The sequence below is a fragment of the Micromonospora globbae genome, from assembly GCF_003610785.1.
GTDB classification, from domain to species: domain Bacteria; phylum Actinomycetota; class Actinomycetes; order Mycobacteriales; family Micromonosporaceae; genus Micromonospora; species Micromonospora globbae.
This window is the reverse complement of sequence record NZ_RAQQ01000001.1, coordinates 346030-401863: the sequence shown is the minus strand read 5'-3', so window position 1 is coordinate 401863 and position 55834 is coordinate 346030. Positions and strand designations below refer to the sequence as shown.

Here is a 55834-nt window from a genome sequence, read left to right as displayed (position 1 = left end):
GGGTGAGGACCCACGTGGACAGGAAGCGGGTGTCGAACGAGAACAGCCCCATCGGGTAGTCGAAGGACTCCTCGATGTCGCCGCGGCCGTCGGAGACGACGAACGTGTTCCCGTCCAGGATGCTGATCAGATCCGTCACGGTCGATCGCATTCGCCGTCGAGCGCTTCACGGCCAACCGTACGGGGGTCCCTCGCACCCGGGGCCTCCGGAAAGAACCGCCGGAAGGCCAGGAACAGGGAGACCTCGCCGCTGACGGTCGCCTCGTTGCGCAGCACCGCCGCGATGCTCTGCGAGCGCCCGCTCACCAGGTCGGCGAACAGGTCCAGCTCGCACTTCCACACGGCGTCGGCTTCGGCGCTCTCCCTGGTGACGGCCACGGCTCCCGGTGTCATGGTCACCAGCCAGTGCTCCGTCCGGTGGTCGACATCGAGATCGATTCGCAGGGTTCCCTGGACCGGTCCCCGGAGCACCATGGCGGCGTGCGCCGGCAGACGGTCGAAGAATCGATCAATCGGCTCGGACACCCGCAAATGGTATGCGGGCACGCCCGGCTCCCGGGCCGGAAACCACCCGAAGCCCAGCCAACGGGTCGGTGGCCGAAGGGTGCACCCCCGGCTCCGACGCCGACCCGGGTCGGGCGGGGGCCGACGCCCGCGACCGCCGATCGGCCCAGGTCACCGCGCCCGTCTCGTGGCATCCAACTGGGGCAATCTACGATCTCGTCATGAGCCTCGGCCTGGACCTGCACCTCGACCTCTCACCCGTCCGGCCCGGGCGCTCGTTGGAGGCGGCGCTGCGCGCCGCCATCCTCGACGGCAGGCTCAGCCCGGACACCCGGTTGCCGGCGGCCCGGACACTCGCCGCCGACCTCGGCATCAGCCGCAACACGGTGGCCGACGTGTACGCGCAGCTCGCCGCCGAGGGCTGGCTGGAATCGCGGGTCGGCGCGGGAACGTGGGTCTCCGTCCGGACGCCGTCGTACGTCCAGGCGGGTCTGCGCCAGCGCACGGTCCGGCGTCGCTGGATCGACCTGCGGGGCGGGATACCGGACACCGCCGGGTTCGCCCGCCGGGAGTGGGCGTCCGCGGCGCGCCAGGCGACCCTGGACGCCACCACCGCCGAACTCGGCTATCCCGACCCCGCCGGCACGACGCGGCTGCGCGGCGCGCTGACGTCGTACCTGGCCCGCACCCGCGGCGTCGCCGTCGAACGTGAACGCGTCGTGGTCGGCCAGGGATTCGGGGAGCTGCTCGTGCTCCTGTGCCGAGCCCTGCGCCAGCGCGGCGCGACCCGGATCGCCGTCGAGGAGTACGGCCACGACCACCACCGACGGCTGATCGCCTCGACCGGGATCACGCCCGTTCCGGTGGCGGTCGACGAGGACGGCGCCGACGTCCAGCTCCTGGAGAAGCTGGACGTGTCGGCGGTGCTCCTCACGCCGGCCCACCAGTTCCCCGTCGGCGTCCCCCTGGCCGCCGACCGGCGCCGCTGGCTCGTCGGCTGGGCGGAGCGGTCCGACGCCCTCGTCATCGAGGACGACTACGACGGCGAGTTCCGCTACGACCGGAGGGCCATCGGCGCGCTCCAGTCCCTCGCGCCCGAACGGGTCGCGTACCTCGGCACCGCCAGCAAGGCCGTGGCGCCGGCCGTCGGCCTGGCGTGGGGGGTCCTGCCCACGTGGCTGCTGCCCGACGTGCTGGAGCAGCGGGCGCTCTCCGGCGGGCAGCCGGCGGCGCTGCACCAACTGGCGCTCGCCAGGTTCGTCGAGGCCCACGACTACGACCGCACCGTCCGGCGGCTGCGCGCCACCTACCGGTCGCGTCGCCGACGCCTGGAGGAGGTCGTCGCGGACCGGCTTCCCGGTTGCGAGGTGACCGGTCTCGCGGCCGGCCTCCAGTGCCTGCTCACCCTGCCCGCCGGGGCTGCCGAGGAGGTGGTCGAACAGGAAGCCACCGCGCGCGGGCTGCGGTTGGAGGGCCTGGGCTCCTTCCGCTTCGGCCCGGGGCGGGAACCCCACGGGCCCGCCCTGGTGATCGGGTACGGCGGCCCGACGCCGGGACAGTACGAGACGGCGATCGAGCTTCTCGTGGAGAGCATCCGGGCGAGTGTCCGGCGGCGAGCGGATTGACCCAGCGCTCAGCCGGCGGATTGCCCCAGGGAGCCGGTGCGATCGAGCTCTAGCGTTCTCGGCATGACAGCGACTGAGTACGTCCCGATCCCCACGCGTCTCGACTTCGACGCACTCGTGCCCGCCTTCGCCCGCGCCGTGAACGACCTGGACGAGGCCGCCACGGCCGAACTGGACCGGGTCGGCATCGACCCGGCCCTGCGCGAGCTGGTGCGGCTGCGCGCCTCCCAGCTCAACGGCTGCGCCTACTGCGTCGACATGCACGCCCGCGCCGCCCGCCGGGCCGGCGTCGCGCCCCAACGCGTCGACGCCGTCGCCATCTGGTCCGACTCCAACCTCTTCACCGCCGCCGAGCGCGCCGCCCTCCACTTCGCCGAGGACGTCACCCTGCTCGCCCGCACGAAGGTGCCCGCGTCCACCGTCGACGCCGTCGTCGCGGCCTACGGGGAGGAGGGCGCCGCGGCGCTCCTCACCCTCGTCATCGCGATCAACACCTGGAACACGATCGGCGTGACCACGCGCTGCTGGCCGACCGCCATCCGGCGTCGCGACTGACCGGCAGCGGCGATGCCGTGGCGGGCGTGGCGGGTCGGTCTGTTATACGGCGGCCCGCCGCGCGTACGCCTCAATCTCGATCCTCATCCGAGGGTCGGCGAGACCGCACACGAGCATCGTGGCGGCCGGCCGGACGTCGCCGAAGGCGCGGCGCAGGACCGGCCAGCAGGGCTCGAAGTCCTCCCGGTCGGGCAGCAGGTAGCGCACCCGCACCACGTCGGCGAGGGTACACCCCGCCTCGGCGAGCGCCGCCTCGATGTTGCGGAGGCACTGCTCGGCCTGCTCCACCACGTCGTCCGAGATCGTCATGGTGGTGTAGTCGAACCCGGTCGTCCCCGACACGTGCACCCAGTCGCCGTCCACCACGGCGCGGGCGTAGCCGATCTGCTCCTCGAAGGTCGAGCCGCTGAGGATCGCACGTCGCTCTGTCACGGGCGAACACTAGGTGGCCAGCGCATATACGTCCAATACCGCCTCGGGCGTGAGGTGATATCTCTAGGCGTATGGCGCGGCCCGACATTCCCCTCGCACAGCTGCACGCGTTCGTCGTGCTCGCCGAGGAACTCCACTTCGGCCGCGCGGCCGCCCGGCTGGGCATCGCCCAGCCGCCGTTGAGCCAGCAGATCCGCCGCCTGGAGGACAAGGTCGGCCACGCGCTGTTCCGCCGCGAACCAGGGCGGGTCACGCTCACCCCGGCCGGTCGCGAACTGCTGCCCGCCGCGCGGCGGGCCCTCACCGACCTCGCGGACGGTCTGGCCGCGGCCCGGGCCGTCGGCAGCGGCCAGGCCGGCCGGCTGCGGATCGGTTTCGCGGCCTCCCTCGCCCTGACCGTCCTGCCCGACCTGCTGCGCACCTTCCGGCAGCGGTTCCCCGGCGTGCACCTGGACATCCGCGAGATGACCAGTGCGCCGCAGCTCACCGCCCTGCGCGACAAGACCATCGACGTCGGCCTGCTGCGCGAACCCCCCGCCGTCGACGCGGAGCTCGAATTCCGGACGGTGCTCAGCGAGCCCTTCGTGGCCGTGCTCCCGGCCGCCCACCCACTGGCCGCCCAACGGGTCGTGCCGCTCGCGGAGTTGGCGGACTCGCCGTTCGTGCTGCTGCCCCGTGCGGCCGGCCCGCAGCTGTACGACCAGATCACCGGCCTGTGCGCCGCGGCAGGCTTCCCACCGCGGATCGCCCAGCACGCCGTGGAGTGGCAGACGGTGTGCGCGCTCGTGGGTGCCGGTCTGGGGGTCTCGCTGGCCCCGGCGAGCATCCGACGCATCCGCCTCAGGGGCGTCGCGTTCCGCAGGGTCGAGCCCGGCACCGCCCGTACGCGAGTCGCCGTCGCCTGGGTCAGGAACGACCAGAGCCCCCTGGTCGCGCACCTGCTGGCGGCCGTCGGCCACGATCCGCGAGACCGACCCTAGGCGAGCCCGACGCCTGGTGGTCGCACGCCGGCCGGGAGTCGTTCGTGTGCCAGAAGGTCCAGGATTTCTGCCGGGCTGTCGCGTCCGCCTCGTCACCTGCTCGCCACGCGGCCACCGCGAGGGCGTGAGCTCCCATCGGGTCGCTGCCCCTGGCCGGACCCGGAGGGGCGCGTCCCCACGCCACCGCACCCGAGAAGGGCATTCATGACCGCCACCTACACCTTCGACGTATTCTCCAGCCTCGACGGCTTCGGCGCCGCCACCGGCGACTGGACCGGCTACTGGGGCAAGCAAGGTCCCGAACTGCTCGCACACCGGCTCGCCCGGTACGGCGAGAGGCAACGGATGGTCTTCGGGGCCACCACGTTCCGGGCGTTCGCGCGGATGCTGGCATCGAGCACCGACGAGTCCGAGATGCGCGACCCATGGGTCACCCGGATGACGAGCCTGCCGGCAACGGTGGTGTCCACCACGCTGGAAGGACCGCTCGACTGGCCGGACGCGACCGTCGCACGCGGTGACGCCGTCGACGTCGTCGCGCGGCTCAAGGAGGAGTCCGACGTGCCGTTACGCTCGCACGGCAGCCTGTCGATGAACCGGGCGCTGATGGCCGCCGGGCTCGTCGACCGACTCCAGGTGACGATCTTCCCGGTCATCACGGGTCAGACCGGGGTGGACCCGATCTTCAAGGGCGCGGCGGACTTCGACCTCGAACTGATCGAGAGCCGGACGCTCGACGGCTCCATCCAGGAACTGGTCTACCGGCCCACCCTGCACGGCTGAGCCCAGCCGATCGCTCACCGGCTTGCGGCCGGCACCCGGCAGCGGACTCCGCCCACCGATCTCGTGGCCGCCCACCGCGCGGCTGTCGACCACCTTCCGATCTCGAAGGGAGCCACCGTGAACACCGTTGGAGCGACACCCCCGCCGGCGAGGCAGGGGCATGTTCACGCTCGCCCTGTCCATCGTGATCACCACCTTCGTACTGATACCCGCCTCGGCGGCACCGGCCACGGCGTCACCGCCGAATGCCGTCGCCGAGGACCGGATCGGCGCGATCCTGGCCGCCCACCCGGACGCGACCCGGCTCTCCGCGAACCAGGTCGCGTGGCCCGACGACGGCGTCGTCCTCACCGTCACGGACGCCGACACTGCTGGCAGTTGGTGCCAGACCGGACGGGCGTGCATCCACGCCGACGCCAACCGCGGCGGCTACGGTTACGCCTTCTACCGATGCCAGACCTACCGGCTCCCGGAATACGGGTTCCCCATCGGTCAGCGCGGTGGCGCCTCGTCCTGGTACAACAACCAGACCGGCGGCGCCAAGATCAGGTTCGAGGACGAGTGGTTCACCCTGACACCCGTCACCGCCGGGTACGGGTTCGGCAACATGCCGAGCTACATGAACGACCGCGCCTACTGGCTCGAACTGCTGTGCTGACGCCGCCGGTACGAACCTGACGAACGATCGCGACGAGGGGTTCGGGCCCCCTCGGGCGCGCACCGAGAAGCCCCCGGGCGGCCGATCAGGCAGGTCGGGGGCCTTTTTTGTCCGTCCCCACCGGAGGAACTGCCCCGCTCGTGGGCGCGCGATCACCGACCGCCGGGACATCCGCCGGCGCTGCCGTGGCACGCCTCGTCGCGCGGCCGCAGCCGTCGGTGGTGACGCCGAGCACCAACGCGGCCTACGATCGAAAGATGCCATCACGGGGGAGTCCATTCACGAGGCGGTCGCCGTCGGGAGTACGCTCTGCCGCTCGGTGGTCCGCGGGCCCCATCGGTGTCGTGGGCGCCGTCGCTCTTGCTCTGGCTGCTGGCGGGTGCGCCGCGACGACCAGTGCGGCCACGACCAACGCCACCGCGAGGGACGCCACCGCCGGCGGGACCGCGGAGTGCCCGGCGACCGTGCTGTTGACCGTGTCGGCCGCTCCGCGGAGTGGCATCGTCCCGGTGGTGCCGGCCCAACCGACCGCGTCAGGTGCGGACCAGCACCTCGTGCCGACGGAGGCGCCACGCAGCGCCGTCCTCTGCCAGTACCGGTCCGTCCCGGTAGGAACCGCCTCGACTGCCAGCAGCGTGCCTCTGGCCGCGGCGGTGGCCGTGACGACCGGGCGGGACGACCTGGCCCGCGAACTCGCCGCGCTGCCGTCGCTGGCGGACCATCCGGGCCCTGCGTCCTGCACCGAGATGGGGGGTCCCCTGGTCCCCTACCTGCTGGGTCTGGACTACGCGGAGGGACGCGTCTGGGTGGCCGCGAGCGCGGAACCCAACCGATGCTCGGGCGCGTCGAACGGCCGGTTCGAGACGCGCAGGTACGCGGGCGGTCTGATGAAGGCGGTCGCTGACAGCAACGGCTGACGGCTTCGGGGCTGGACGCGAGCGACGGGCGGGGACAGCAGCGGCCGAGGACCCTCGCTGCTCGGGTGGTCTCGCGCCTACTGGACCTCAGCTGCTGCGCCAGCCGGTCCAGGCCGTCCTTGATCAGCTGCCCGTACTCGTCGTCGCCCAGGGCGCCGATCCCCGCCTGCGCGCACGCGAGGTGCTCGCGCGCACGGCCGAGATCGCCGAGCTTGCGGTAGCAGTCAGCCAGGTTGAGGTGCAACGACGGGTACAGGCCGGCCACCGGCAGCGTCACCCCGGCCTCGGCGACGCGGGCGTCGCTGAGCAGGTCGGCGGCGGCGAGCGCCCGCTGATCCCAGACCAACTCCTGGTGGACGTCGTCCTGCACGTCGGCCATCGAGTGCGCGAGGACGCACACGTGCAAGGGATCGCCCCGCTCCCCGCCGATCTCGTCCCAGATCTGCGCGAACAGGTCCCGAGCCGCCTCGCGCTGGCCCTGATGGTGGTGCAACGCCACGCCCTGGCCGATCCGGACGAGGGTGGCGTCGGTGGTCATCTGCTGCTCCTGCACGGCTCGACGCGGGACGACGGCATCGATCGTAGTGTGCCGCGAGCCACCGGCGGAGCGACCGGTCCTCGGCCGACCCGCCCGGATGGATCGACGCCACGTGCGGCCCAGGGCGGGAGCGACGTGCTGGCCGGCCCGGCACGCCCGAAGCGTCGGGACCGGCAGGGCACACGGTGACGGTGGATCGGGCAGGATGTATGTATGCCCGCGATGGCTCCTGCGTCCGATCGTGCGCGACGGGTCGTGGTCGTCGGCTACGACGGCTCCGAGTTGCTCGACATCGCCTGCGTCACCTCGACACTCGACCTCGCCGGCCGGATCGCCGGCCGCCCGCTGTACCGGGTGGAACTGGTGTCACCGGCCGGCCGGGCGGTCCGGTGCGACTCGGGCCTCCGCCTCGAGAGCGGCGGGTCGCTGCAACGCACGACCGGACCGATCGACACGCTGGTCATCTCCGGCGGCGAGGGCCACGAGGACGCGGCGGCCGAGGAGACGGTCGTGGCACACGTACGGCGGCTCGCCGCGCTGGCCCGCAGGACGGTGTCGGTATGCACCGGAGCCACCGTGCTGGCCGCCGCGGGGCTGCTCGACGGGCGGCGGGTGACGACCCACTGGCGCTACGCCAGCGCGCTCCGCGAGCGGTACCCGGGCGTCGAGGTCGATCCCGGACCGATCTACATCCGCGACGGCGGCATCGCCACCTCGGCCGGTGTCACGAGCGCCCTCGACCTCACGCTCGCCCTCGTCGCCGAGGACCACGGGCCGCAGTTGGCCCGCACCGTCGCGCGGGCGCTGGTCACCCACCTGCAGCGGCCCGGCACCCAGGCGCAGATGAGCGTGTTCACCGCCCCCGACCCGGACCACGCGCTCGTCCGGGAGGTCGTCGCACACGTCAACGCGAACCTGTCCGCGAGGCTGGACACCGCGACCCTGGCCCGTAGCGCCGGCGTCAGCGAGCGGCAGTTGCACCGCCTCTTCGTCGAGCACCTGGGCATGCCACCCGGTCAGTTCGTCCGCCGGACCCGGCTCGACGCCGCCGCCCGCCTCCTCGCGGACACCGGGCAGCCGTTCGCCACGATCGCCCGCAGGTGCGGGTTCTCCTCCGTGGAGACGCTACGCCAGGCATTCGTGCAGCAGTACGGTGTGCCGCCGTCGCGGTTCCGCGCAACGTCGACGCCGCCGGTCACCGCCCACTGACCACCGTCCCTGTGCCGCACCGCCAAGGATTCCGGACGGCGCGGTGCCCGCGTCTCGACCGTCCGCTTCCGCTTCGGCAGGGTCACCGGCATGACCGACGCCCTTCACCCTGGCTCTCCGTACGCCGCTCGACGTTCGACCCACCAGGCGCTGCACCGCTGGCCGACCGTCGTCGGGCTCGTCGCGGCGTCCGCCGCGCTGCTCGCCGCCGCCGACCGGGACACGGCGGCCACCTCGGTCGGCGTGGCCGTGCTCTGCTACCTCGGCGCGGCCGCACTGAACCGTCCCTGGGTCGCGTGGGCCGGCGTACTCGGCGGCAGCGTCGTCGTCACGGCCGGCGAACTGGCCGGGATCGGTCGCTGGGCCGCGCTGGGAGCCGTCGCGCTCGCCCTCGTCGTCGTCGCCGTGGTCGTCGGCGCCCCGCGGCGGCCCGTGATCGCCCAGACCGTCGCGTTCGCGGCCTACGGCGGCCTCGCCTTCGGCGCGCTGGCGTTGGACCCGCGACCGGGCCTCGTCCTCGCCGGGCTGACCCTCGCCGCCCACGCCGTGTGGGACGCCGTGCACTTCGTCCGCGCCCGAGTCGTACCCCGATCCCTCGCCGAGGCATGCATGGCGCTCGACGTGCCCCTCGGGCTCGGGGTGGTCCTCGTCGGCCTCACCAGCTGAGAATCCGGAGCGGCTCGCCGGCGGCCGGTGCGGGTAGGTTGGGACCGCTCGTCCGCGGTGACGCGACGAGTGCGGCGCCGGTCGACAACGCGGGAAGTGGCGATGAACCAACGCTCCGACGAGTCCCACCGAGACCGGTCCGACCTGCGGGCCCTCCTCGTGCGGGCGGCCGAGCACGCGGCGGCGTTCCACGCGTCGCTGCCGGACCGTCCGGTGCGACCGCAGGCGGACCTCGACACGCTCCGGAAGGCGTTCGGCGGGCCGTTGCCGTCGGATCCGACGCCGCCCGACGAGGTCCTCGCCGCGCTCGTCGCGGCCGCGGAGCCGGGCCTGATGGGCTCGCCGGGGCCACGGTTCTTCGGGTTCGTCGTGGGCGGGACGCTGCCGGCCGCGATGGCGGCGGACATGCTCGCCGTGGGGTGGGACCAGAACGCGTTCAACGCCGCGCTGGGGCCCGCCGGGATCGCCGCGGAGGAGGCGGCGGGTGCGTGGCTCAAGGAGTTGTTGACCCTCCCGGCGTCCGCCTCGGTGGGATTCGTCACCGGCGCCCAGGCCGCCAACACCGTCGGTCTGGTGACCGCGCGCCACCACGTCCTGGCTCAGGCGGGCTGGGACGTCGAGCGTCGTGGCCTCGGCGGCGCGCCGGAGATCCGGGTGGTGGTGGGGGAGGAGCGGCACGCCACCATCGACCGCTCCGTGCGCCTGATCGGGATCGGTACCGACGCCGTCACGACGGTGCGCACCGACCGCAACGGCGCGATCGACGTCGCGGACCTGGAGCGCGTGCTGGCGTCGGGCGGCGGCCGGCCGTCCATCGTGTGTCTCCAGGCCGGCAACGTGAACACGGGGGCGTGCGACGATCTGCGCGCGGCGATCCGGCTGACCCACCGGCACGGGGGATGGGTCCACGTGGACGGTGCCTTCGGGCTGTGGGCGGCGGCCTCGCCGGCGAAGCGACACCTGGTCGCCGGGATCGAGCTGGCGGACTCGTGGGCCTGCGACGCCCACAAGTGGCTGAACGTGCCGTACGACTCGGCCTTCGCGATCACCTCGCGGCCGGACGCGCACGCCGCGGCCATGTCCTACTCCGCCCCCTACCTCACCGGCGCCGGCGCGACGGTGGGAGGTGCCGACTACACCGCCGAGTCATCGCGCCGCTCGCGCGGGTTCGCCGTCTGGGCGGCGCTGCGTGAACTGGGACGTGACGGCGTCGCCGGTCTCGTCGAGCGCTGCTGCGCGCTCGCGGAACGGTTCGCCGACGGGATGCGCGCCGCGGGCTTCGAGGTCGTCAACGACGTGGTGCTGAACCAGGTGCTGGTCGGCTTCGGCGACGACACGCGGACCGACGAGATCGTCGCGGCCGTGCAGGGCGACGGCACCTGCTGGTTGGGGGCGACGAGCTGGCGCGGTCGGCGACTCATGCGGATCTCGGTCTCCAACCACCTGACCACCGAGGCGGACGTGGACCGCAGCGTGGCTGCCATCACCCGGATCGCCCGGAGCGTGCTCTGACGGTCCACCGCAGGTCCACCGGGCATCCGTGCCGGCTTGCGCGGCACACGGTCCCGGACAGATCCGCAGCGCGACGACTCGCTCGGGTGAGCGTGCGGGCGCGGGCTGCGACGCGCACTGCGCCACGGTCGTACGGCGCCACGGTCGGGTCGGCACGCCCGAAGGCGCTTCGGCTTCCTGATCGAGGCCGTGGCAGCGGCCGGGTGGGGTTCGGAGTGTGACGTTTCGCCTGGTGCCGGACATAAGCAGGTAGGAGGTGTCATGGACGCGGCGAAGGAGCAGTTCACCGAGCTGTACGAGCGTCATCACGCCGAGGTGTGGCGGTACGTTGCTCGGCGGATCGTCGCGTCCGATGTCGGTGACGTGGTTGCCGAGGTCTTCCTCGTCGCGTGGCGACGTCTGGCCGATGTCCCGGCGGGTTCGCCGTTGCCCTGGCTGTACGGGGTGGCGCGTCTGGTGCTGGCCAACGAGGCTCGGGGCCGTCGGCGGTGGCAGGAGTTGACGGTGCGCGTTGCGGCGGAGGCGGGCCACGTGATCGTGATGGACCACGCGGACGCGGTGGTCAGCCAGCGTGACGCCGCGGTCGCGTTCAACCGGTTGTCCCCGGGCGACCGGGAGATCCTGCGATTGGTGGCCTGGGAGTGGCTGACGCCGGTCGAGGCGGCGGCAGTCCTGGGCCAGTCGCGGGCGACGTTCGCGATGCGGCTGATGCGGGCCCGCCGTCGGCTGCGCAGGCATCTCGGCATGGCGAGCGACGCGGCGGGGCGACCTGCGACGCCCTCGATGTCGAACCGGAACGGATGACATGAAGGCCATCGACGAAGTGCGCCAGCTGTTGGGCGGCCTGGACCCGACCCGGAACACAGGGCCAGCCGAGGACGCTCGTCACGAGCGGGATCTCGCTCGCATCCTCTCCGTCGACCGCACCGCGGGCGCCGCTGGCCGAGCAACCCCACGACGCCGATTCGTGCTGGCCGCAGCCGCTGCGGGGGTCGTGGCGGTTGCCGGTGGCGCGGTAGCGATCGGGATCGACCGTCAGCCGCAGCCGGCGTACGCGGCAACCCCCGCACTCCTGGACTACGGTCCGCCGGCGAGCGCGGAACCGGCCAGCGTCCGGCTTCGGCGTCTGGCCGCCGTGGCAGCGGCGCAGCCGATGCCGCCGCGGCCGGCCGGGACGGTCGAGCATCTGGAGTCGGCGAACTGGTTCCTGAATTCCTCCATCTCCGGTGGGCGGACGGCGTCGGCGGTGGTGCCGCAGCAGTGGGAGTCCTGGCGGAGCGACGACGACGCCGGCCGCATGGTCAGGAAGGATCTACCCCCGATATTCCGGTCCGACGTCGACCGCAGGCAGTGGCAGAAGTGGGGTGGCCGCGTCGACTCGTCGCGGGAGGTGCGCGACTACGCGGCCGGCGAGTTCTACCGCGGCTTCCGCGGCGAGGTGCCGACGGACGCCGGCGTGTTGCGCGACTGGCTGAGAGCAGGCACGTCGGCGCCGCCGGCGCCGGTGCAGTACCTGGAGGACGTCGCCCAACTTGCGGGCATACGGCTACTGAACCCGGCTCAGCGCGCCGCGGTGCTCACGCTTCTCGCCGATCTCCCCGGCATCGCCGCCGCCGGCACCGTCACCGATCGCGCCGGACGCGCCGGTGAGGCCTTCTCCATCACGAGCGACGCACACGGTCTGCCCGCCCAGTACACGGTGATCGTCGATCCGCGCACCGGTACGCTACTGGGATACGAGGAGATGCTGACCACCACGGCGGGCAAGCTGAACGTGACGATCCCCGCCGTGATCACCTACCGCTCGTACCTGAAGGCGGAGTACGCGTCCATGCCACGGTGACGCCGGCGCTGGCAGAGTGGGTCGATGGATGGTGACCTCAGGCCGGTACGCCGGGAAGACGCCGCTCGCCTCGCCGTGCTGCTGACCCAGCTCGGCTATCCGACCGAGGAACCGGAGGCGGCGGCCCGGCTGCGCTACTGGGGCGACGACGCGGCCGGCGTCCTCATCGGCGCCGACGTCGGCGGCGAGCTGGCCGGGGTCGCGGCCCTGCACGTGGCTCCGCTCCTCGAACTGACGGGCCGGTGGGCGCGTCTCGTCGTGCTGGTCGTCGACGAGGAGCACCGCGGCAAGGGCATCGGGCGGCGCCTGGTCGAGGCTGCCGAGAGCCGGGCGGCCGAGCTCGGCTGCCGTCGGATGGAGGTGACGAGCAGCCGTCAGCGAGGCGACGCCCACCGCCTCTACCGGCGGCTGGGATACGAGGACGTCTGCGCCCGGTCCGCGCGCTTCCTGAAGCTCCTCGGGTAGGCGCGGCGACCAGCTCGCGTCGGATCAGGGGCGCGGCCGCACCAGCCCCGCGTCGAACGCCGCGATCACGAGCTGCGCCCGATCCCGCGCGGCCAGCTTCGCCATCAGGTGCGTGATGTGCGTCTTCACCGTCTTCACGGAGATCGTCAGCGCGGTGGCGATCTCGTCGTTCGACATGCCGCCGCCGATCAGGGTGAGCACCTCGACCTCGCGGACGGTCAGGCGCCGCAGTGCCGGCGTGGGCCGGTCCGGGCGGGGCGCGGCGACGTAGTGCGCGACGAGCCGCGTGAGGATCGACGGCGCGAACAGGGACTCACCCCGGTGGGTGCGGCGGATCGCGTCGATCAGCTCTTCGGGGCGGGCGTCCTTGAGCAGGAAACCGGACGCTCCCGCGCGCAGCGCGTCGTAGACGTACTCGTCGAGTTCGAACATGCTCAGCACCAGTACGCGGGCGGTGGACAGCGCCGGGTCGGCGCAGATGCGGCGGGTGGCCTCGATGCCGTCGACGTGCGGCATCCGGACGTCCATCAGGATGACGTCGGGGCGGCTCGTGCGGGCGCGCGCGACGGCGTGCCCGCCGTCGCCGGCCTCGCCCACGACGGCCAGGTCCGGCTCGTTGTCGATGATCATGGCGAGGCTCTGCCGCAGCAGCGCCTGGTCGTCGGCCAACAACACGCGGATGCCGCTCATGTCGCCTCGTCCCGGATCCGCGCGGTGAGGCGGAAGCCCCCGTCGACGTGCTCCGCGGACAACGTGCCGCCGAGGCTGGCGACCCGCTCCCGCAATCCGGTCAGACCGTGTCCGGCGCCCGGCGACGCCCGCCACCCGTCGACCGGGCCGGAGTCCGCCACCGTGACCACCACGAACGGTCCGTCCCGGCGCACCCGCACCTCCACCCCCGTCGGTCCCGCGTACCGCGCCGCGTTGCTGAGCGCCTCTCGCACGACCTTGCAGACGGCGACCTGGACGCCCTGCGACACCTCACCGAGCGGCTCGACCGCCAGCCGCGTCCGGAGCCCGGCGAGCGACGCGCCGTGCACGATGCCGGGCAGGTCGTCGAGGCTGTCGACGGGCGTACGGCGGCTGGCGGTCGACGGCTCACGCAGGACCGTGAGCATGCGGCGCAGCTCCGTCGTCGCGTGCCGGCTCGCGTCCTCGATGTCGGTGAGCGCCGCCGCGACCTCGGCGGGCTTGGGTAGATGCCGGGTGGCCGCCGCGCGGACCGTGATCAGACCCAGGCCGTGCGAGACGATGTCGTGCAGGTCGCGGGCGATCCGCAGCCGCTCGGCGAGCACCGCCTCGGACGCGGCCCAGGCGGTCAGCCGCGACTCGTAGGCGGCCCGGTCGGCGCGTGACCGCCGCACCGCCCACACCGCGGCCGCCACTGCGATGCCGACCATCAGCGGCGGCAGCACGAGCGCGAGCGGGCCCTGGGGCGTACCGGCCGTGCACATGGCCATCACCAGCACGCTGATCACCACGGCGACCACCGGCACGACCCGGGACCGCCCGGACGGGCGCGGATGGGTGTTCACCACCACGACTGTAGGTCTCAGACCAGGGTCTGACGGTCCACGGACCGACCCGGCCGTCGGGATCCGAGAACGGTCCGATGCGTGCGGGCCGGACAACCGGTTGACTCGGATCATGATCACGGTCGATCGCGTCAGCAAGACCAGGAGCAGGACGCGGATCCTGCACGACGTCACCTTCGAGGCCCGGCCCGGCCGCGTCACCGGCTTCCTCGGGCCGAACGGAGCCGGCAAGACGTCGACTCTGCGCATCCTGCTCGGCCTGGACCGCCCGGAGAGCGGCGCCGCGCTGATCTGCGGGCGCCCGTACCGGAAACTGGACCGCCCACTCACGACGATCGGCGCGTTGCTCGACGGCAGCGGCGCGCACCGGGCCCGCACGGCCCGCGCCCACCTGCGTTGGGTTGCCGCCAGCAACGGGCTGCCGGACTCCCGCGCCGACGAGGTCCTGGAGATCGTGGGCCTGACCGGCGACGCGCGCAAGCGTGCCGGCCGTTTCTCCCTCGGCATGAGCCGCCGGCTCGGGCTCGCCACCGCGCTGCTCGGCGACCCCGAGGTGCTGGTCCTGGACGAGCCCGTCAACGGCCTCGACCCGGTCGGGATCCGCTGGATGCGCGAGTTCCTCCGGAACAGCGCGGCGCAGGGTCGCACCGTCCTGCTCTCCAGCCACCTGATGAGCGAGCTGGCTGAGATCGCCGACGACGTCATCGTGATCGACAAGGGTCGGATCGTGGCGCGCGGCAGCCTCGCCGAGGTCACCGGTGACCACCGGACGCTCGAGGACGCCTTCTTCGCGCTCACCGCCACCGAGGCGGTCCGCCCGTGGTGAGCCGGGTCCGCGCCGAACTCCGCAAGCTGCTCGGCCTGCCCACCGCCTGGGTGGGCCTGGTGCTCGGCACGCTGACGGCACCGGCGATCGTCCTGCTGAACGCGCCGTACACCCGCCGCGCGATCGCCGCCGGCACCCTCACCGACACCTCCGACCTGGGTCTGCGCGACCTGGGTGTGGGACTGATCGGTCCCATGGTCCTCGGCGTGATCGCGGTGAGCAGCGAGTACACGTCCACCAGTCAGCACGCCCCCGGCGCCCGCCAGCTCACCGCGACGCTCACGGCGGTGCCGGACCGGTTACGTCTGCTCGTGGCGAAGACCGCGGCGCTCGTGCTGGTGGTCGCCGCGCAGGCGGCGGTGGCCGCAACCGCCACGCTGGGGCTCACCCAGGTGCTGCACGGCGACCACGTGCCGGCGCCCGCCCCGGCCCGGGTCGCCGGCGCGATCCTCTACTGGACGCTGACCGCGCTGCTGGCGTACGCGATCACGCTGATCACCCGCAACGGCATCGTGCCGCTGACGCTGCTGGTCATCAACAGCACCGTCGTGTCGGTGTCCTACCTGCTGACCAAGATCACCGACCTCGCCTCCTACCTGCCGGACATCGTCGGCGCGCAGATGTTCATCCGCGACGCGGACTTCCCCGTCGAGATCGCACCCTTGACCGCCGGGCTCGTGATGACGGCGTGGGTCGCCGTGCTGCTCGCGATCGGCGCCGTCCTGTTCCAGCGGCGGGACGCATGAACGTCGCCCGTGCCGAGCTGCGCAAACTGTTGACGCTGCCGTCGCTGCGCCTGACCGCGCTGCTGACCTGGGCCGCCACCCTGCTGCTGGCGTACGCGTACGCGTACGCCGACCGCGACGCGCCGCTCGGTGACGCGGCCCTGGCCCCACTCGGCTACACCCAGGCCGGCTTCCTGGTGCTCGGCGTGCTGGCGGCCGCGTCCGAGTACGAGGAGGGCGGACAGATCCACACCACCCTGCTGGCGATGCCCCGCCGCCTGCCACTACACGTCGTGAAGGCCCTGACGCTGGGTGCCGTGACGCTTCCGGTGGCCGCCGTGACGGCGGCCACCAGCACGCTGCCGGCGGGCGGCGCCACGTGGACACCGGCCGCCACCGCGTACCTGACACTCACCACGCTGCTGGCGGCGGCGGTCGCCGGCGTCGTCCGTCGTGCCGTGCCCGCCGCGATCCTGCTGCTCGGCCTGTACTTCATCGTCGGCCCCCTGCTGCGGGCCCGGCCCGGCGGCATCGCCGCCTACCTACCAGACACCGCCGCCCTCGATCCGCCTCGCGGCGCCGCCGCCACGGTCGCCTGGACGGCCGCCGCGCTGGCGCTCGCCGCTCTGACCTTCCACCGGCGCGACGCCTGACGCGCCGACGTCGAGGACGGGGGGCGTCGTCCGGACCGCCGGTTCAGAGGGTGGTTTCGCCATCGAGGCCGAAGTAGTCGTGCCACTTGGTGCCGGGGGCGAAGGTGGTGCCGGTGGAGAGTCCCACGTAGACGTCGTTGGTGACGCCCTTGGTGAAGACGACGATGTCGTCCTTGTCGTCGCCGTCGGCGTCGGCGAGGTAGGGGAATTCGCCGGGCAGGCAGAAGTGGTCGTTCCACTTGATGGTGGTGCCGACGAAGGCGGTGCCGGTGGAGGTGGCGGCGTAGACGTCGGCGTTGGCGTCGCAGGTGAACGTGACGATGTCGTCGAGGCCGTCGCCGTTGATGTCGCCGACGCGGGGTTGTTCGGTGCCGACGGCGAAGAGGTCGTGCCACTTCTGGGGGTTGCCGAAGGTGGTGCCGGTGGAGAGGGCGACGATGACGTCGGATGCCGTGGCGGGGCCTTGGGTGAAGGTGATGATGTCGTCCTTGCCGTCGCCGTTGACGTCGCCGAGGGCGGGGTGTTCTCCGGGGATGGAGAAGTACTCGTGCCATTTGACGGCGGTGCCGGTGAAGCCGGTGCCGGTGGACAGGGCGACGTAGACGTCCGCGGCGGCGTCGTGGGTGAAGGTGACGATGTCGTCGAGCCCGTCACCGTTGACGTCGCCGACGGCGGGAACTTCGGCGTGTGGGGCGAACCAGTCGTGCCATTTGCCGGAGGGGGCGAAGCTGGTGCCTGTGGACAGGGCGACGTAGACGTCGGCGAGGGTGCCGTGGGTGAAGGTGACGATGTCGTCCTTGTCGTCGCCGTTGAAGTCTCCGGTGAGCAGGGTTTCCCCGTCGAGACCGAAGAAGTCGTTCCACTTGATGGAGGTGCCCGCGAACGACGACCCGGTCGAGGTGGAGACGTACACGTCGTTGAGGGAGCCTCGGGTGAAGGCGACCACGTCGTCGCGGCCGTCACCGGTGAAGTCCGTCGGCGAGCCCGCCAGATACCGGTCGACCGCCGGCCCCGCACCGCAGTTGTCGCTGACCAGGTACTTCTGGTGGTACTGGCCGGGGTACGGGGCGAGGGACACCCCGTTGACGACGATGGTCTGCCCGACCCCGTTGTGGAGCTGCTCGTAGTGGATGTGGGCACCGGACGAGTTGCCGGTGCTCCCGGTGACCCCGATCTGCTGGCCCTGCCGCACGTACGCCCCGTCCGGCACGGAATACGCGCTGAGGTGGAAGTAGTAGGTGGTCCAGCCACCACCGTGATCGATGACGATGTAGTTCCCGGCGCCGCTCGGCTGCGAGTACCGGCGGGCGACACCGGCTGCGGAGGCGACCTGCGGCGTGCCAGCGGTGCTCCCGCCGTCGGCGCGTACGAAATCCAACGCCAGGCGGACCTCGGCGCTGTGGTGGCTGTAGGTCCACCGCTGCCCGCACGGGAACGGTGCCTTGAAGTTCGGCGCGGCCAGCGCGGGGGAGGACGTCACGACCGCACCGGCCAGGACGCCTACCGTCAGGGTGAGCAGGGCGGTCAGGAGGCGGACCGTTCCCGGGTGCCGTGACATGGGTGACTCCGTTCGGGGAGGACTCGAATGAAACGGTGGTGCGGCTAGCCGGCGCGCCGCAGGCGGCCGAGCATCCCGTTGAGGTCCTGGACGAACAGGTCCGGACGGAAGACGTGCCCACCCGGGACCTCGCGCCACTCGTGCGGGATGCCGGCGCGGCCCAGGGCGGCCCGGAACTCCCGCTGACCGGCGAGCACCTGCTCCTCGTTGATCCGGTCGAACCAGTTGACCGGGTCCGGAGACGTGCCGGCCGCCAGGAAGATCCGCTTGTTGCGGTAGCTCTCGATCCGCTGGACCGGGTTGTCCGCGGTGACCCGCGCCTCGTCCCACAGTGGTGCGCCGTAGACGGTGCCGCCGCCGAGGTCCAGCGCGGCCGAGGTGATGTTCGCCCAGTGCACGACGAGACCGAAGTCGCGACGCAGGCTGGCCGGACCGGAGTGGGAACTCACCGAGCAGAAGTGCCCGTAGTACTTCGCGGTGTACTTGAGGGCGCCGAAGCCGCCCATCGAGAAGCCAGCCACCGCGCGGCCGTCGTACTCCGGGAAGGTTCGGAAGTTCATCTCGATCCACGGCAGCAGCTGCGCCATGTGGAAGGTCTCCCAGTTGCGCGGGCCGGTGTTGCTGCTGACCGGGTTGGAGTACCAGCCGGTGGACGCGTCCGGCATCACGACGATGATCTCCCGGCCGGCGGTCAGGCCGACGATGTCGTGGTGCAGGTGGAACTCGCGGAAGTCCGATGCTCCGCCGTGCAGCAGGTACAGGACCGGGTAGCGCTTGCCGCTGGTGTGGTAACCGTTCGGCAGCAGCACGTTGACGCCCGGATCCCACTCGATCGCGTCGGTGGCGAACCGGTAGTACTGCAACCGGCCACCGTTCTCGTTCCGGTCGACGATGCGCAGACCGTGGCCGTCACGGGCCGCGGCCGCCGGCATCGGCGCGGCCAGGGAGCCGGTGAACGCGCCGACGGCGGCGACGCCCGCGGTGCCGGTCAACAGTCGCCGACGGCTGACCGGCCGGCGGACGGCGGATCGGTTGTCCATGGAACCTCCATCACGTGGACCACGCCGAGGGAGCCCGGTCGTCCGCGCGGTGTCGTTGCGGGCCGGATGGTTCAGAGGGTGGCCAGCGGAACCGGGGGAGTGCGCCGCCTCCTCGCGCGAGAAATCGATTGCTGGAGTATCCCGGTGAGAATGATGCCTGTCAATTGAATGTGCAGGAATCCTTCACCCATCGAGCGATGTCGGAAGGCCGTTGACACGCGGCGACGGGGCAGGTGATCGTTCTTCGGGATCGCTGGTCTCCGGGAGGCCGCGTCCACCAGCCGGGCTCAGGTCAGTGTGCGCGCCTGAGCCGTCACGGCGGCCAGGAAGGCGGTCAGTGCGGGGCCCGGCGGGGTGTCGCGGGTGACCACGACGAGACGCCGCCGGAGGTCCGCCTCGGCGACGTCACGGACGGCGAGAGCGGGATCGTCGGGCGCCAGGGTCAGTGCCGGCAGCAGGGCGACGGCCTGCGCGCGGCGGACGAGTTCGAGTTGGACGTCCGCGTCGCTGCACCGGTGCCGCAGGTCGGGCTCGTACCCGCCGAGGGACCGGCAGGTTCCGACGACCATGGCGTGGTGGCCGGTCCCCTCGGCCGACGCGGTCCAGACGTCCGCCCGCAGCGTGGCCATCGACACCGGTCCACCCGACGCGGCCATCGGGTGCGCCGCCGGTAACGCCACCTTCAGCGGCTCCTCGTGCAGGACCGCGAAACGCAGCCCTGCCGGTCGCGGCCGGGGGTGCCCGTCGTACTCGTCGGCGATCAGCAGGTCGATCGCGCCCAGGCGGAGGTTCGGCAGCGCCTGTTCGAGTTCGATCTCGAAGATCTCCACCCGTACCCGGGGGTGCGCGGCCGTCGTGTGGGCGAGTGCCGGCACCAACAGGCGGCGGGCCGCCGACTGCAGGCCGCCGGCCCGCACGGTGCCCCGCACGTCGTCGTCGAGGGCGGCCAGGTCCGCCGCCGCCGCCTCGGCCGCCGACAGCAGCACCCGCGCGTGCCGGGCCAGGAGGTGCCCGGCGTCCGTCAGCCGTACGCCGCGCCCGGCCTTCTCGAACAACCGCGTCCCGACCTCCCTCTCCAGGAGGGTGAGCTGCTGGGAGATCGCCGACGGGCTGTAGCCGAGCGCCGCGGCCACCGCGCCCAGGGTGCCGCGCTCCTCGAACTCGCGAAGGAACCGGAGGCGGCGGAGGTCCAGCGCAACCATTCGGGAATGCTAACGAATCGACTCCACGAATCATCACTGGACCTGATGGGTCGGGTGGCCGATGCTCGACGGCGTGGGTCCCGCACTGTGTCTCCTGTCGGCGGCGTGTTTCGGCGCCATGGCGGTCTTCGGAAAGCTCGCCTACGAGGCGGGCGTCTCGCCCGGGGCGCTGCTCCTGGTGCGTTTCGGTCTCGCGGCCGCGGTGCTGGGCGTACTCCTGCTCCTGCGGCCCGGTCTGCGACGCGGCGGTGCCGACGAGGATCCGCCGGCCGCGGCCGGCGGCCGGGTGCTGGTCACCGCGCTCGGCCTGGGCGCGGTCGGGTACGCCGCGCAGGCGAGCCTGTTCTTCTCGGCCCTCGAACTGATGGACGCCTCGCTGCTGTCCCTGATCCTCTACACCTACCCCGTCCTCGTGACCGTGGCGGCGGTCCTGCTCGGCCGGGACCGGCTGACACCGGGACGCCTCGTCGCGCTGCTGGCGGCGTCGAGCGGAATGGTCCTGGTCCTCCTCGGCGCGGGCGGCGTGGGCTTCCATCCGCTCGGGGCCCTGCTGGCGTTCGGCGCCGCGGTGGTCTACACGAGCTACATCCTCGTCGCCGACACCGTCGTGCACCGGCTGCCGCCCGTGGTGCTGTCCACCCTGGTGATGACCGGGGCCGCCGGCACCCTCGGCGTACGCGCCGCCGTCACCGGTGGCGTCGACCTCGACGTCGGGCTGCCGGGATGGTTCTGGCTGGCCTGCATCGCCGTCGTCTCCACGGTGTTGGCGATGCTCACCTTCTTCGCGGGTCTGCGGCGGACCGGCCCGTCCACCGCCGCCATCCTGTCGACCTTCGAACCCGTGGTCACCACGGCGCTCGCCGCGCTCGTCCTCGGTGAGTCCCTGAGCGCCGTTCAGCTCGCCGGCGCGGCTCTCGTGCTGTCTGCCGTCGCCATCCTGCAGGTTCCGGCGCCGAGGTCGAGCACCGGCGCGCCGGGTGCCGCGCGCGGCGGCCTCCGCGTGGGGCGGGCGATGTTCGGCGTACGCGCCGCCGCCGCACCGCACGACGAGGCCTGACGGAGCCGACGGCCTCAGCCCTTCCCGTCCCCGAGGCGCCGGACGCGCACGTCGCAGTCGGCGTAGTCGGACTGGCGGCGCAGCCAGTCGGCGCGGCGGTTCGCGGCACGGGACGTGAAGTGGCGGCTCACGGGCCGCGCCGTGTCGCCGGGCTGACGGACCGTGACGACGTAGCGGCGGACGGCCCATCCGGCCCGGGTGTGTCCGCTGTCCTCCGTCACGTCATTCTCCTACCGCCACCAGGCAATATAGCCCTGCCTCGGCCTGTACCCCGGGCCGGTGCGGCCGACACGTGGGCGCCGTCGGGCTCCGCCGCCGGCGGGTCGCACGACCAGCACAGATCGGGTCGGAGGAGCCGGCGGCCCGGCGTCGCCCGCGTCGGCCGGGTGCGGCCGCACGGCGCCACCGATCGTCCACCGCGCGGACCGATGAGTTTCCGGCGACGGAGAAGTCAGTACCGGCATGACGACTACCCACGTTCTTGAGACGGCCGAGGCCGACATTGTGTACGACGTTCGCGGCCCGCTGCCGACGGCCGACGGACGCCCGCCGCTGTTCATGATCGGCCAGCCCATGGACGCCACCGGCTTCGCCACGTTGGCGTCGTACTTCCCCGACCGCACCGTGGTGACGTACGACCCTCGGGGCCTCGGCCGCAGCCGGCGCAAGGACGGCCGGGTCGACCACGACCCCACGGTCCAGGCCGGTGACGTGCACGCCGTGATCGAGGCGCTCGGTGCCGGCCCGGTGGAGATGTTCGCGAGCAGCGGGGGCGCGGTGACGGCGCTCGCGCTCGTGGCGGCACACCCCGACGACGTGACCGCCCTGGTGGCGCACGAGCCTCCGATCATCCCGGTGCTGCCGGACGCCGCGGCGGCCGAGCGGGCCCGCGACGGCGTCCGGGCCGTGTACGAGGCGAAGGGGTCGAACGCCGGCATGGCCGCCTTCATCGCGATGACCTCCTGGCAGGGGGAGTTCACCGATGCGTACTTCGCGCAGGGCGCCCCCGATCCCGCGGCGTTCGGGATGCCGACCGAGGACGACGGTCGCCGGGACGACCCGCTGCTCTCCGACCGGTCCTGGGCGGTCAGCAGCTACCGCCCCGACGTCGAGGCGCTGGCCGCGGCGCCCACCCGCGTCGTGATCGCCGTGGGCGAGGAGTCCGCGGGCACCTTCACGGCGCGTACCGCGGTGGCCACCGCCGAGCTGCTCGGCCAGCGGGCGACGGTGTTCCCGAGCAACCACGGCGGCTTCCTCGGCGACGAGTTCGGCTACCCCGGCCAGCCCGAGGCGTTCGCCCGCAAGCTGCGCGAGGTCCTGGAGAACGACGACTGACCAGGACTCGGGTGTCGGAGGTCCCGCCCCGCAGGACGCGTCGAGCCGGTCCGGACCCGCGGTTGGTCCGGGCCGGCTCCGCGTTCGCGTACCGGTCGGGGGAGACCGGGCCCCGGTCGACGTCCGCCGCGCGACACCCCGCGAAAACTCGATTCATTCCAGAAGAGTGGTCTAGGTTTGCCGTATGCCGTCCGACTTCGTGACCCAGCTGCGGGCGGCGTCGTTGCGCGTGACCCGGCCTCGGTTGGCGGTGCTGGCGGCGCTGCACGACCATCCGCACGTCGACACCGAGGCGGTGATCGCGCTCGTGCGGGCCGATCTTCCGACCGTCTCCCACCAGGCGGTCTACGACGTGCTGCGTGCGCTCGTCGACGCCGGCCTGGTACGCCGCATCCAGCCCGCCCGCGCGACCGCCCGGTACGAGGCGCGGGTGGGGGACAACCACCACCACGTGGTGTGCCGTTCCTGCGGTGCGATCGCCGACGTCGACTGTGCTGTCGGTCACGCTCCCTGTCTGACCGCCTCCGACGACCACGGGTACGTGATCGAGGAGGCGGAGGTCGTCTACTGGGGCACCTGTCCCGACTGCGCGACCGAACGCACCTCCCAGTGATCCGCCAGTTCGGAAGGAAGAAGATGAGCGACACCCAGGACAACGCCCCCGTGAGCGCGCAGGGCGTCGACAAGAAGGCGGCCGCCGGCTGCCCGGTCGCGCACGACTCGGTGACCGCCCACGGCAGCGAGAGCGAGAACCCGGCGATCGACTCGCCGACCCCGAAGACGGGAGGTCGTCCCCGCACCAACCGGGACTGGTGGCCCAATCAGCTCGACCTGTCGGTGCTGCACGCCAACTCGCCGAAGGCCAACCCGCTCGGTGAGGGCTTCAGCTACGCCAAGGAGTTCGCCAAGCTCGACGTCGAGGCCCTCAAGCGGGACATCGTCGAGGTCCTCACGACCTCGCAGGACTGGTGGCCGGCCGACTTCGGCCACTACGGCGGCCTGATGATCCGCATGAGCTGGCACGCCGCCGGCACGTACCGCATCCACGACGGCCGCGGCGGAGCGGGCGACGGCGCCCAGCGGTTTGCCCCCCTCAACAGCTGGCCGGACAACGCCAACCTCGACAAGGCCCGCCGGCTGCTGTGGCCGGTCAAGCAGAAGTACGGCCAGAAGATCTCGTGGGCCGACCTGCTCGTGCTCGCCGGCAACGTCGCCATGGAGTCGATGGGCTTCAAGACGTTCGGCTTCGGCTTCGGCCGGGAGGACATCTGGGAGCCAGAGGAGATCTTCTGGGGCCCGGAGGACACCTGGCTCGGCGACGAGCGCTACGTCTCGGAGAAGGAGATGGTGGCCGGTGTCGGCGCCACCGAGATGGGCCTGATCTACGTCAACCCGGAGGGCCCGCGCGGCAACGCGGACCCGGCGGCGGCCGCGCACTTCATCCGCGAGACCTTCGCCCGGATGGCGATGAACGACGAGGAGACCGTCGCCCTCATCGCCGGCGGCCACACGTTCGGCAAGACGCACGGTGCCGCCGTCGCCGACGACCACGTGGGCCCCGAGCCCGAGGCCGCCCCGCTGGAGGCCCAGGGTCTGGGCTGGCTCAGCAGCTACCGCACCGGCAAGGGCCCGGACACGATCACCAGCGGTCTCGAGGTGACGTGGACCGACCGCCCGACGCAGTGGAGCAACCGCTTCTTCGAGATCCTCTTCGGCTACGAGTGGGAACTCACCACGAGCCCGGGCGGCGCGAAGCAGTGGGTCGCCAAGGACGCCGAGGCGATCATCCCGGACCCGTACGACCCGTCGAAGAAGCACAAGCCGACGATGCTCACGACCGACCTGGCGCTGCGCGTCGACCCGACGTACGAGAAGATCTCGCGGCGCTTCCTGGAGAACCCCGACGAGTTCGCGCTGGCGTTCGCCAAGGCCTGGTACAAGCTGCTGCACCGCGACATGGGTCCGGTCAGCCGGTTCCTCGGGCCGTGGGTCCCGGAGCCCCAGCTGTGGCAGGACCCGGTGCCGGCCGTCGACCACGAGCTCGTGGGCGACGCGGACATCGCCGCGCTCAAGGCGAAGGTCCTGGAGTCCGGCCTCACGACCGCCCAGCTGGTCACGACCGCCTGGGCCTCCGCCGCCAGCTTCCGCGCCACCGACAAGCGCGGCGGCGCCAACGGCGCCCGGATCCGCCTCGAGCCGCAGCGCAGCTGGGAGGTCAACCAGCCCGAGCAGCTCGCCACGGTCCTCGCGACCCTCGAAGGCATCCAGCGGGAGTTCAACGCCGCCGGCGGCGCCAAGATCTCGCTCGCGGACCTCATCGTGCTGGCCGGCTCGGCCGCCGTCGAGAAGGCGGCGCGCGACGCCGGCGTCGAGGTGACCGTGCCGTTCCACCCCGGCCGCACCGACGCCAGCCAGGAGCAGACCGACGTCGAGTCCTTCCGGGTCCTCGAGCCGCGCGCCGACGGGTTCCGCAACTACCTGCGCCCGGGTGAGAAGACCCAGCCGGAGGTGCTGCTCGTCGACCGTGCCTACATGCTCAACCTGACCGCGCCCGAGATGACCGTCCTCGTCGGCGGCATGCGGGCCCTCGGGGCCAACGTCGGCGGCACGAAGCACGGCGTGCTCACCGACCGGCCCGGCGTGCTCACCAACGACTTCTTCACCAACCTGCTCGCCCCGGGCACCCGGTGGAAGGCGTCGGAGTCCGACGAGCACGTCTACGAGATCCGCGACCTCGCCACCGACGAGGTGAAGTGGACGGCCACCGCCGTCGACCTCATCTTCGGCTCGAACTCCCAGCTGCGGGCCCTCGCGGAGGTCTACGCCAGCTTCGACGCGCGCGAGAAGTTCGTGAACGACTTCGTCGCGGCCTGGACCAAGGTCATGGAACTCGACCGGTTCGACCTCGCCTGACCGATCCGAGGGGCCCCGGTCGATCACGGGTCGACCGGGGCCCACCGGGTGCCGGGTCAGGGCGGGCCGTCGGGGCCCTGGACGTGGCGACCTGGCGGACTAGTGTGGGACGGCGTGGCCCCTCACCGACTGACGAAGGACGAGGCCCGCCGAATCGCGATCCACGCGCAGTTGCTCGACGCGCCGCGCCCGACGGATCTCGTCGAGGTCGTCGAACGCCTGACGCTCCTGCAGATCGACCCCACGGCGGCCATCGCACCGAGCGCCGACCTCGTCCTGTGGAGCCGGCTCGGCTCGGCCTACGATCCCGCCGACCTGACCAGGGCCATCGAGACGGACCGTACGCTCGTCGAGACCGTGGCCTACATCCGGTCGCCCCGCGACCTGCCCGCCGTGATCGCCGAGGCCCGCGACGCCCCGACGTACCCGGCCATGGAGGCGTGGCTGCGGGACAACGAGCCGTTCCGCCGCGACATCCTGGCCCTGGTGCGGGAGAAGGGCCCGCTGCTGTCCCGCGACATCCCCGACACGAGTGTCGTGCCCTGGCCGTCGTCCGGCTGGAACAACAACCGGAACGTCACCAGGATGCTCGAGTCGCTGGCGCTGCGCGGACACCTCGCGATCTCCGGCCGCCGGGGGCGACAGCGCTACTTCGACCTCCCCGAGCGGGTCTACCCCGCCGAGCTGCCCGTCCTCGACGGTGAGGCGGCGGTCCGCCTGCGCAACGAGCGCCGGCTCGCCGCGCTGGGCATCGCCCGGTCCGCCGGCCCGCAGATCCCCGGTGAGTCGCCGTACGTGGGTGACGCCGGTGAGGAGGCCGTCGTCGAGGGCACGCCGGGCACCTGGCGGGTGCATCCGGCGTACGTCGGGCTGCCGTTCGAGGGGCGTACCGCGCTGCTGTCGCCGTTCGACCGGCTGGTCCACGACCGGGTCCGCGCCGAGCAGCTGTTCGGCTTCGAGTACGTCCTGGAGATGTACAAGCCCCGGGAGCAGCGCCGGTGGGGCTACTTCGCCCTGCCCGTGCTGCACGGCGACCGGCTCGTCGGCAAGCTCGACGCGACCGTCGACCGCAGGGCCGGCACCCTGGTCGTCAACGCCGTCCACGAGGACGTGCCCTTCACCGACGCCGTGTCCGCCGCGGTCCACAGCGAGATCGAGGACCTGGCGGCGTGGCTCGGCGTCACCGTCACCCACGCCGCGCCACCGGCGCGGTGAGCGCTGCCGCACGCCTTCCTGTCGGAGCCGCTGCGTAGGCTTCGGGCGTGGTCGACCAGCGCCAGGTGATGAACTTCCGGGTCCGGGCCCAGCAGCTCGACCGGGCCGAGGGCACGCTCGACGGCACCGCCGTGCTCGACATCGGGGTGCAGGACACCGGCCCGGACGGCGGCCGGTGGGCGCTGGCCGTCCGTGGGGTCGACGTGTCGGCGCCGTCCTCCGACGACCTGGTCATGCTCTGGACCGTGCGCGGCGCCCCCCACCTCTACCGACGCGCCGACGTGGGGCGGGTGGCGGCGGCGGTCGAGCCGTTCTCCGACGCCGACGCGGGCAAGCGCATCTACGACGCCGCGAGGCCGCTCAGGGTGGCCGGCATCGGCAACCTGGCCGCCCTCGACGAGGTGGCCGCCCGGATGCGGGACATCGTCACCGCGCCGATGATCAAGGGGGACGTCTCCGGTCGGCTGGCCGCGGTGATGCCCGAGCCGTATCTGCGGTTCTGCCGGCCGTGCGACGCCACCCACCTCTACGAGATGCCGTTCCGGCTGGCCGCCGTGCGGGCCGGGCTGGAACTGCGGCTCGACACGTCGCCGCCGGTCCTGGAACGCATCGCCGGCTTCCGCAGGGCCGCCGCGCCGGGCGACAGGTTCGACCTCGTCCGCGCGTACCTCCGGCTGCTCGGCCCGGCCACGCCCAGACACGTGGCCGACTACCTCGACGCACCGGTGAAGGACGTGAAGGCACGCTGGCCCGACGACGTGGTCGAGGTGACCGTCGACGGTGAAGCGCGGTCGCTCCTGGCCGCCGACGCGGAGGCGCTGGAGTCGGCCGACGTGCGGGCGACGCGCCTGCTCGGCCCGTTCGACCTGTTCCTCCAGGCGAAGGACCGCGCGACGCTGGTGCCGGACGCGGCCCGCGCGAAGGAGCTGTGGCCGGTGCTGGGCCGTCCGGGTGCCGTGCTGGTCGACGGCGAGGTGGTCGGCACGTGGCGCCCGCGCAGGTCCGGCAGGACGTTGACGGTCGCCGTCCAGCCGTGGCGCACGTTGTCGGCCGCCACGCGCGCCGCCGTCACCGAGCAGGCCGAACGCCTCGCCGCGTACCGCGCGGTCGCCCTCGGCGGGATCGAGTTCGCCGCCTGTCGGCCGCCGCCGTACCGGCCGAGGGTCCGCTCACCGCGTCGCCCGACCGGCTCGGGGTGCGACGATCCGCAGGAACGGCAGGGCCACGAGCAGTGCGACCGCGACGAGGACGCCGCTGACCCACACCGGGCCGAGGTCACCCGCGCCGGCACCGAGGGCCGCCGCGGCGACGACGGGGCCGCCGGCAGCACCGATGTTGAGCGCCGCCGTCGCGTACGACCCACCCATGGTGGGGGCGCCCGCCGCCTCGTAGAGCACCCTGGTGATCAGGGTGCCGCCCAGCGCGAAGGAGAGCGTGCCCTGCACGAACACGAGGAGCAGGAGCGCCGCCGACTGCGCGGCCAGGGTCGCCATCGCGACCCAGCCGAGCAGCAGCAGCGGGCCACCGACCGCGATCACGATGCGGGGACGCCGGTCGGCCAGCCGCCCCGCGACGGTGACGCCGACGAAGGACCCGACCCCGAACAGCACCAGCACGACGGGGACCCACAGGTCGCCCAGGCCGGCGGTGCCGGTGACGACCGGCGCCAGGTAGGTGAACGTGGCGAAGGTGGCGGCGTTGACGAGGGCGCCGAGCAGCATGACCAGGACCAGCCGGGGCGCGGTGAGCTGGGCGATCTCGTCCCGCAGCGACGCGCCGGCCGGGGCGTTCCGAGGGGTCCGCCCGACCCGTGGCGGGATGCCCTTCACGACGCCGGCGGCAGCGGGCAGGCAGAGCAGTGCGATCGCCCAGAAGGTGGCCCGCCAGCCGAGTAGCGCGCCGAGCACCGCGCCGCCGGGAACTCCGGCGACGGTGGCCACCGTCGTGCCCGAGAGCAGCACCGCGAGGGCGCGCCCCTTCCGATCGGTGGCCGCGAGTGCGGCGGCCGTGGTCAGTGCCACCGCCAGGAAGCCGGCGTTGGCCAGGGCGGCGAGCACGCGGGTGCCGAGCAGGACCGCGAAACTCGTCGTGAGGGCGCCCACGACGTGGGCCGCGGCGAAGACCAGCACGAAGCTCAACAGGCTGGCCCGCGCGGGCCAGCGGCGCGCGAGCACCGCCATCAGCGGCGCGCCGACGACCATGCCTACGGCGAACGCCGAGGTCAGGAGGCCGGCGGCCCCGACCGGAACGTCGAGGCTCGCGGCGATGGCCGGCACCAGGCCGGCGAGCATGAACTCCGAGGTGCCCATGGCGAAGACCGCCACGGCGAGCAGGTAGAGGGGGAGAGGCATCACGAGCTCCGAGGTGAGCGAGAGGGAGAAGGAGTCGTCTCGTCACCGCGGTCAGCGCCCCGAGGGCGCGCGCCGGTGTCCCGTGCCGCGAGGGCTGTGGGGCAGCGGGGTCGGAACTCAGGGGTTCAGGGGGCTGACGGCGTGACCGAAAGCCCCCACCGTGGACGCCTCAGGGCTCGACATGGCGCAGACACTACTCAGCACCACCGCTCGTCCCGCAACCGGGTTTCGGGGGCTGGGCCGTCGACGCGACATCAGGGCGGGGCCGGCGACGACCGTCGCCGGACACACGAAAGGCAGCGGACACACGAAAGGCAGGAAGAGCATGTCCTCCTGCCACTCTCAACGTATATCGCAGCGGGGGCCTTGCCGCAAGACCCGGGTCGTACCCCAGAATCTCTCGCCGAAGCCGGAGCCTGTGGACATCAGGAATTCGCGACGGACACGTCCCGCGGATGCTCCGCCGTACGGGCGGGGCGGCTGGCCGATCGTATTCCGAGGCACGTGGGGGACTCATGTTCGACGTGATCGTCGTCGGTGGTGGACCGACCGGCATGATGCTGGCCAGCGAGTTGCGCCTGCACGGCGTACGGGTGGTCGTGCTGGAGAAGGAGGCGGAGCCGACCCGGCAGGTTCGCGCGCTCGGCCTGCACGTGCGCAGCATCGAGGTGATGGACCAGCGGGGCCTGTTGGAGCGCTTCCTCGCGCAGGGCCGGACGTACCCGGTCGGCGGGCTGTTCGCCGGCCTGACGGCGCCGCCGCCCGACCTGGACAGTGCGCACGCGTACATCCTCGGCATCCCGCAGACCACCATCGATCACCTGCTGGCCGAGCGTGCCACCGAGGTCGGCGCCGAGATCCGGCGGCGCTGCGAGGTGGTCGGGCTGGATCAGGACGACGACGGGGTGACCGCCGAGCTGGCCGACGGCACGCGGTTGCGCGCCCGCTACCTGGTGGGCTGCGACGGCGGTCGCAGCACGGTGCGCAAGCTGCTCGGCGTCGGCTTTCCCGGCGAGGCCGCCACGGTCGAGACGTTGCTGGGCCACATGGAGGTGGGCGTGCCGCCGGAGACGGTGGCGGAGGTGGTCGCCGAGGTCCGCAGGACGCACACCCGGTTCGGGCTGTCGCCCTTCGCCGACGGGGTGTACCGGGTCGTCGTGCCCGCCGGCGGGCTGTCCGAGGACCGCTCGGTCCCACCGACCCTCGACGAGTTCAGGCGGCAGTTGCGGGCGTATGCCGGCACCGACTTCGGCGTGCACTCACCACGCTTCCTGTCCCGCTTCGGCGACGCCACCCGGCTGGCCGAGCGCTACCGGGTCGGCCGGGTGCTGCTGGCCGGCGACGCGGCGCACATCCACCCCCCGACCGGTGGGCAGGGTCTCAACCTCGGCATCCAGGACGCGTTCAACCTCGGCTGGAAGCTGGCCGCCGAGGTCGCCGGCTGGGCGCCGGACGGGCTGCTGGACAGCTACGACGCCGAACGGCGCCCGGTGGCCGCCGACGTGCTCGACAACACCCGCGCGCAGATGCAGCTCATGTCCACCGAGCCGGGGCCCCGGGCGGTACGCCGGCTGCTGTCGGACCTCGTGGCCTTCCCCGAGGTGAACCGGCACCTGATCGAGAAGATCACGGCGATCGCGGTCCGCTACGACGTCGGGGAGGGGCACGACCTGCTCGGCCGGCGGCTGCGGGACGTGCGGCTGGAGCGGGGGCGCCTGTACGAGCTGATGCGGGAGGGTCGAGGGCTGCTGCTCGACCGGACCGGCCGATTGTCGGTGACGGGCTGGGCGGACCGCGTGGACCACGTCGTCGACGGCGGTGAGGAACTTGACGTCCCCGCCGTGTTGCTGCGCCCGGACGGCCACGTGGCGTGGGTCGGTGACGACCAGCGGGGGCTGCTCCGCGAGCTGTCCCGGTGGTTCGGCGCCGCCGTCGGCTGACTCCCCGGCGGAAGCGAGCCGGGCGGGAAGCGGTTGACGGAGAGCCGGCGACGCCGGGAACCTTCGGCGTCGCCGGCCCGCATCACCTGACCGCCAGGTGCCGTTGGACCAGGTGACCGAGCGCCGCCGTCCCGCTCCGTCGTACGTCCCGCGGAGCGGGGAGAGAGGTGACCGTGTCCACGAAGGAGATCGTCCAGCACGTCGGCGCGTTGCTGGACCTCGCGGGCGTGCTCGTCATCGCGGGGGGCGTCGTGCTCGCGGCGGCCGCCTTCGTCTACCGCTCGCTGCGCACCCGCGACCCGGTCACCTACTATCCGCCGTTCCGCCAGGGTGTCGGCCGCGCGATCCTGCTGGGACTGGAGTTCCTGGTCGGCGGGGACATCATCCGTACGGTGGCCGTCTCGCCGACGTTCCACAGTGTCGGTGTGCTGGCGCTGATCGTGGTGGTCCGCACGTTCCTCAGCTTCTCGCTGGAGGTCGAGCTGGAGGGCCGCTGGCCCTGGCAGGCGAGGGCGAGGAGGGCCACGAGCGCCGGCGGCGGATGACCGGGGTCTCCGGGACCTTCTCGTCGGAACCCTGGTCCGTCACACGGCCTCGGCGCGGTCCACCACCCCGGGCAGTGGAGTGGCCTCCGGGAAGGCGCGGTCGAGGAGGGCGACGCCGTCCTGCGGGTGCGCCCGGTCGACCAGGCCGGAGCGGTCGGCGCGCCTCGCGGTGCGGTCGATGCCCATGGCCTCGTTGCGGTGCTGTTCGAGGGCGGGGTCGCACTGCCCGTCCCGGTTGAACGACCACATGAGCATCGGCTCACCGAGCGGCAGCGCGTCGCCGGGCCCGGTGTCGAGGCGGCCGGTGTGCCAGGTGTGCCAGGTCTTGCCGTAGCTGTTCATCAGCATCGCCATGAGTGCCCGTTCCGCCGGCTCCGGCAGGCCCGGCGCGACCAGGGACGCGCCGAGGATCTCGTAGTTGTGCGGGTGCCAGTAGCCGCGTTCCGCCTCGGGCAGCGTCCCGTACAGCCGTTCGGAGACGATGTACTCCACGCCGATGAGGTTCGCCTCGGCGGTGTTGCCGTCGAACAGCACGCACTGGAGGAAGTCGTCGTTGACCTGCCGGCAGTAGTGGTGTGCCTCCATCTGCATCGACGGGTCGTCCTTCGCCGGGTGGAAACCGACGACGTACGCGTCGAAGCCCTTCAGCGGCGTCGTCTCCTGCAGGGCCTTGGCGCCGAGGTCCAGACCGTGGTGCCAGAGGCTGGTCGACTCCCCGGGCGGCCGGACCGGGCTGTCGCGGCGCTGGCTTCCCACATCCGGCTCCCGTCCTGGCGTCTCGGCACGTCGTGCCCGACGCTACGCCCCGCGGCGATCCCACCGGCGGCCTTCGCCGGCCGGTCCGCCGGACGGAGGAGCGGCACCACCCGTGCCGGCTCACCGGTCGAGCAGCCGCGTGATCTCGGCGGCGGCGGGGTGATGCGGCGCCACGGTCAGGAAGCGGCGCAGGGTGACCGGCGCGTCGGCCGGACGGGTGCGGCGTTGCGCGAGGCCGAGCACGAGCAGCCCGTCGGGCGAGTCGGGGGAGCGGGTCAGCACGTCGCGGACCGTCCGCTCCGCGCCCGCGGCGTCGCCCGCCCAGCCCGACTGGTACGTGGCGTGGGGTGACGGCGCGCTGCGCCTCTTCCCGCCCTGGGAGCCCCGCATCGGCGACTACCTGGTGCCGGCCCCGTTCGTGCCCGGCGTGGTGGTCGGGGGCGTGACGTTCCTGGCCCTGTACGCCTGGCCGTTCCTGGAACGGCTGCGCACGCACGACCGCCGCCGCCACCACCTGCTGGACCGGCCGCGTGACCATCCCGTACGCATGGGCGTCGGCGTCGCCGCCCTCACCTTCTACGCCGTCCTCGTCGTGGCGGCCGGCGACGACATCATCGCGCGGCTGCTCCGGATCCCGGTCTACGACCTGCTCTCGGTCTTCCGCGTCCTCGTGCTGGTGCTCCCGCTGCTCACCGGGGCGCTGGCGTTCCTGCTCGCCCGGGCGCTGCGCCGCGGCGACGCCGCCCGGCTCGGCGACCTCACCCGCGCCGACCTCGCTGCCGCACGCGGTCGCGAGCCGCCACCGGCGGCAGAGGAACCGGAGCAGCCGGCCCGCGACCGTACGGGTGAGCGGATCGAGCTGTGGCCGGAGGGCGAGGTGTGGCGCTGGCGGTACCAGGATCCGGATGCCGGTGTCACGCTCGTGGGCAACCGGGCGGCGCTGACCGAGGAGGAGGCCGTCGCCGCCGCGCGGCTCGCCTACCCCGGCGTCGACCGGGTCGTCGTGCCGGGCCCGCCGCCGGCGGCGCCACCCGGACGGGTCCGCACCGCCCTGCGCCGTGGCACCGACCTGGTGATGGGTGTGTCGTTGCTGGTGGCGGCCCTGCGACAGCGGCGCGGCCGGCGCGGACCGGACGGACCGGCGTAGGAGTCGTCGGCGCGTACCCGCCCGACCGCACGAGGCGCCGACCCTGTGGCGGACGACGCGGGACGAGCCCGCGACCCCACCCCCGGCTACCGCATCGGTGGTACGCGGCCACCCGGCCGGGTACCTACTGTTGCCGTGTGCGGCGGTGGATGACGGACACCGGCATCGTGGTGGTCGCCGGTGCGGTGACGGTGTATCGGATCGCGGTGGCGGCGGTAGAGCCCGGCGACCGCGCGCCGGACGGGTGGGCGTACGCCCTCGGGCTGGCGATGGCGCTGGTCCTGCTGGCCCGACGGCGCTGGCCCGCCGCGGCCCTGGCCACGGCGGGTGCCCTGTTCCTGGCCTACCACGTGTCCCGGTATCCCGGTGGTGCCCCCGCCGCGCCGCTGTGGGTGGCGCTGTACTCGGTGGCGGTCGCCCCGCGCCGCCGGGCCGGCCTGCTGGTGGCCGCGATCTTCATCCTGCTGGACCTCCAGGGACGCATGCTGGTGGAGGGCGTGGGACCCCTGGACGCCACCCTGGACAGCTCGACGGTCGTCTTCGTGGCGGCGCTGCTGCTCGGCGAGGCGGTGCGGGGCCGGCGGATCCGGCTGGAGCTGCTGGCCGCCGAGCGGGACCGGGCGGCCGAGCGGCGGGTCACCGAGGAACGCATCCGGATCGCCCGGGAACTGCACGACGTCACGGCGCACACCCTGGCGGTGGTCGGAGTGCAGGCCGGGGTGGCGGCCGAGGTCCTCGAGGACGATCCGGTGCAGGCCCGCGCCGCGCTGGACGTGGTCCGGCAGGCCAGCCGGGAGGCGATGGCGGAACTGCGCGCCGCCGTCGGCGTCCTGCGGGACGGCCGTCGCGACCCGGATCCGGGCGGCCCCCACGACGAGCCGGGCGAGCTCAGCCCCGCGCCGCCGGCGCCCGCGCTCGACCGGCTTCCCGCGCTGGCGGCCGCGACCGGTGCCGTGCTCCGGTGCGACGGCGAGCGGCGCCCGCTGCCCCGGGCCGTGGAGGCGTCCGCGTACCGGATCGTGCAGGAGGCGGTGGCGAACGCGGTACGGCACGCCGACGCCGACCGGATCGAGGTGCGGCTCGGCTACCGCCCGGACGGGCTGACGCTGAGCGTCCGGGACAACGGGCGGGGCGCGCCGGGGCCGCCGGGCAACGGGCTGCGGGGCATGACGGAACGGGCCGTCGGGCTCGGTGGTTGGCTGCGCGCCGGGCCAGCCCACGGTGGCGGTTTCCACGTCGAGGGGTGGCTGCCGGGATGACCATCCGAGTCCTGCTCGCCGACGACCAGACCCTGGTCCGGGCCGGCTTCCGGGTGCTGCTCGAACGCGCGCCCGACATCGAGGTGGTCGCCGAGGCCGCCGACGGGGACGAGGCGATCGCGCTGACCCGCGCCCACCGGCCGGACGTCGTGCTGATGGACGTGCGGATGCCGGGCACCGACGGGCTGACCGCGACCCGGCGGATCCTCGCCGACGAGCGGCTGCCCGGGGTACGGGTCGTCGTGCTCACCACCTTCGAACTCGACGAGTCCGTCTACGCGGCGCTGCACGCCGGGGCGAGCGGCTTCCTGTTGAAGAACCTGGAACCGGACGAGCTGCGCAGGGCGGTCCGGGTGGTGGCGGCCGGCGACGCCCTGCTGGCGCCGGAGGTGACCCGCCGGCTGATCGCCGCGTACGCCCGAGGGCCCGAGGTGCCCGGTCTGCACACCCTGACGACCCGGGAACGCGAGGTGGTGGCGCTCGTCGCGGAGGGGCTCACCAACGGGGAGATCGGGGTACGGCTCGGCATGAGCACGGCGACCGCGAAGACCCACGCCAACCGGGCGATGACCAAGCTCGGGGCCCGGGACCGGGCGCAACTCGTGGTCTTCGCCTACCGCTCCGGGCTGGCGGGCGTACGACATCGGCGGTAGTCCGGGGCCGGCGCCGAGCGGATCCGGCGGGGGTCGCCCGTCCATACCGTCAGATCCATGTTTCTCATTCTTGGTCCCACACTGAACCTGCTCGCCACCCTCTTCTGGGAGTCCGAGTCACAGGGCGTGACCGCCGGCACGCTCGTCGGGCTCTCCTGCGCCTGCTGGCTCGTCGGCCTGATCGGCCTGTACGACCGGCTGCGCGCCGCGGCCCCCCGCTACGTGGCCGTGGCGCTGCCGGTGACGGTCTTCGCGACCGTCGGCGGGGTGGCGTTCGGCGTGCAGAGCATCCACGAGGGCGTCTTCGAGGTCTCACACGCCCACACCATCGAGCTGCTCAACCAGTACCCGTTCGCCACGACCCTGTTCTGGATCGCCGGGCCGCTCTTCCCGCTCACCCTGTTCGCGCTGGGTGTGGCGCTCTGCTGGACCCGCACCGCGCCGCTGCCGGTGGGCGTACTGCTCTGCCTGGGCGCGGTCGCGTTCCCGCTGAGCCGGATCACCCGCGAGGTGTCGATCGCGTTGGTCGCCGACGTGCTGCTGGTGCTGCCGTTCCTGTACCTCGGCGCCCGGGAGCTGGGCCTGTGGGGACGGTCGACGGGCTCGGCCCCGTCGCGGGACGGCGGCGTGCCGTCGGCGACGCCGGTCGGCGGCCGGGCGGACGGCTGAGGCCGCCCGCGCGTCGGTCCCGCCACGACGACCTGCCGTGGCGGGACCGTCACGTGCTGCCGTGGCGCGACCGACGTGTGTGCGGCGCCTAGCCGCGCTGCGCGATCATCCAGAGGTGGCCGAACGGGTCGGCGAGGCGGCCGCCGCGCTCGCCGTACGGCTGGTCGGCGATGGGGAAGACCACGGTGCCGCCGTGCTGCTCCATGCGCCGGCCGACCGCGTCCGCGTCGTCCACGTACAGGGCCATGACGACCGGGGTGCCGCCGAGTGTGGGCGGAGCGGGGTCGCCGTCGCCCTCGTCCTTGACGGCGAACCTTCCGCCGGCCACCTCCAACTCCGCGTGGACGATGCGCCCGGTGTTCTCGTCGGTGTACCGGTTCAGCTCCCTGGCACCGAACACCGTCGTGTAGAACGCGATCGCCCGATCGGCGCCGATCACCACGAGGCGTGGATACATGTCGCTCATGCCCACGATCATCGCGTCGGCGGGGAGTCGTCGACTTGTAGGAATGGGACATGGTTGGGTTCCTCGGCCGACCTCGGGGCGTACGCGGTGGGGCTCTGCGCCGCGAACGCGTGGAAGTCGTGGATCATGTGCGCCTGGTCGTGGTAGCCGCACTCGGCGGCCAGCCGGGCCCAGTCCCCCCTCGTGCGTGTCGACGCGGCGGCGGACAGCAGGCGCTGGAAGCGACGTACCCGGGCGAACACCTTGGGCGCCAGACCCACCTGGGCGCTGAACCGGCGCGTCAGCCTCTTGGGGGTCCACCCCAGCCGGTCCGCCGCCTCGGACACGGAGGCGCCCTGGTGCAGCGCGGCCACGGCCACGGCGAGTGCCCGGTCCGGGCGGGGCGGCTCGGTCGCCGCGAGCAGCGCGGACTCCACGACCTCCCGCATGGCGCCCGGCGTCCCGGCCGCCAACAGCCGCTCGCGCAGCGTGGCGCCCCGGTGCCCCCACAGGGCGTCGAGCGGCACCAGCCGGTCGCGCGTCGCCGCGAGGCCGGGGAAGAACGGCGCCGCGCCGCCCGGCCGGAAGCTGACCCACAGGACGGCCCGCTGGTGGGCGGTGTCCGTCACGGCGGAGCGGCTGTCCGGCCCCTGCAGGGCCGCGCCCGAGGTGCGCGTCGGGGCCAGGCCGTCGGGGGCCGAGGAGAGCACGTCCTCGTCGAGGTTGACGAGCAGCTGTGCGGTGCCGGTGGGTAGTACGCGCTCGCGGCGGTGCGGGAACGTCCCCTCGAGGTACCCCATCGAGGAGATGAAGGGCGCCAGCGCGGGTGAGCGCGGGCGGAGGCGAACCACGTCCATGCGATCCGACGCTACCCCTGGCGGCCCTGTGTCGGGGCCGTCTCGCCACGGGCGGAGGGTGGCGACGCCCTCTCCGAAGGCTACGATCGAGCCCGGCCGACGTCACGTGCGGGCGTCGACGATCGTGCCGACGCGGCGCCGCGCCGTCGGGCCACCGCAGTGCGCGACGCTCGCACCCGTGCCCGAGGATTGAGCCATGGGACCCGGTGACGACCCGCGCGACGTCCACGTGGTGGCCGTCGGCATCGACCGGTACGCGGCGGGCGACGAGTGGAGCCTGACCGGGCCGGTCGACGACGCCGTCCGGTTCGCCGCCTGGTTCGTGGCCCGTGGGGTACCACCCGACCAGGTGACCGTGCTGCTGGCGCCCGATCCCGGTCCGGACGCCCTTCCCCCGGGGGTCGACCGGCGTCCCGCCGACCGCGCGACCGTACGCCAGGTGCTCATGCGGGAGCTGCCGGGGCGGCCGGGATCCGTCCTCCACGTGGTCTGGGGCGGCCACGGCTACGTCGACACCGGGCGCCACCGGCGGCTCTACTACGCCGACGCCACCGCCACCGATTCCGGCGCGCTCGACCTCGACTCCATCCTCGCCACCTTCTCCACCGACGTCGTCCCGGGCTTCGACCGGCAGGTGTGGATCGTGGACGCGTGCCAACTGCACGAGCGCCCGCAGGGCCTGCGCGCGCCCGGCACCGAGACCTTCCCGGTCGGCGACCCGGTCCCCGGCCGCAGGCAGGACGTCCTGTTCGCCGCCGGGGTCGGTCAGGCCGCCGCCAACCTCCGGGTACGGCGCACCGGACTGTTCAGCCGGGAGGTGCTGCGACTCCTGGAGGACGGGGACGGGGGCCGGCTCGCGGATCCGGAACGGCTCGTCACCGCGCTGCGGGAGCGGTTCGACCAGCTGCGTGCCGACGGCCTCACCGCCCAGACGCCCACCTACCTGTGGTACCGCAACGCCCTCGGCGACGAGGGGTTCGTGCTCAGCCGCTCCGGGTCGGGCCGTCCCGCCGCGACCGCCTCGGCGTCCCCGTCACCGGCCGCGCTGGCCCCTCTCGTGGACGCGCTGCTCGACGTACCGGAGTTCCTGCGCCCGGACGACCGTGAGGAGATCCTGTCGCTGCTGCGCGGGCCGGTACGCGCGGCCATCCGCCGCAACAGCGCCGCACGGCTGGACGCCATCAGCGTCGTACGAACCTGTCTGCGGTATCCGGGCGCCCTGTCGGAACTCGTCGAGGCGGTCCGCTTCTTCGCCTCGGACGACGAGGCGGTGGCCCGCGTCGAGGACTGCGCCGCGCGACTGACGGCCCACACCTGATGCCCGGACCCACCCTCCACATGGCGTCCACTTCGGAGCAATCCGCCGAAACCGGTGTGTGGTAGCCATCGCTCGGCGCTTTCGCCACTCGGACGCATAAGTAATGATGGAGTTATCGACTGTCATCATCGGGAGGGTTGCCGTACATGGAGGAACGCCTCGCCGGTATCGAGTCCGAGCTGCTCGACCTGTCAGCGGTGACCGTAGCGACCCTACGATCCGTCGACTCCACCGGCATGACTGCGGCGATCTCGCGGGTGCGCGAGAGAGTTGCCGATACGGGGGGCAGCATCAGTGGCTACAACGGCTCCTTCCCCAGCCGGATGCGGCCCGCAGGGCCGGATTCGGAGGAACATGTCGTCTGACTCCCTCCCGTTAGGCCCGACGTACCTCGATCACGCGCACTTCCACACCCTGGCGACCGGCGCCGCCGACGAACCGAGCATCGCCGCACTCCGGCGGTCCGAGCGCAGCTGGCGGCTCATCGTGCTGCGGGCCCTGCTGGACACCTGCGGCACCCGCACCGACGCGACCGGTCCGCTCGCACCCGTCACCGACGCCTGGCAGCTCCTGGTCCGGGCCCACGCCGCCGCTCCGGACACCACCGAGGACGTCCTGGCCCAGCCACAGGTCGGCATCTGGGCCGCGCACACGCTGCGTCGCCTCCGCGACGACCCCCACACCCGGACACCGTTGTGGCTGGACGTCGGATACCTCCACGCCCTCGCGGCGGCGAGCGCCGCCCGCGCGGGCCTCACCTTCGCGATCGACATCCCGGCGCGACAGGGCTCCGCGGTGCTGCCCACCGTGGGCGCCGCGTCCGTCCCGCCGGACGTCGCACACGTGCGGGTGCGGGCCCGCACCGGCCAGGTCGAGATGGTGACCGACGCACGGACCGTGCGGTGTGCGCCCGGCGACCCGGACTGGCACGAACCCGTCCTCGTCGACGTCGACACGGACGGCGTCGGTCTCCGGGTCGAGTTGCTCGACCGCGACGTGTACCGGGACCTGCGCGGACCGGCGTCACCGGAGCCGTTGTCGCAGTCCGAGATCACCCGCTGGCGTGGGTGGCTCGCGCACGCCTGGGAACTGCTGGTCCGCGAGCAGCCCGACCGGGCACGGGCCATCACCGGGATCGTGCGGACCCTCGCTCCGGTGCCGCGCCGCGAGCCGTTCCGCCCACTGTCCGCCTCCGGCGCCGAGGCGTTCGGGGGCGTCCTGCTCTCCGAGCCCGACGACGGGGTGCAGCTCGCGGTGACCCTGGTGCACGAGTCGCAGCACCACAAGCTCGGCGCCCTGTCGCACCTGCTGACCCTCTGCGAGACCGGCGACGGCGTCCGCTACTACGCCCCCTGGCGGGACGATCCCCGACCGCTCGCGGGCGTTCTCCAGGGTGCCTACGCGTTCGCCGGCATCACCCAGTTCTGGCGGGTCCACCGGCAGCACGCGGCAGCGGGGGAGCGGGCGCTCGCGGACTTCGAGTTCGCGCTGTGGCGGCGGCAGACCCTCGACGTCCTGCGGGCGATGGCCGCGTCCGGCCGGTTGACGGGGCACGGCCAGCGGTTCGTCGAGACCCTGTACGCGGACCTGGCAGCCTGCCAGGACGATCCGGTGCCCCCGGCCGCCCTCGGGGCGGCTCACGCCGCCGCCGTCGACCACCGCGCGATGTGGCGGGGCCACAACATCCGCCTGGCCCCCGCCGACCGGGACGCACTCGCCGCGGCCTGGCAGCGCCGCGATCCCGCGGCGAAGGCCGTCCTCGCGGTCGGTGCCCGGACGGTGCTCGCGGCACCACCGGCGGGTGCGCTCGACGCGCGGGCCGTCCTGCGCCGGCACCTGCTGGTCGACGCGGACGCGTTCGGCCGGCTGCGCGCCACGCCCGACCGGGTGGGGGACCGGGTGGCCGGCGCCACGCCGGCCGACCTCGCCCTCGTCGCCGGCGACCTCGACGGGGCGCGCGCCGGATACCTCGACGAGCTGGGGCGGGACCCGTCGCACGTGCACGGCTGGGTGGGTCTCGGCCTCACCCAGCTCGACCGGCCCACCGATCCGGCGGTCCGCGCCCTGCTCGGCGCTCCGGAACTCGTCCTGGCCGTCGTCCAGGGACTGCGGTCGCGCGGCTCCGCGTCGGTGGCCCCCGACCCGGTGGAGCTGGCGAGCTGGCTGGGGCACGGGCTGGAACCGCTGTCGGACACCATCGACCCGGCGGGCTGGCCAATCGCCTGACCCGCCGGATCGACCGTGCGCCGCTACAGGGGGAGCGGGTCGATGTCGCAGTTCGCCCGCACGCCGGCCCCGACCGCCGCCACCGCCGGGTGCCGGACGCCGAGGGTCTGCCGCAGCTGTTCGAGGCTCGTGTCGAAGAGCATGCTCGCCTCCGCCTCGCGCCCGAGGTCCCGAAGGTCCATGGCGAGGTTGAGAGCGCACACGAGCGTCGTGGGGTGACTGGACCCCAGCACCTGACGCGCCTGGGTGAGGGTGTCCGCGTCGAGGGCGTGGGCCTCCGCGTAGTCGCCGAGTTCGTAGTGGTCGCTCGCCAGGTTGATCCGGGCGGCCAGCACGAGAGCGTGCGACGTGCCGAGGCGGTTGGTCAGCCGCGCCAGCGCCGCCTGGTCCAGGTCCCGAGCCTGCTCGCACTCGCCCAGCAGGCGGAGCGTCACCGCCAGGTCGACCTGCGCGCCCGCGGTGTGCGGGTGGTTCTCGCCGTACAGCCGGCGCAGGCCCTCCACCGCCGCCTCGGCCGCCTCCCGCGCGGCGCGCAGATCGCCGGTCAGCCGCTGGTCGATGGAGAACGTCAGCATGGCGAGCACCGTGTCCGGGTGGCCGTCGCCGTAGCGCGTACGGAAGCGGCGCAGCACGTCGCTCGACAGGTCGAGGGCGTCGTGGTGGTGGCCGGCCTTGCGACGGAAGCTCGCCAGCATGTGGCTCTGCCGCAGCAGATCCGGGTGGTCGTCGTACTTCAGCACCCGGCGGGCCGTGGCGACGACGTTCTCCTGGTTGGCGTGCGCCGCGATGTAGTCACCGAGCTCGCGCCGGTCGAGGTTGATGCCGCCGAAGGTGCTCAGGCTGTCCGGGTGGTCGGTGCCGTAGATCTGCACCAGGCGTTGGTACGTCTGCTCGTCCAGTTGCAGCGCGCGCCCGAAGAGGCCGGACAGCCGCATGCTCACCGCGAGGTTGTGCGCGGCGCGCAGCGTGAACGGCTCGTCCTCGCCGAAGTTCTGCTTCGCGTGGTCGTAGACGACCAGCGAACGTTCCAGCGCGCCGGCGAAGTCACCGGCGACGCGGTGGTCGGCGGCCACCGCGCCGATGGCGTACAGGGTCTCCTCCTGGTCGTCGCCGAGGGTCTGCCGGTAGAGCTCGAGCGTCCGGGCGTTGATGCTGGCCGCGGCGGCGTAGTCGCCCACGACGAAGTGCATGAAGCCGAGCCAGCTCGCCATGCGCAGGCTGTCCGGGTCGGCGCCGCCGCCGTCGGCGGTCCAGGCCGTCCACGCCCGCTGCGAGAGGTCCCGTGCGGCGAGGTGGTCGCCCCACCGCCAGAGGTACTTCGCCTCGTTGAGCACCATGTCCCGCACCAGGTCGTTCCCGCACTGCTCGGCGCCGGAGGCCACGATGTGCGGGTACAGCTCGGCGTACCGCGGCCAGTGGTCGGCGTCGTCGGGCTGGTCGGGGTCGTTGCCGGCGAGCAGCATGTGGGCGCCGTGCCGCAGGGCGTCGCGGTCCGCCGGGTCCATCTGGTCGATGAGCACCCGCTGGACGAGACGGTGCATCTGGAAGGAGTTCGTGCGGTGGTCGATCCGGGCCAGGGAGAGACGCCCGATCGTGCGGATCGCCCGGTTGAGGCGAACCGGGTTGCGGACGAGGGGGTCCAGATCCGGGTGGATGCGAAGCGCGCGCGGCTTCGACAGGAGGACCTTGCCGATCGGCTCGGGCGCGAAGAACGCGCAGACCTGCAACAACCGCAGCGCCGAAAGATCCTGCTCACGCAGCCAGTTGAGCGACACGTTCCACGCCGCGGCGACCAGCTCCGGGTAGTCCTGCTGCACCGACTCGTCGTCGAGGGCCGGGCGGCTGGCGTCGAGCAGCTCCAGGTACTCGTCGGCCGGCATCCTCGTCTCGGCGCGCCAGGCAGCGGCCTGCTCGATGGCCAGGGGAAGGTCGCCCAGGGCCGCCGCGAGCCGGTCGGCGTCGTCGACGGCCAGATCCGGCCCGCGACGGCGGAGCAGTTCGATGCTCTCCTGCCGCTCGAACACGTCGACCTGGAGGCTGCTCGCGACGTCCCGCCAGGCACTGTTGCGGGAGGTGACGACGATGCTTCCCGGCCCGCCCTTGGGGAAGAACTGCTCGACGTCGTCCGGATCCTCGGCGTTGTCGAAGATCAGCAGCCAGTTCGAGTACGGGCGGCCGATCCGCAGCGCCTCCAGCACCGCCGGCACTGCCGTGTTGGCGGTCGACGGCACCGGCAGGTCCAGACGCGCCGCCAACTCCACCAGCGCGGACTGGATCTGGGCCGGACGTTCGGCCGGGATCCACCAGATGAGGTCGAAGTCCTGCTGGTGGAGGTAGACGTACTCGATGACGAGCTGCGACTTGCCCACCCCGCCGGCGCCGTGCACCGCCTCGGGCAGCACCGCGGTGGTGCCGGCGCGCAGGCGCTGGTGCAGGGAGTCGAGCATCTCCCGGCGGCCGGTGAAGTTCGCGTTCCGCAGCGGCAGGTTGCCGACGATCGCCGGCAGTTGCCCGTCCAGCCGCTGTACGGTCTGCCGATCGTGGGTCGGTGTCCTGCTCGGGATGATGCCCGGCTCGGCGTCCAGCGTGGCGTGCGGTGCGATGCCGAACGAGCCCCCCGAGCCCGGCGAGTTCACTCTGTCAGACATTCCGGACTCCATGGTCCTGTGAGCGGTAACGGACGGTGGCTGCAGTACTCGACGTACCTGCCGTGGGATGGGCGAGCCGAGGGCCTGACCCAGCCGTGCGGCTGCGACGAGGTTCGGCCCGCCCAGTGAGAGGTGAACAGCCAGCTCGACCCGCAGATACGGCTCGGCGGCCGGAGTGACGCGCTCGTACGACGCGTTCCGCGGATCCTTGACGCGAAGGGTCAGGTTGCGCACGGCCTCGACGTCGTGCGCCAGTTCGTACTCCACGACGTGCTGGACCTCGACGGTACGGTCGCGGTACCCGAGCGTGAGGAGCCGCTCGCGTACGCCGTGCACGAACTCGTACCTGATGCGGGTGTCGCCCGTCGCCGCCCCGTGCGGGACGGGCCGCACCAGGTCGCTCGTGAGCACCTCGGTCAGGTGCTCCGGCCCCGACCGGACCACCGTCCTCGCCACCGCGCGCACCACCCGGGCGTTGAGGGGAGCGGCCGCCAGCCGGGTCGCCAGCGTGAACGCCGCCGGCGAGGCGGTGGCCCGGAACCGGGCGACGAGATCGTGAGCGGTGAGCGACCGGCTCGGTCGGCGGCCGTTCGGGGCCTCGGGCGGCAGCAGGAGCGCGGGCATCCGCAGCTCGCCCGCCGCCGGCCCGGCCAGCAGCCGGCTCCATCGCTGCAACCAGTCCGTGCCGCGCTCGATGACCGGTACGGCCGTCAGCGGGGTGTCGTCCCGCTCGTCGGGGGGCCGGAGATCCAGACCGCTCACCCGCCATGCCGAAGCGGAGGTCGCCGGGCCGGATCCGGCCAGGCTCCACGCCACCTCGGTGGTGTCCATTCCGCGTTCGCGCCACCGCTGCTGGGGCAGGAGGTTGACCACCGCGACCGTCATGGTGTCGGCCCAGGAGACGAGCACGGGGTGGACGAGCCCGCTCCGCCAGGCGTCGGAGCCGCCGTGCGTCAGCAGGAACACGACGCGTCGCCCGGTCGGATCGACCAGACTCGCGGGCGCGGCGGGGACGGTGTCCGGCCCACCGGTGAGCCGGAGTGCGCCCTCCGCGACTGCCATGCGCAGGACGTCGACGGAGGCGAAGGCGCGCTGGGCGCGGAGAACGGCGACGAAGGTCGAGATCTCGTCGGCCCAGAACTCCATCACCGGGTCGTCGTCGACGACCACGACGAGGTCCCGGTCGCCGTCGGGGAGGTCGAGCCGCAGCCCGTCCGCCGGGCGGCTCAGGGGAGCGGCGGTCGCCGGCGCCGAGCCGTTCATCACAGACCCGCCGTTGCCGGCGCGGGCCGGAGCGACGTGCGACGGCAGCGCCTGGTGACCCCTCCGCCCGTCCCATCGGGACGCCGGCCGGCGGCGATCCACGTCCCGTGACCGTTGCCGCTCATGCAAGGACCTTTCGCCTGTCGCCGTCGACGGAAACCGCCCCGCCCGGCTGCCGATCCGGATCGTCGAACAAGATCACGAAGCCGTGCCCGATGTGCTGGTCCAGGCCCTTGGGGTCCTCACTCCACGCCTGCTGCCGCAGGTGCGCGGCACGGTGGGGAAGCTCGGTCACTCCGGGGCCCGACGCCCGATCGCCGATCATCGACGCAACAGTCTGGCACAGTTCCTCTGTGGACGATGCGTTGCGGTGCCAGATGATCGCCGGCACCCCGGACCGCAGCCCGACGAGCAGTTGCCGCTCACCGACACTGCCCGCGGTCGGGGACTCGCTGAGCACCAGGACGACGACGCCGCTGTCCCGCTTGAGGGTCGCCTCGAGCTGGACGTCGGCATGGTGCCGGGACGCGCAGTGGACCGGCGGCCACCCCTCGCTGTCGCGGCTGGCGAGGCTGTGCCAGCGGCTGCGCCAGACCCGGTGCCACCGGCTGGCGCGCAGGCGCTCCAGGCTTCTGATCACCAGGGGGTACTCGGCGGTCAGCGGACTCGGCATCAGGGAGTGCAGTTCCTTGCGCCAGGTGTCGACGGGCTCGTTGATCAGCTGCCAGGGAAGGACGAACTCGATGGTCACCGCGCCGGCCTGGTCCGCCCAGCGGCGCTCGGTCTCGTCGATGACCTGGTCGACGGCCGCTTCGAGGTCGCCGTACGGGACGTGGCGGTCCTCCCCGCGGATCGGCTGCCACACCGCCGACGCCCACTGATACCAGTGCGACATGATGTACGTGTCGTCGTCGCCGCCGTACTTCTCGAACTGGATCACGAGATAGGCCGTGCCGGCCGGCGGCGGAGGGCTGGACGCGGACTCCTCGACCTGATCCGCGACACCCCAGTCCTTCGCCAGTCGCGCGACCAGCTCGCGGAGCCGGTCGAGCGACGCCTGCGGCACGACGGTGGCCACCCTGTCCAGCAACGGCAGCCACGGCGGCACCTCACCGTGCGAGTTCGCGGACGCGAGATGAGCGAACAGGTCCCAGGCCGTCCGGCACCAGGGCGGGGCCGGCGTCGCGCGGACCTCGGCGACGAACCGGCGCAGGTCGCCGGTGACCTCGACGGCGGACAGCACGCCGCGCAGCCAGGGCAGGTCGTAGTCGGCGAACAACTCGACGACCTGCCACTCGTCGGCCAGCTGGAGGAGCGCGACGGTCTGCTCGCTGCCGGGTTCGAGCAGCTCCAGACACTCGACGAGGCAGCGCAGCCCGCCCGGGCGGTCCACGCACACCGTCACCAGCTCCACGATCTGCGGCCGGAGCAGGCCCAGCTCCCGGTAGCCCAGGGCGCCGCCCAGCGCGTGGCCCAGTTCCTGGAGCAGCAGCTGCCGGCTGTTGGGATCGCGGATGACCGACGACGCCTCCATCACGGCGGCGATCTGTCCGACGAGTCGGCGGCGTTCCTCCGCTACAGCTGGCGAATAGCGCCGCGGGGCCTCACGCACGGCCCTCATCTGATCGCTCACCGGCGGGGCCTCGGCGGGGCACTGCGGCCGGCGCCATCAGGGCCGCTCCGACGCGAACGGGTCGAGCCGTTCCAGCGCCTCGACGACGTCGGCCGCCTCTCCGGTCACCTCCACGCGTCGTCGCTGGGCACCGTCGTCGAGGATCGCCCGCACGCTGAGCTGGCCGCCCCGCCGGCGCAGCAGCGACTGGAGGGCGTACCAGCCGGCGGAGGAGCCGATCCCGACGCCGATCTGCAGCAGCGTGTCGGTCACCAGACCGCGTGACGAGACGAAATCGCATTCCGTGGCAGGATGCCAGGTGTCGACGGCGAGCCCCGCGGCCCGCAGTTCCTGGATCAGGGCCGGGGTGGAGTCGGGGTAGATCCCGACGTCGCCGTCCTCGGCGAGCGGAAGAAAGGTCACGTCGGCGCCCGGCCGCGGGCCAGGATCGCGGTGGCGGTCCGTGGCGACAATCGAGACCTTTGGTGACATGCGCCTATCGTATTAGCCGGCACGGCGGCCGTGGCATCGGCGAAGTGTCGCCAACTTGACACATCTCGATGTCGCTGACCATTGACTCGTCGCCGTGCTCCGGCTCGACCGCCGACTGGTCGGCGGTCCGCCGCGGTCGGCCGGGACCGGCGGGCGAGCGGGCCGGGCCCGGGCTCCGGCGAACGCCACGGCCGGAGAATGGCCGGCTCCCGGCCAACGCGGCGGCGGGCGGCGGCACCCCGACCTCCGAGGTGCCACCGCCCACCCAGCGGGCCGGCGGCGTCACCGCCCGGCCGGCCCCGTGGCCGTCAGGCCTGCTTGGTCTCCCAGAAGATCTCCGCGATCTCGTTGATCTTCGCGAGCAGGCGGTCCGCCACCTCCGGGTCCGCGGACCCCTTGGCCCCGCTCGCGCCGGCCAGCTTGGTGGCCTCGTTGAAGAGGCCGTGCAGCTGGGGGTACTTCTCGAAGTGCGGCGCCTTGAAGTAGTCGGTCCACAGCACCCAGAGGTGGTGCTTGACCAGCTCGGCCCGCTGCTCCTTGATGAGCAGGGCCCGCGTCCGGAACTCCGGGTCGTCGTTGGCCTGGTACTTCTCGCAGATCGCCTTGATGGACTCGGCCTCGATCCTCGCCTGAGCCGGGTCGTAGACACCGCAGGGCAGGTCGCAGTGGGCGCTCGTCACGGTGCGCGGGGTGAAGAGGCGTGGCAGTCGCATCAGATTCATCCTTCTTCCGACGGTGGCGGGGAGCGGCGGGCGGCGTCGACGCCCGTGGGGCGCCGGCTCCCACGCCGGGGGCAACATCCGGACGTTAATACCTGAACGTCACTTGAGGTCAACCCCCGTGAAGTGGATCTCAGTCCGCCGAACGTGCCCGAACGGGAGTGGTACGGTCGACATCTCTCGAACGCGGGCCTTCCAGGCCCGAAATGCCTCGCGACGGCCCCTGCACGCCACAGGAGCCGTCACTGCCGAGCCAGGCGGGTTGGCTGCCGAGGCGGTCCCCGGGGAGTTCCCCGCCCGGTCTCACGCCGTCGCCAGGCGCGGCGAACAACCGACACGGGGAGGGCGCATGCAGTCGCGTACGGATCTCATCGAGGACCTCATGGGGCGCTTCCCCCACGTGCCCCGTGAAGCGGTGATCAAGGAGGACCTGCTGCGCGGCGGCCTGGCCTTCGACGACTCTGCGCTGACCGACAACGAGAACGGCGAGGTCAAGCCCAAGTCGTACTTCATCTTCTCGTTCGACCACCGCACGCTGCCCGAACTGGGCGCCGCCGCCCTGCGCCGGCCGCCGGAGGAGATCGTGCTCACCGGCGGCCCCTACGAGCTGCGCCGCACGGTCGTGTCGGTCCGCACCAACCCCGACTCGCCGTACCGGGTCAAGCCGGACGAGGACGGCCGGCTGAGGCTGTTCCTCGACGGGCGGGCGATCGCCGAGGTGGGCCTGCCCCCGATGCCGGACTACTACCGGCACACGCTCGCCAACGGCAAGTCGGTCATGGAGGTGGCGCCGACCATCCAGTGGGGCTACCTCATCTACCTGACCGTGTTCCGGGTCTGCCAGTACTTCGGCGCCAAGGAGGAGTGCCAGTACTGCGACATCAACCACAACTGGCGCCAGCACAAGAAGGCCGGCCGCCCGTACACGGGCGTCAAGCCGGTCGACGAGGTCCTCGAGGCGCTGGCGATCATCGACCGGTACGACACGGCCCGCGCCTCCCAGGCGTACACGCTGACCGGCGGCAGCATCACCTCGAAGGTCGACGGGCTGGCCGAGGCGGACTTCTACGGCCGCTACGCGCAGGCGATCGAGGAGCGGTTCCCGGGCCGGTGGATCGGCAAGGTGGTCGCCCAGGCGTTGCCACGGGAGGACGTGCAGCGCTTCCACGACTACGGGATCCGGATCTACCACCCGAACTACGAGGTGTGGGACAAGCGGCTGTTCGAGCTGTACTGCCCGGGCAAGGAGCGGTACGTGGGCCGGGAGGAGTGGCACCGCCGCATCCTCGAATCGGCCGAGGTCTTCGGCCCGCGCAACGTCATCCCGAACTTTGTCGCCGGCGTCGAGATGGCGGCCCCGCACGGCTTCACCAGCGTGGACGAGGCCATCGACTCGACCGCGGAGGGCCTTCAGTACTTCATGTCGCGGGGGATCACCCCGCGGTTCACCACCTGGTGCCCCGAGCCGACCACCCCGCTCGGCCGGGCGAACCCGCAGGGCGCGCCGCTGGAGTACCACATCCGGCTGCTGGAGGTGTACCGCGCGACCATGGAGGCCAACGGCCTGTCCAGCCCGCCCGGGTACGGTCCGCCCGGACCGGGCCGGGCGGTCTTCTCGGTCAGCTCGTTCATGGACAGCCTGCCGGCCGAGTCGACGGACTGAGCGCCGCCGTGCCGCCCGTCCGACGTCGGAGGGTCGACGTAGCCTGGCGGGGGTGAGCGCGGATCGTGGGAGCAGCCCGGGCCGGGTGGACGTGTCGGAGGCGGCGCGGTTGCTGTCCGCCGCGCAGGCGGGTGACGGCGACGCCTTCGGCCGTCTCGTGGGGCCGTTGCGGGACGAACTGCGGGCCCACTGCTACCGGCTTCTCGGGTCGGTCCACGACGCCGAGGACGCGATCCAGGACGCCCTGGACCGGGCGTGGCGCAACCTGGGGCGGCTGGAGGACCACGCGTCGATCCGTCCGTGGCTCTACCGGATCGCGACGAACCGGTCGCTGACGATCATCGAGCGGCGGGGGCGCCGCGAGCTGCCCACCGACCTGAACCCGGCCGGTGTGCCCTCGGCCGAGGTGGCGTGGCTGGAGCCGTACCCGGATCGGCTCATGGGCTGGACGGCGCAGCTGAGCCCGGAGGCGCGCGTCGTGGCGCGGGAGAGCGTGGAGCTGGCGTTCGTCGCCGCCCTGCAGCACCTGTCGGCCCGGCACCGGGCCGTCCTGCTGCTGCGCGACGTCCTCGGCTACGCCGCCGGCGAGGTCGCCGACCTGTTGGGCACCACGGTCGCCGCCGTCAACAGCGCCCTCCAGCGGGCCCGCGCGGTGCTCGCCGTGAGGCTTCCGCAAGCGAGCCAGCAGCGGACCCTCCGCTCCCTCGGCGACGCCGCCCAGCGGGAGCTGGCGCGGCGTTACGTGGCCGCGTGGGAGGCCGGTGACGTCGACGCCATCGTGGCGATGCTGACCGAGGACGCCCGGTACTCGATGCCGCCGCTGCGGGTGTGGTACGCGGGCCACGACGGGATCCGCCGGTTCCTGGACGACGCGGTGCGGCGGCACCGCTGGCGTTTCCTGCCGGCGCGGGCCAACGGGCAGCTCGCGTTCGGCACGTACCTGTGGAACGACGAGCGGGGCGCGTACGTCCCGGCGGGCCTCGACGTGCTCGCGCTCCGCGGCCCGCGGGTGGCCGAGGTGGTGTCGTTCCTCGACGCCGACTTCGCCGCCTTCGGGCTGCCGGTCCGGTTGCCCTGACCGCCCGCCCCGCCCACGCGATGATTTTCCGCGCCGGCCCGGGTTGTAGTCCTGACGGACACACCGACCCGGAAGGACCGAGCAGCGCATGCCCACCAACGAGGAACAGATCCGCACCCTGATCGAGCGCTGGGCCGAGGCCGTGCACGGCGGCGACCTCGCCGGTGTCCTCGCCGACCATGCCGAGGACATCGTGATGTTCGACGTGCCGCCGCCGTACGAGGGCGTGCGCGGCCTCGACGCATACCGCGAGACGTGGCTCCCGTTCTTCCGGTGGCAGGCCGGGGGCGCGTCGTTCGAGATCGAGTCACTGGAGGTCACCGCCGGCGACGAGGTCGCCTTCGCGTACGCCCTGCTGCGCTGCGGCACCGACCAGGACCTCGCCGACGACCCGCAGAACCGGCTGCGGTTGACCCTCGGCCTGCGCAAGCGGGACGGCCGGTGGGTGGTCACCCACGAGCACCACTCGTTCCCCCTCGTCACGCCCGCCGCCACGGCCGACGGCGCCCACGCCGCCGAGCAGGACCTCCGCCTGCTGCACGAGCGCTGGTTCGACAGCACGGCGGCCAAGGACCTCGACGGCCTGATGGCCGCCATCGCCGACGACGTCGTCTCCTACGAGCACGAGCAGCCCCTGCGGTACGACGGCGTCCAGGCCGTACGCGAGGTCTGCGAGGCCGGCCTCGCAGCGTCCGGCGACGGCACCGTCACCTGGCGCGTCCCCGACCTGACCATCCTGGTCGACGGCGACCTGGCCGTCGCGTGGGGTCTCAACCACATGCGGGTGACCGGCCCTCCCACCGTGGAGAGCTGGTCGCGTGGCACCCGGGTCTTCCAGCGCAGGAACGGCGCCTGGCTGATGGTGCACCAGCACCTCTCCTACCCGTACGACCCGTCGAACGGCGCGGCGAGGACCGACCTGCGCCCCGACGGTGGAGACCCCGCCGGGTCATGAAGGTGTCGCCGGCGAGTCCCGACGACACCTTCGTGACCACCGGGTGGCCTACGGGGAGAGAGGGGCCTCAGCGGCTTCGGGGCGCCACGAGACCGGACTCGTAGGCGAGGACCACGAGCTGCGCGCGGTCGCGGGCGCGCAGCTTGGCCATGGCCCGGTTGACGTGGGTCTTCGCGGTCGTCGGGCTGATGACCATGCGCTCGGCGATCTGGTCGTTGGACAGGCCCTGCGCGACCAGGGCCACCGCCTCGCGCTCCCGGTTGGTCAGCCCCTCCAGGGTCCTGCTCGCGGCGGCGTCGACCGGCTGGGTGACGTACCGGTTGATCAGCTTCCGGGTGATCGACGGTGCGAGCAGGGCGTCGCCGCGCGCGGCCACCCGCACGGCGTGCAGGAAGTCCTCCGGCTGGATGTCCTTCACGAGGAACCCGGCCGCGCCGGCGCGCAGCGCCCTGAAGACGTACTCGTCGAAGCCGTAGTTGGTGAGGATGACGACGTGCACCGAGGCGAGGGCCGGGTCGGTGGCGATGCGTCGGGTCGCCTCGATCCCGTCGACGACCGGCATCTGCACGTCGATGAGCGCGACGTCGGGCAGATGTCGCCGCGCCAGCGCCACGCCCTCGCCGCCGTCGGCCGCCTCGGCCACCACCTCGATGTCGTCCTCGACCTCCAGGAGCGCCCGGAATCCGCTGCGGATGAGCGGCTGGTCGTCGACCAGCAGGACACGGATCACGACGCGTCCACGGGAAGCTCGGCCTGGACGGTGAAGCCGCCCTCGCGGCGCGGCGCGGCGCGCAGGCGACCGCCGAGGGCGGTGACGCGTTCCCGCATCCCGAGCAGCCCGACACCGGGCACCGGCGTGGTGTCCGACGTGGCCGTGCCGTCGTCGTCGACCCGGATGACCAGAGCGTCGGGACGGTAGTCGATCCGTACCCACGCCGTCGCCGCCGCGGCGTGACGGGCGACGTTGGTCAGCGACTCCTGCACGATCCGGTAGGCCGTGCGGTCCACCGCGGACGGCACGTCGTTGCGGTGGCCCTCGATCGTGAGCTTCGCGTCCAGGCCGGCCGTCCGGGCCCGTCGCACGAGTTCCGGAACCTGGTCGAGTCCCCGCGGCGGGTTCTTGTCGTCGTCGCGCAGCGCCTCCAGGGTCGCCCGCAGTTCCCGGGCCGCCTCACGGCCGGCCTCCCGGATCGCCAGCAGGGCCTCCGGCACCTGCTCGCCCCGCTTCTGTGCCAGGTGGACGGCGACCTCGGCCTGCACCTTGATGACGGAGATCTGGTGGGTGAGCGAGTCGTGCAGCTCCCGCGCGATGTGCAGCCGCTCCTCGTTGGCGCGTCGCCGCGCGGTCTCCTCGCGCGTGCGCTCGGCCTCGTCGGCGCGGCGCTCGGCCTGGCGCAGCGCCTCGCCCGCCGCCCCCGCGGCGATCAGCCACGCCAGCTCCAGGGCACCCCGGGCCCGCGCGAACGCCTCGCCCGTGTCGTGCAGGCCGGAGGCCATCGCCGCGAGGGGGAGAGCGGCCAGCATCAGCACGCTCACGACCACCGTGGCGGTGCGCCGGCCTTTCCGCACGGCGGCGTAGACCGCCACGAGGTACGCCACGGCCGGCACGTCGAACCCGGCCGCCTGATAGCCCACGGCGCACAGCCCGGTGACGGCCAGAACGGGAACCGGAGCGCGGCGGCGCGCGAGCAGCGCCAGGCCGCCGGCCGCCAGCAGCGCGGAACCGAGCACGTCGACGCCGGTGGCGGGACGGTGCCCGGACAGCCCGGTGGCCAGGAGGATCGCGGCCACGCCGACGGCGATGGCCCAGTCGCTGACACCGACGCGTCCCCTGCCCATGCGCGAACCCTAGCCGTATCCGTCCTCGCGTGACTCCTGCCGACGGACGACCGCCGGGTACCGCGTCCGCAGTAGCGCCGCGCCCCCTACCGCATCCGTGGCAGCCGGGTACGCCGCACGCGGCACCGGGAAGTGACCGCGCCGGCAGGACGACAGGGGACGGACCCGCGGAGACGATCAGACGGCACCCGTCCTGGGAGAAGAGGAGCAGCACATGTCCGTCCACCATCTGTCCGCCGCAGTCCTGACCGGCGCCGCCGGGCTCGCCCGGCCCGCGGTCGCGTACGTCTCGGCCGAGCCGGCGGCCGTCGACGCCTACACCCTGACCGCCGGGCGGCTCGCCGGCAGCGTGGCCGCACTGGTGGCGCTGGCCGGCGTGGTCGTCGGTGGCCTGGCCCTGGCCCGGTCCGCCCGCGGTGCCGGCACGGGACGGCGAGGAGGCATGGTGGCCCTCACGGCGGGGCTGGTCGGCATGGCCATCGGTGGGATCGTGGTGGCCGCCGCCGACGGCGGGCCCGGCACCGGCTACGGGATCGTCGGAGGGTTCGTCGCCCTCGCGATCGGCCTGGTCGCCGTGGCCCTCGGCTGGCTCGCCACGGCCCGTTCCCGCCGCACGGCCTGACCCACGCCGCACCCGGGAGGTCGGGGCGTCACCCGTCCCGCCGCCCGGGTGGTCAGCCGGCCGCCGGCAGGGACACGACGCCGGGTTCGTAGGGGGCGATGCCGATCCCGGTGACCAGCCCGTCCCGGACGCGGATCCGGATCAGCGCGTACGGGTGCCCGCCGGGCGCGATCAGCGCTCCCGGGCGGCCCTCGACGACGACCGGAACGGCGGAGGCGATGCGGTCCACGAAGGCGCGGGTCTCCTCCGCGACCGCCCGGGCGCCCCGGACGACCGCCCGCGCACCGGCGGGAAGCAGACGCCGGTCCGCCGTACGGACGACGTCGGGTGCCATGAGCGTGACGAGCCGCGCGATGTCGCCGCCGCGCGCGGCCGCGAGGAAGGCGTCCACGACGTCGGTCTCCTTCCCGAGCCGCCCCGGGTCCGCCGGGCCGGCGCCTTCGAGCCGGAGCCGCGCGCGGCTGGCGAGCTTCTTCGCCGAGGCCGCTGTCGTGTCGAGCACCGCCGCCACCTGGTCGAACGGCACGGCGAACAGGTCGTGCAGGACGTAGGCCACCCGCTGCCGGGGGGACAGCTCGCCGAGGACGACGAGCAGGGCCCGCGACACCTCCTCGCGACGGAGGAACGCCTCGTCGACGGCGATCTGCTCGCCGGGGACGTCGTCGGCCGTGAGCGGCACCTCTCCGCGGCGGCGGCGGGCCCGGAGCAGGTCCAGACACAGCCGTGCGGTCACCGCCGTGAACCACCCGTCCGGGTTGGTCACCTGCGCCGGGTCGGCCGACTGCGCGCGCAGCCAGGCGGTCTGCACCGCGTCCTCGGCGTCGTGGTGCGAGCCCACGATGCGGTGGGCGAGCGACAGCAGCCGCGGCCGGGAAGCCTCGAAGTGCTCAACGAGATCCACGGTGGGGTCACCTTTCGTGCGTGCCGAGCGTCAGGAGGGCGAGAGGGAAGACATCCGACGAACGAGCGCACACGGAGGCACCGATGAGTGTACAGATCGTCCGATTCACCGCCCCCGCCGAACGGGTGCCCGAGGTGGAGGAGGCCATCCGGCACCTGTTCGCCGCGGTCGAGGAGGCCGGGCCGGCCGGCATCGAGTACACCGCGGCGCGGGTCGGCGACGGCCCCGAGTTCCTGCTGACGCTCCGGCTCCCGGACGGCGCGGCCAACCCGCTCCTCGGCATCCGCGCGGCGGGGGAGTTCCGTTCCCGGGTCGCGGACTGGGCGGGCGCCCCGGTGCCGCCGCAGACCCTCCACGTGCTGCGGAGGTACGCGCGGTGACGACCGTCACGCTCGCCGGGACCGTCCTGTGCATCCTCGCCAACGCGTTCGAGGTGGCGGCGAAGGCGGTCCGGGCGCGGTTCGTGGTGCGCAACTCCACCGAGGTCGGCGTCGCGCCGGGGTGGATCCCGTACCTGGCGACACTCGAGGGAGCCGGGGTCGTCGGCCTGGTGGTCGGCCTCCTCGGACCGCGTCCCGTCGGGCTGGCCGCCGCCGTCGGGCTCGTCGCGTTCTTCGTCGGCGCGGTCCTCGCCCACGTCCGCGCCCGGGTGTTCCACAACATCGCCTTCCCCGTCGCCTTCCTCGCCCTCGCCGTCGCCGCCACGGCGCACTTCGCGTGGACACCCGGCTGACCCGATCCCCCGCCCGGCCGGGGATCACGAGTACGTGAGGTGCAGCATCATGCCGGCGTCGGCGTGCGGCAGGTTGTGGCAGTGGTTGGCCCAGGTGCCGGGGTTGTCGGCCCGGAACGCCACCTCCCAGACGTCACCGGGGCGTACGTCGAAGGAGTCGAGCCACAGGGGACTCCCCGTCGCCGGCTTCCCGTTGCGGGACAGCACCAGGACGTGGTGGCCGTGCAGGTGCCACGGGTGCACCACCAGTGACCGGTTCACGATCGTGAACCGGACGACGTCGCCGCGGCGTACGACCTGGGTCGGGATGTCCGGGTCGGCGGCCCCGTTGACGGTGTGGGCGTACCGGGGGAGCAGCCCGTGCAGGTCGAGGCCGCGGTCGAGGACGAGGGGGAAC

At 73.0% G+C, this 55834-nt stretch carries 57 protein-coding genes and 2 pseudogenes (2 of these 59 running past the window's edge); 37 read left to right on the top strand and 22 right to left on the bottom strand.

Translation table 11 applies throughout. The features are described 5' to 3' along the window. Both D7I43_RS01740 and D7I43_RS01735 read right to left on the bottom strand, forming a co-directional pair. Positions 1-151 (bottom strand): annotated as a pseudogene (locus tag D7I43_RS01740) (amylo-alpha-1,6-glucosidase) (it extends 1933 nt beyond the left edge of the window). Continuing rightward, on the bottom strand, positions 136-525 hold the full coding sequence (locus D7I43_RS01735; RefSeq protein WP_120326705.1) for an SCP2 sterol-binding domain-containing protein: 390 nt from the start codon (positions 523-525) through the stop codon (positions 136-138). The pseudogene D7I43_RS01740 and the gene D7I43_RS01735 overlap by 16 nt, the downstream one beginning before the upstream one ends. A 200-nt stretch (positions 526-725) precedes the next feature. On the opposite strand from D7I43_RS01735, the gene pdxR reads away from it, so the two are divergent. After that, the gene (gene pdxR / locus D7I43_RS01730) at positions 726-2129 is read left to right on the top strand and encodes a MocR-like pyridoxine biosynthesis transcription factor PdxR (protein ID WP_120326545.1); all 1404 of its coding nucleotides are present in this window, start codon (positions 726-728) and stop codon (positions 2127-2129) included. Between the two features lie 63 nt (positions 2130-2192). Continuing rightward, positions 2193-2684 (top strand): carboxymuconolactone decarboxylase family protein, encoded by a 492-nt coding sequence (locus D7I43_RS01725; protein WP_120326544.1) that lies wholly within the window; start codon positions 2193-2195, stop codon positions 2682-2684. A gap of 42 nt (positions 2685-2726) precedes the next feature. Here the strand turns inward: D7I43_RS01725 and D7I43_RS01720 are convergent, their stop codons facing one another. Continuing rightward, positions 2727-3116 (bottom strand): RidA family protein, encoded by a 390-nt coding sequence (locus D7I43_RS01720; protein ID WP_120326543.1) that lies wholly within the window; start codon positions 3114-3116, stop codon positions 2727-2729. A gap of 71 nt (positions 3117-3187) precedes the next feature. Here D7I43_RS01720 and D7I43_RS01715 point away from each other — a divergent pair, with 71 nt between their 5' ends. The 11 genes from D7I43_RS01715 to D7I43_RS01670 all read left to right on the top strand — a co-directional run bounded on the left by D7I43_RS01715 (position 3188) and on the right by D7I43_RS01670 (position 12687). Then, positions 3188-4096: a LysR family transcriptional regulator gene (locus D7I43_RS01715; protein WP_120326542.1), complete on the top strand. Its 909-nt coding sequence runs from the start codon at positions 3188-3190 to the stop codon at positions 4094-4096. A gap of 204 nt (positions 4097-4300) precedes the next feature. After that, the gene (locus D7I43_RS01710; RefSeq protein ID WP_120326541.1) at positions 4301-4879 is read left to right on the top strand and encodes a dihydrofolate reductase family protein; all 579 of its coding nucleotides are present in this window, start codon (positions 4301-4303) and stop codon (positions 4877-4879) included. Between the two features lie 160 nt (positions 4880-5039). Continuing rightward, entirely contained in the window at positions 5040-5537 is a 498-nt protein-coding gene (locus tag D7I43_RS01705) for a hypothetical protein (RefSeq protein WP_120326540.1), read from the top strand. A 635-nt stretch (positions 5538-6172) separates the two neighbouring features. Continuing rightward, positions 6173-6454, top strand: a complete 282-nt coding sequence (locus tag D7I43_RS32655) for a hypothetical protein (protein WP_158610060.1) — start codon at positions 6173-6175, stop codon at positions 6452-6454. 181 nt (positions 6455-6635) lie between these two features. Then, positions 6636-7181 (top strand): hypothetical protein, encoded by a 546-nt coding sequence (locus D7I43_RS32650; protein ID WP_158610059.1) that lies wholly within the window; start codon positions 6636-6638, stop codon positions 7179-7181. Between the two features lie 33 nt (positions 7182-7214). Continuing rightward, positions 7215-8201 (top strand): GlxA family transcriptional regulator, encoded by a 987-nt coding sequence (locus tag D7I43_RS01695; protein WP_120326704.1) that lies wholly within the window; start codon positions 7215-7217, stop codon positions 8199-8201. Positions 8202-8291: 90 nt separating this feature from the next. Beyond that, positions 8292-8867, top strand: coding sequence for a hypothetical protein (locus tag D7I43_RS01690; RefSeq protein WP_120326539.1), 576 nt, complete (start codon positions 8292-8294; stop codon positions 8865-8867). A 102-nt stretch (positions 8868-8969) separates the two neighbouring features. Then, positions 8970-10379 carry a pyridoxal phosphate-dependent decarboxylase family protein gene (locus D7I43_RS01685; protein ID WP_120326538.1) on the top strand — a complete coding sequence of 470 codons (1410 nt, stop codon included), beginning with the start codon at positions 8970-8972 and terminating at the stop codon, positions 10377-10379. Positions 10380-10640: 261 nt separating this feature from the next. Continuing rightward, positions 10641-11183, top strand: a complete 543-nt coding sequence (locus tag D7I43_RS01680) for an RNA polymerase sigma factor (protein WP_120326537.1) — start codon at positions 10641-10643, stop codon at positions 11181-11183. 1 nt (position 11184) lies between these two features. Beyond that, positions 11185-12222: a CU044_5270 family protein gene (locus D7I43_RS01675; RefSeq protein WP_120326536.1), complete on the top strand. Its 1038-nt coding sequence runs from the start codon at positions 11185-11187 to the stop codon at positions 12220-12222. Between the two features lie 24 nt (positions 12223-12246). Then, positions 12247-12687 (top strand): GNAT family N-acetyltransferase, encoded by a 441-nt coding sequence (locus tag D7I43_RS01670; RefSeq protein ID WP_120326535.1) that lies wholly within the window; start codon positions 12247-12249, stop codon positions 12685-12687. Between the two features lie 24 nt (positions 12688-12711). Here the strand turns inward: D7I43_RS01670 and D7I43_RS01665 are convergent, their stop codons facing one another. Both D7I43_RS01665 and D7I43_RS01660 read right to left on the bottom strand, forming a co-directional pair. Then, positions 12712-13377 (bottom strand): response regulator, encoded by a 666-nt coding sequence (locus D7I43_RS01665; protein WP_120326534.1) that lies wholly within the window; start codon positions 13375-13377, stop codon positions 12712-12714. Continuing rightward, positions 13374-14222, bottom strand: coding sequence for a sensor histidine kinase (locus tag D7I43_RS01660; protein WP_204985123.1), 849 nt, complete (start codon positions 14220-14222; stop codon positions 13374-13376). The genes D7I43_RS01665 and D7I43_RS01660 overlap by 4 nt, the downstream gene beginning before the upstream one ends. A 112-nt stretch (positions 14223-14334) precedes the next feature. Here D7I43_RS01660 and D7I43_RS01655 point away from each other — a divergent pair, with 112 nt between their 5' ends. Genes D7I43_RS01655 through D7I43_RS01645 form a run of 3 tightly spaced genes read left to right on the top strand, consistent with a single transcriptional unit; the run spans position 14335 to position 16426 of the window. Continuing rightward, positions 14335-15048, top strand: a complete 714-nt coding sequence (locus D7I43_RS01655; protein ID WP_120326532.1) for an ABC transporter ATP-binding protein — start codon at positions 14335-14337, stop codon at positions 15046-15048. Further along, positions 15042-15794 (top strand): hypothetical protein, encoded by a 753-nt coding sequence (locus D7I43_RS01650; protein ID WP_204985122.1) that lies wholly within the window; start codon positions 15042-15044, stop codon positions 15792-15794. The genes D7I43_RS01655 and D7I43_RS01650 overlap by 7 nt, the downstream gene beginning before the upstream one ends. Then, positions 15791-16426: a hypothetical protein gene (locus tag D7I43_RS01645; RefSeq protein ID WP_120326531.1), complete on the top strand. Its 636-nt coding sequence runs from the start codon at positions 15791-15793 to the stop codon at positions 16424-16426. The genes D7I43_RS01650 and D7I43_RS01645 overlap by 4 nt, the downstream gene beginning before the upstream one ends. A 43-nt stretch (positions 16427-16469) precedes the next feature. On the opposite strand, the gene D7I43_RS34225 is transcribed toward D7I43_RS01645, so the two are convergent. From D7I43_RS34225 to D7I43_RS01625, 3 genes are all read right to left on the bottom strand, one after another. Then, on the bottom strand, positions 16470-17984 hold the full coding sequence (locus D7I43_RS34225; RefSeq protein ID WP_338041985.1) for an FG-GAP-like repeat-containing protein: 1515 nt from the start codon (positions 17982-17984) through the stop codon (positions 16470-16472). 44 nt (positions 17985-18028) lie between these two features. Next, positions 18029-19024, bottom strand: coding sequence for an alpha/beta hydrolase (locus tag D7I43_RS01630; protein ID WP_120326530.1), 996 nt, complete (start codon positions 19022-19024; stop codon positions 18029-18031). Between the two features lie 287 nt (positions 19025-19311). Further along, entirely contained in the window at positions 19312-20226 is a 915-nt protein-coding gene (locus D7I43_RS01625) for a LysR family transcriptional regulator (RefSeq protein ID WP_120326529.1), read from the bottom strand. A gap of 73 nt (positions 20227-20299) precedes the next feature. Between D7I43_RS01625 and D7I43_RS01620 the strand changes: the two genes are divergently transcribed. Further along, a complete protein-coding gene (locus tag D7I43_RS01620) occupies positions 20300-21283 on the top strand; it encodes a DMT family transporter (RefSeq protein ID WP_240032743.1) in 984 nt (327 codons plus the stop codon). 14 nt (positions 21284-21297) lie between these two features. Here the strand turns inward: D7I43_RS01620 and D7I43_RS01615 are convergent, their stop codons facing one another. Next, positions 21298-21504: a hypothetical protein gene (locus D7I43_RS01615; protein WP_120326527.1), complete on the bottom strand. Its 207-nt coding sequence runs from the start codon at positions 21502-21504 to the stop codon at positions 21298-21300. Positions 21505-21745: 241 nt separating this feature from the next. Here D7I43_RS01615 and D7I43_RS01610 point away from each other — a divergent pair, with 241 nt between their 5' ends. The 5 genes and pseudogenes from D7I43_RS01610 to D7I43_RS01590 form a co-directional block, all read left to right on the top strand. Beyond that, positions 21746-22618 (top strand): alpha/beta fold hydrolase, encoded by an 873-nt coding sequence (locus D7I43_RS01610; protein ID WP_120326526.1) that lies wholly within the window; start codon positions 21746-21748, stop codon positions 22616-22618. A 184-nt stretch (positions 22619-22802) separates the two neighbouring features. Continuing rightward, positions 22803-23231 (top strand): Fur family transcriptional regulator, encoded by a 429-nt coding sequence (locus D7I43_RS01605; RefSeq protein ID WP_120326525.1) that lies wholly within the window; start codon positions 22803-22805, stop codon positions 23229-23231. Between the two features lie 23 nt (positions 23232-23254). Further along, the gene (gene katG, locus D7I43_RS01600; RefSeq protein WP_120326524.1) at positions 23255-25531 is read left to right on the top strand and encodes a catalase/peroxidase HPI; all 2277 of its coding nucleotides are present in this window, start codon (positions 23255-23257) and stop codon (positions 25529-25531) included. Between the two features lie 114 nt (positions 25532-25645). After that, on the top strand, positions 25646-26746 hold the full coding sequence (locus D7I43_RS01595; RefSeq protein ID WP_120326702.1) for a DNA glycosylase AlkZ-like family protein: 1101 nt from the start codon (positions 25646-25648) through the stop codon (positions 26744-26746). Positions 26747-26814: 68 nt separating this feature from the next. Next, positions 26815-27831: pseudogene (locus tag D7I43_RS01590) on the top strand (winged helix DNA-binding domain-containing protein); the annotation flags it as partial. Between the two features lie 84 nt (positions 27832-27915). On the opposite strand, the gene D7I43_RS01585 reads toward D7I43_RS01590, so the two are convergent. Beyond that, positions 27916-29097 carry a Cmx/CmrA family chloramphenicol efflux MFS transporter gene (locus D7I43_RS01585; protein ID WP_120326523.1) on the bottom strand — a complete coding sequence of 394 codons (1182 nt, stop codon included), beginning with the start codon at positions 29095-29097 and terminating at the stop codon, positions 27916-27918. A 515-nt stretch (positions 29098-29612) separates the two neighbouring features. Here D7I43_RS01585 and rox point away from each other — a divergent pair. Together rox and D7I43_RS01575 are read left to right on the top strand one after the other, a co-directional pair. Next, positions 29613-31037 carry a rifampin monooxygenase gene (gene rox, locus D7I43_RS01580; protein WP_120326522.1) on the top strand — a complete coding sequence of 475 codons (1425 nt, stop codon included), beginning with the start codon at positions 29613-29615 and terminating at the stop codon, positions 31035-31037. A gap of 167 nt (positions 31038-31204) precedes the next feature. After that, entirely contained in the window at positions 31205-31582 is a 378-nt protein-coding gene (locus tag D7I43_RS01575; protein WP_240032742.1) for a DUF1622 domain-containing protein, read from the top strand. Between the two features lie 39 nt (positions 31583-31621). Here the strand turns inward: D7I43_RS01575 and D7I43_RS01570 are convergent, their stop codons facing one another. Together D7I43_RS01570 and D7I43_RS32645 are read right to left on the bottom strand one after the other, a co-directional pair. Further along, entirely contained in the window at positions 31622-32338 is a 717-nt protein-coding gene (locus D7I43_RS01570; RefSeq protein ID WP_120326521.1) for an OBAP family protein, read from the bottom strand. A 120-nt stretch (positions 32339-32458) separates the two neighbouring features. Beyond that, positions 32459-32620 (bottom strand): hypothetical protein, encoded by a 162-nt coding sequence (locus D7I43_RS32645; RefSeq protein WP_158610058.1) that lies wholly within the window; start codon positions 32618-32620, stop codon positions 32459-32461. Positions 32621-32675: 55 nt separating this feature from the next. On the opposite strand from D7I43_RS32645, the gene D7I43_RS01565 reads away from it, so the two are divergent. The 4 genes from D7I43_RS01565 (at position 32676) to D7I43_RS01550 (ending at position 36066) form a co-directional block, all read left to right on the top strand. Continuing rightward, positions 32676-33485, top strand: a complete 810-nt coding sequence (locus D7I43_RS01565; RefSeq protein ID WP_120326520.1) for a hypothetical protein — start codon at positions 32676-32678, stop codon at positions 33483-33485. 137 nt (positions 33486-33622) lie between these two features. Next, positions 33623-34744: a sensor histidine kinase gene (locus D7I43_RS01560; RefSeq protein ID WP_120326519.1), complete on the top strand. Its 1122-nt coding sequence runs from the start codon at positions 33623-33625 to the stop codon at positions 34742-34744. Then, complete coding sequence (locus tag D7I43_RS01555) at positions 34741-35397, top strand: response regulator transcription factor (protein WP_120326518.1); 657 nt, start codon at positions 34741-34743, stop codon at positions 35395-35397. The genes D7I43_RS01560 and D7I43_RS01555 overlap by 4 nt, the downstream gene beginning before the upstream one ends. A gap of 57 nt (positions 35398-35454) precedes the next feature. Then, positions 35455-36066: a hypothetical protein gene (locus tag D7I43_RS01550; RefSeq protein WP_192902039.1), complete on the top strand. Its 612-nt coding sequence runs from the start codon at positions 35455-35457 to the stop codon at positions 36064-36066. 88 nt (positions 36067-36154) lie between these two features. Here D7I43_RS01550 and D7I43_RS01545 read toward each other — a convergent pair whose 3' ends face one another. Next, a complete protein-coding gene (locus D7I43_RS01545; RefSeq protein ID WP_120326700.1) occupies positions 36155-36532 on the bottom strand; it encodes a VOC family protein in 378 nt (125 codons plus the stop codon). 8 nt (positions 36533-36540) lie between these two features. Continuing rightward, positions 36541-37368, bottom strand: a complete 828-nt coding sequence (locus tag D7I43_RS01540) for a helix-turn-helix domain-containing protein (protein ID WP_120326517.1) — start codon at positions 37366-37368, stop codon at positions 36541-36543. A 196-nt stretch (positions 37369-37564) separates the two neighbouring features. Here D7I43_RS01540 and D7I43_RS01535 point away from each other — a divergent pair, with 196 nt between their 5' ends. The 3 genes from D7I43_RS01535 (at position 37565) to D7I43_RS01525 (ending at position 40912) form a co-directional block, all read left to right on the top strand. Next, on the top strand, positions 37565-38686 hold the full coding sequence (locus D7I43_RS01535) for an effector-associated domain 2-containing protein (protein ID WP_120326516.1): 1122 nt from the start codon (positions 37565-37567) through the stop codon (positions 38684-38686). A 146-nt stretch (positions 38687-38832) separates the two neighbouring features. After that, positions 38833-39051: a hypothetical protein gene (locus tag D7I43_RS01530; protein ID WP_120326515.1), complete on the top strand. Its 219-nt coding sequence runs from the start codon at positions 38833-38835 to the stop codon at positions 39049-39051. Then, positions 39041-40912, top strand: coding sequence for an HEXXH motif domain-containing protein (locus tag D7I43_RS01525; RefSeq protein ID WP_120326514.1), 1872 nt, complete (start codon positions 39041-39043; stop codon positions 40910-40912). Before D7I43_RS01530 ends, D7I43_RS01525 begins: the two co-directional genes overlap by 11 nt. A 23-nt stretch (positions 40913-40935) precedes the next feature. On the opposite strand, the gene fxsT is transcribed toward D7I43_RS01525, so the two are convergent. The 4 genes from fxsT to sodN form a co-directional block, all read right to left on the bottom strand. Beyond that, entirely contained in the window at positions 40936-44823 is a 3888-nt protein-coding gene (fxsT, locus tag D7I43_RS01520; RefSeq protein WP_120326513.1) for an FxSxx-COOH system tetratricopeptide repeat protein, read from the bottom strand. 121 nt (positions 44824-44944) lie between these two features. Next, positions 44945-46435: a VMAP-C domain-containing protein gene (locus D7I43_RS01515; RefSeq protein WP_147427219.1), complete on the bottom strand. Its 1491-nt coding sequence runs from the start codon at positions 46433-46435 to the stop codon at positions 44945-44947. Positions 46436-46492: 57 nt separating this feature from the next. Further along, on the bottom strand, positions 46493-46858 hold the full coding sequence (locus D7I43_RS01510; RefSeq protein WP_120326511.1) for a hypothetical protein: 366 nt from the start codon (positions 46856-46858) through the stop codon (positions 46493-46495). 377 nt (positions 46859-47235) lie between these two features. Beyond that, positions 47236-47640, bottom strand: a complete 405-nt coding sequence (gene sodN, locus D7I43_RS01505; protein ID WP_120326510.1) for a superoxide dismutase, Ni — start codon at positions 47638-47640, stop codon at positions 47236-47238. Between the two features lie 355 nt (positions 47641-47995). Between sodN and D7I43_RS01500 the strand changes: the two genes are divergently transcribed. The 3 genes from D7I43_RS01500 to D7I43_RS01490 all read left to right on the top strand — a co-directional run bounded on the left by D7I43_RS01500 (position 47996) and on the right by D7I43_RS01490 (position 51342). Then, complete coding sequence (locus tag D7I43_RS01500) at positions 47996-49309, top strand: radical SAM protein (RefSeq protein ID WP_120326509.1); 1314 nt, start codon at positions 47996-47998, stop codon at positions 49307-49309. Positions 49310-49400: 91 nt separating this feature from the next. After that, positions 49401-50387, top strand: coding sequence for a sigma-70 family RNA polymerase sigma factor (locus D7I43_RS01495; RefSeq protein WP_240032759.1), 987 nt, complete (start codon positions 49401-49403; stop codon positions 50385-50387). An 88-nt stretch (positions 50388-50475) separates the two neighbouring features. Continuing rightward, complete coding sequence (locus D7I43_RS01490) at positions 50476-51342, top strand: YybH family protein (RefSeq protein WP_120326508.1); 867 nt, start codon at positions 50476-50478, stop codon at positions 51340-51342. A gap of 67 nt (positions 51343-51409) precedes the next feature. On the opposite strand, the gene D7I43_RS01485 is transcribed toward D7I43_RS01490, so the two are convergent. Further along, on the bottom strand, positions 51410-52072 hold the full coding sequence (locus D7I43_RS01485; protein WP_120326507.1) for a response regulator: 663 nt from the start codon (positions 52070-52072) through the stop codon (positions 51410-51412). Next, the gene (locus D7I43_RS01480; protein WP_120326506.1) at positions 52069-53181 is read right to left on the bottom strand and encodes a sensor histidine kinase; all 1113 of its coding nucleotides are present in this window, start codon (positions 53179-53181) and stop codon (positions 52069-52071) included. The genes D7I43_RS01485 and D7I43_RS01480 overlap by 4 nt, the downstream gene beginning before the upstream one ends. A gap of 214 nt (positions 53182-53395) precedes the next feature. Here D7I43_RS01480 and D7I43_RS01475 point away from each other — a divergent pair, with 214 nt between their 5' ends. Continuing rightward, positions 53396-53803, top strand: a complete 408-nt coding sequence (locus tag D7I43_RS01475) for a DUF6223 family protein (RefSeq protein WP_120326505.1) — start codon at positions 53396-53398, stop codon at positions 53801-53803. 52 nt (positions 53804-53855) lie between these two features. On the opposite strand, the gene D7I43_RS01470 is transcribed toward D7I43_RS01475, so the two are convergent. Next, positions 53856-54704 carry a sigma-70 family RNA polymerase sigma factor gene (locus tag D7I43_RS01470; protein WP_120326504.1) on the bottom strand — a complete coding sequence of 283 codons (849 nt, stop codon included), beginning with the start codon at positions 54702-54704 and terminating at the stop codon, positions 53856-53858. Positions 54705-54787: 83 nt separating this feature from the next. Between D7I43_RS01470 and D7I43_RS33165 the strand changes: the two genes are divergently transcribed. Then, positions 54788-55084 (top strand): hypothetical protein, encoded by a 297-nt coding sequence (locus D7I43_RS33165; protein WP_204985121.1) that lies wholly within the window; start codon positions 54788-54790, stop codon positions 55082-55084. Further along, the gene (locus D7I43_RS33160; RefSeq protein ID WP_204985120.1) at positions 55081-55437 is read left to right on the top strand and encodes a DoxX family protein; all 357 of its coding nucleotides are present in this window, start codon (positions 55081-55083) and stop codon (positions 55435-55437) included. The genes D7I43_RS33165 and D7I43_RS33160 overlap by 4 nt, the downstream gene beginning before the upstream one ends. Positions 55438-55461: 24 nt before the next feature. On the opposite strand, the gene D7I43_RS01460 is transcribed toward D7I43_RS33160, so the two are convergent. Next, positions 55462-55834: the 3' portion of a multicopper oxidase family protein gene (locus D7I43_RS01460; RefSeq protein WP_240032758.1), read on the bottom strand. 1358 nt of this gene lie beyond the right edge of the window; only the last 373 of its 1731 coding nucleotides appear in the window; its start codon lies beyond the right edge, outside the window; its stop codon occupies positions 55462-55464.

Coding starts and splice junctions, on each gene's coding strand:
- D7I43_RS01475 (WP_120326505.1), top strand. CDS start 53,396: ATGTCCGTCCACCATCTGTCCGCCGCAGTCCTGACCGGCGCCGCCGGG.
- D7I43_RS01685 (WP_120326538.1), top strand. CDS start 8,970: ATGAACCAACGCTCCGACGAGTCCCACCGAGACCGGTCCGACCTGCGG.
- D7I43_RS01680 (WP_120326537.1), top strand. CDS start 10,641: ATGGACGCGGCGAAGGAGCAGTTCACCGAGCTGTACGAGCGTCATCAC.
- D7I43_RS01725 (WP_120326544.1), top strand. CDS start 2,193: ATGACAGCGACTGAGTACGTCCCGATCCCCACGCGTCTCGACTTCGAC.
- D7I43_RS01535 (WP_120326516.1), top strand. CDS start 37,565: ATGGGACCCGGTGACGACCCGCGCGACGTCCACGTGGTGGCCGTCGGC.
- D7I43_RS01695 (WP_120326704.1), top strand. CDS start 7,215: ATGGCTCCTGCGTCCGATCGTGCGCGACGGGTCGTGGTCGTCGGCTAC.
- D7I43_RS01530 (WP_120326515.1), top strand. CDS start 38,833: ATGGAGGAACGCCTCGCCGGTATCGAGTCCGAGCTGCTCGACCTGTCA.
- D7I43_RS01715 (WP_120326542.1), top strand. CDS start 3,188: ATGGCGCGGCCCGACATTCCCCTCGCACAGCTGCACGCGTTCGTCGTG.
- D7I43_RS01480 (WP_120326506.1), bottom strand. CDS start 53,181: ATGGGCAGGGGACGCGTCGGTGTCAGCGACTGGGCCATCGCCGTCGGC.
- D7I43_RS01630 (WP_120326530.1), bottom strand. CDS start 19,024: ATGGACAACCGATCCGCCGTCCGCCGGCCGGTCAGCCGTCGGCGACTG.
- sodN (WP_120326510.1), bottom strand. CDS start 47,640: ATGCGACTGCCACGCCTCTTCACCCCGCGCACCGTGACGAGCGCCCAC.
- D7I43_RS01490 (WP_120326508.1), top strand. CDS start 50,476: ATGCCCACCAACGAGGAACAGATCCGCACCCTGATCGAGCGCTGGGCC.
- D7I43_RS01710 (WP_120326541.1), top strand. CDS start 4,301: ATGACCGCCACCTACACCTTCGACGTATTCTCCAGCCTCGACGGCTTC.
- D7I43_RS01545 (WP_120326700.1), bottom strand. CDS start 36,532: ATGAGCGACATGTATCCACGCCTCGTGGTGATCGGCGCCGATCGGGCG.
- D7I43_RS01690 (WP_120326539.1), top strand. CDS start 8,292: ATGACCGACGCCCTTCACCCTGGCTCTCCGTACGCCGCTCGACGTTCG.
- D7I43_RS33165 (WP_204985121.1), top strand. CDS start 54,788: ATGAGTGTACAGATCGTCCGATTCACCGCCCCCGCCGAACGGGTGCCC.
- D7I43_RS01610 (WP_120326526.1), top strand. CDS start 21,746: ATGACGACTACCCACGTTCTTGAGACGGCCGAGGCCGACATTGTGTAC.
- D7I43_RS01550 (WP_192902039.1), top strand. CDS start 35,455: ATGTTTCTCATTCTTGGTCCCACACTGAACCTGCTCGCCACCCTCTTC.
- D7I43_RS01540 (WP_120326517.1), bottom strand. CDS start 37,368: ATGGACGTGGTTCGCCTCCGCCCGCGCTCACCCGCGCTGGCGCCCTTC.
- D7I43_RS01655 (WP_120326532.1), top strand. CDS start 14,335: ATGATCACGGTCGATCGCGTCAGCAAGACCAGGAGCAGGACGCGGATC.
- D7I43_RS01705 (WP_120326540.1), top strand. CDS start 5,040: ATGTTCACGCTCGCCCTGTCCATCGTGATCACCACCTTCGTACTGATA.
- D7I43_RS01675 (WP_120326536.1), top strand. CDS start 11,185: ATGAAGGCCATCGACGAAGTGCGCCAGCTGTTGGGCGGCCTGGACCCG.
- D7I43_RS01500 (WP_120326509.1), top strand. CDS start 47,996: ATGCAGTCGCGTACGGATCTCATCGAGGACCTCATGGGGCGCTTCCCC.
- katG (WP_120326524.1), top strand. CDS start 23,255: ATGAGCGACACCCAGGACAACGCCCCCGTGAGCGCGCAGGGCGTCGAC.
- D7I43_RS01605 (WP_120326525.1), top strand. CDS start 22,803: ATGCCGTCCGACTTCGTGACCCAGCTGCGGGCGGCGTCGTTGCGCGTG.
- D7I43_RS01585 (WP_120326523.1), bottom strand. CDS start 29,097: ATGCCTCTCCCCCTCTACCTGCTCGCCGTGGCGGTCTTCGCCATGGGC.
- pdxR (WP_120326545.1), top strand. CDS start 726: ATGAGCCTCGGCCTGGACCTGCACCTCGACCTCTCACCCGTCCGGCCC.
- D7I43_RS01625 (WP_120326529.1), bottom strand. CDS start 20,226: ATGGTTGCGCTGGACCTCCGCCGCCTCCGGTTCCTTCGCGAGTTCGAG.
- D7I43_RS01555 (WP_120326518.1), top strand. CDS start 34,741: ATGACCATCCGAGTCCTGCTCGCCGACGACCAGACCCTGGTCCGGGCC.
- rox (WP_120326522.1), top strand. CDS start 29,613: ATGTTCGACGTGATCGTCGTCGGTGGTGGACCGACCGGCATGATGCTG.
- fxsT (WP_120326513.1), bottom strand. CDS start 44,823: ATGAACGGCTCGGCGCCGGCGACCGCCGCTCCCCTGAGCCGCCCGGCG.
- D7I43_RS01665 (WP_120326534.1), bottom strand. CDS start 13,377: ATGAGCGGCATCCGCGTGTTGTTGGCCGACGACCAGGCGCTGCTGCGG.
- D7I43_RS34225 (WP_338041985.1), bottom strand. CDS start 17,984: ATGTCACGGCACCCGGGAACGGTCCGCCTCCTGACCGCCCTGCTCACC.
- D7I43_RS01670 (WP_120326535.1), top strand. CDS start 12,247: ATGGATGGTGACCTCAGGCCGGTACGCCGGGAAGACGCCGCTCGCCTC.
- D7I43_RS01525 (WP_120326514.1), top strand. CDS start 39,041: ATGTCGTCTGACTCCCTCCCGTTAGGCCCGACGTACCTCGATCACGCG.
- D7I43_RS01645 (WP_120326531.1), top strand. CDS start 15,791: ATGAACGTCGCCCGTGCCGAGCTGCGCAAACTGTTGACGCTGCCGTCG.